Annotated in this window: 54 protein-coding genes and 2 pseudogenes (1 of these 56 running past the window's edge); 39 read left to right on the top strand and 17 right to left on the bottom strand. The window is 37.1% G+C overall.

Annotation, left to right across the window (positions count from 1 at the left end; translation table 11 throughout):
- Window positions 1–949, bottom strand: the 5' portion of a protein-coding gene (locus B4D49_RS07715) for an NAD(P)/FAD-dependent oxidoreductase (protein ID WP_286784037.1). 224 nt of this gene lie to the left of the window's left edge; only the first 949 of its 1173 coding nucleotides appear in the window; the start codon lies at window positions 947–949; its stop codon lies beyond the left edge, outside the window.
- Window positions 950–1172: 223 nt separating this feature from the next.
- On the opposite strand from B4D49_RS07715, the gene B4D49_RS07710 reads away from it, so the two are divergent.
- From B4D49_RS07710 to B4D49_RS07700, 3 genes are all read left to right on the top strand, one after another.
- A complete protein-coding gene (locus B4D49_RS07710; RefSeq protein WP_132869253.1) occupies window positions 1173–1715 on the top strand; it encodes a DUF536 domain-containing protein in 543 nt (180 codons plus the stop codon).
- A 74-nt stretch (window positions 1716–1789) separates the two neighbouring features.
- Entirely contained in the window at window positions 1790–2377 is a 588-nt protein-coding gene (locus tag B4D49_RS07705) for a 3'-5' exonuclease (protein WP_132869254.1), read from the top strand.
- Window positions 2378–2480: 103 nt separating this feature from the next.
- Window positions 2481–3200, top strand: a complete 720-nt coding sequence (locus tag B4D49_RS07700; protein WP_286784036.1) for a MerR family transcriptional regulator — start codon at window positions 2481–2483, stop codon at window positions 3198–3200.
- 40 nt (window positions 3201–3240) lie between these two features.
- Here the strand turns inward: B4D49_RS07700 and B4D49_RS07695 are convergent, their stop codons facing one another.
- The gene (locus B4D49_RS07695) at window positions 3241–3540 is read right to left on the bottom strand and encodes a YbaB/EbfC family nucleoid-associated protein (RefSeq protein WP_039696271.1); all 300 of its coding nucleotides are present in this window, start codon (window positions 3538–3540) and stop codon (window positions 3241–3243) included.
- 248 nt (window positions 3541–3788) lie between these two features.
- Here B4D49_RS07695 and B4D49_RS07690 point away from each other — a divergent pair, with 248 nt between their 5' ends.
- From B4D49_RS07690 to B4D49_RS07660, 7 genes are read left to right on the top strand one after another with little or no spacing between them, the layout of a single operon-like run.
- The gene (locus B4D49_RS07690) at window positions 3789–4670 is read left to right on the top strand and encodes a substrate-binding domain-containing protein (RefSeq protein WP_286784035.1); all 882 of its coding nucleotides are present in this window, start codon (window positions 3789–3791) and stop codon (window positions 4668–4670) included.
- Window positions 4671–4679: 9 nt separating this feature from the next.
- Window positions 4680–5525 (top strand): phosphate ABC transporter permease subunit PstC, encoded by an 846-nt coding sequence (gene pstC / locus B4D49_RS07685; RefSeq protein ID WP_199543302.1) that lies wholly within the window; start codon window positions 4680–4682, stop codon window positions 5523–5525.
- 1 nt (window position 5526) lies between these two features.
- Complete coding sequence (gene pstA, locus B4D49_RS07680) at window positions 5527–6405, top strand: phosphate ABC transporter permease PstA (protein WP_132869194.1); 879 nt, start codon at window positions 5527–5529, stop codon at window positions 6403–6405.
- Window positions 6398–7147 (top strand): phosphate ABC transporter ATP-binding protein PstB, encoded by a 750-nt coding sequence (gene pstB, locus B4D49_RS07675; protein ID WP_286784034.1) that lies wholly within the window; start codon window positions 6398–6400, stop codon window positions 7145–7147. The genes pstA and pstB overlap by 8 nt, the downstream gene beginning before the upstream one ends.
- Complete coding sequence (phoU, locus tag B4D49_RS07670) at window positions 7144–7797, top strand: phosphate signaling complex protein PhoU (RefSeq protein WP_132869193.1); 654 nt, start codon at window positions 7144–7146, stop codon at window positions 7795–7797. Before pstB ends, phoU begins: the two co-directional genes overlap by 4 nt.
- Complete coding sequence (locus tag B4D49_RS07665; RefSeq protein WP_132869192.1) at window positions 7794–8471, top strand: winged helix-turn-helix domain-containing protein; 678 nt, start codon at window positions 7794–7796, stop codon at window positions 8469–8471. Before phoU ends, B4D49_RS07665 begins: the two co-directional genes overlap by 4 nt.
- Window positions 8464–10116 carry an ATP-binding protein gene (locus tag B4D49_RS07660; protein ID WP_286784033.1) on the top strand — a complete coding sequence of 551 codons (1653 nt, stop codon included), beginning with the start codon at window positions 8464–8466 and terminating at the stop codon, window positions 10114–10116. The genes B4D49_RS07665 and B4D49_RS07660 overlap by 8 nt, the downstream gene beginning before the upstream one ends.
- Window positions 10117–10150: 34 nt before the next feature.
- On the opposite strand, the gene B4D49_RS07655 is transcribed toward B4D49_RS07660, so the two are convergent.
- Window positions 10151–12433: a Xaa-Pro dipeptidyl-peptidase gene (locus tag B4D49_RS07655; protein WP_286784032.1), complete on the bottom strand. Its 2283-nt coding sequence runs from the start codon at window positions 12431–12433 to the stop codon at window positions 10151–10153.
- A gap of 120 nt (window positions 12434–12553) precedes the next feature.
- Between B4D49_RS07655 and gla the strand changes: the two genes are divergently transcribed.
- The 5 genes from gla to B4D49_RS07630 all read left to right on the top strand — a co-directional run bounded on the left by gla (window position 12554) and on the right by B4D49_RS07630 (window position 16686).
- Window positions 12554–13399, top strand: a complete 846-nt coding sequence (gene gla / locus B4D49_RS07650) for an aquaglyceroporin Gla (protein WP_132869189.1) — start codon at window positions 12554–12556, stop codon at window positions 13397–13399.
- A gap of 179 nt (window positions 13400–13578) precedes the next feature.
- Window positions 13579–14046, top strand: a complete 468-nt coding sequence (gene tnpA / locus B4D49_RS07645) for an IS200/IS605 family transposase (RefSeq protein WP_286784031.1) — start codon at window positions 13579–13581, stop codon at window positions 14044–14046.
- Between the two features lie 263 nt (window positions 14047–14309).
- Complete coding sequence (locus tag B4D49_RS07640) at window positions 14310–15056, top strand: CppA N-terminal domain-containing protein (RefSeq protein ID WP_286784030.1); 747 nt, start codon at window positions 14310–14312, stop codon at window positions 15054–15056.
- A complete protein-coding gene (locus tag B4D49_RS07635; RefSeq protein ID WP_286784029.1) occupies window positions 15053–15973 on the top strand; it encodes a serine hydrolase domain-containing protein in 921 nt (306 codons plus the stop codon). The genes B4D49_RS07640 and B4D49_RS07635 overlap by 4 nt, the downstream gene beginning before the upstream one ends.
- 98 nt (window positions 15974–16071) lie before the next feature.
- The gene (locus B4D49_RS07630; protein WP_132869484.1) at window positions 16072–16686 is read left to right on the top strand and encodes a DUF1269 domain-containing protein; all 615 of its coding nucleotides are present in this window, start codon (window positions 16072–16074) and stop codon (window positions 16684–16686) included.
- A gap of 83 nt (window positions 16687–16769) precedes the next feature.
- On the opposite strand, the gene B4D49_RS07625 is transcribed toward B4D49_RS07630, so the two are convergent.
- Window positions 16770–17207: a GNAT family N-acetyltransferase gene (locus tag B4D49_RS07625; RefSeq protein WP_286784028.1), complete on the bottom strand. Its 438-nt coding sequence runs from the start codon at window positions 17205–17207 to the stop codon at window positions 16770–16772.
- 60 nt (window positions 17208–17267) lie between these two features.
- Window positions 17268–19592, bottom strand: a complete 2325-nt coding sequence (pflB, locus tag B4D49_RS07620; protein ID WP_132869486.1) for a formate C-acetyltransferase — start codon at window positions 19590–19592, stop codon at window positions 17268–17270.
- A 216-nt stretch (window positions 19593–19808) separates the two neighbouring features.
- Between pflB and dinB the strand changes: the two genes are divergently transcribed.
- Complete coding sequence (dinB, locus tag B4D49_RS07615; RefSeq protein WP_132869489.1) at window positions 19809–20906, top strand: DNA polymerase IV; 1098 nt, start codon at window positions 19809–19811, stop codon at window positions 20904–20906.
- Window positions 20907–20951: 45 nt separating this feature from the next.
- On the opposite strand, the gene B4D49_RS07610 is transcribed toward dinB, so the two are convergent.
- The 4 genes and pseudogenes from B4D49_RS07610 to rnhC all read right to left on the bottom strand — a co-directional run bounded on the left by B4D49_RS07610 (window position 20952) and on the right by rnhC (window position 25789).
- Window positions 20952–21449 (bottom strand): hypothetical protein, encoded by a 498-nt coding sequence (locus tag B4D49_RS07610; RefSeq protein WP_132869487.1) that lies wholly within the window; start codon window positions 21447–21449, stop codon window positions 20952–20954.
- 537 nt (window positions 21450–21986) lie between these two features.
- Window positions 21987–24180, bottom strand: a pseudogene (locus B4D49_RS07605) (ATP-dependent RecD-like DNA helicase); the annotation flags it as partial.
- A gap of 98 nt (window positions 24181–24278) precedes the next feature.
- A complete protein-coding gene (lepB, locus tag B4D49_RS07600; protein ID WP_132869309.1) occupies window positions 24279–24872 on the bottom strand; it encodes a signal peptidase I in 594 nt (197 codons plus the stop codon).
- Between the two features lie 17 nt (window positions 24873–24889).
- The gene (gene rnhC / locus B4D49_RS07595; protein WP_286784026.1) at window positions 24890–25789 is read right to left on the bottom strand and encodes a ribonuclease HIII; all 900 of its coding nucleotides are present in this window, start codon (window positions 25787–25789) and stop codon (window positions 24890–24892) included.
- Window positions 25790–25908: 119 nt separating this feature from the next.
- Here rnhC and zapA point away from each other — a divergent pair, with 119 nt between their 5' ends.
- The 3 genes from zapA to B4D49_RS07580 all read left to right on the top strand — a co-directional run bounded on the left by zapA (window position 25909) and on the right by B4D49_RS07580 (window position 29212).
- On the top strand, window positions 25909–26217 hold the full coding sequence (gene zapA, locus B4D49_RS07590) for a cell division protein ZapA (protein ID WP_132869311.1): 309 nt from the start codon (window positions 25909–25911) through the stop codon (window positions 26215–26217).
- Between the two features lie 3 nt (window positions 26218–26220).
- A complete protein-coding gene (locus tag B4D49_RS07585; RefSeq protein ID WP_286784025.1) occupies window positions 26221–26769 on the top strand; it encodes a CvpA family protein in 549 nt (182 codons plus the stop codon).
- A gap of 106 nt (window positions 26770–26875) precedes the next feature.
- The gene (locus B4D49_RS07580; RefSeq protein ID WP_286784024.1) at window positions 26876–29212 is read left to right on the top strand and encodes an endonuclease MutS2; all 2337 of its coding nucleotides are present in this window, start codon (window positions 26876–26878) and stop codon (window positions 29210–29212) included.
- A 67-nt stretch (window positions 29213–29279) separates the two neighbouring features.
- Here the strand turns inward: B4D49_RS07580 and nadA are convergent, their stop codons facing one another.
- The gene (nadA, locus tag B4D49_RS07575) at window positions 29280–30200 is read right to left on the bottom strand and encodes a quinolinate synthase NadA (protein ID WP_286784023.1); all 921 of its coding nucleotides are present in this window, start codon (window positions 30198–30200) and stop codon (window positions 29280–29282) included.
- A gap of 330 nt (window positions 30201–30530) precedes the next feature.
- On the opposite strand from nadA, the gene B4D49_RS07570 reads away from it, so the two are divergent.
- Together B4D49_RS07570 and nadC are read left to right on the top strand one after the other, a co-directional pair.
- Window positions 30531–31835, top strand: coding sequence for an L-aspartate oxidase (locus B4D49_RS07570; RefSeq protein ID WP_286784022.1), 1305 nt, complete (start codon window positions 30531–30533; stop codon window positions 31833–31835).
- Window positions 31836–31862: 27 nt separating this feature from the next.
- On the top strand, window positions 31863–32723 hold the full coding sequence (gene nadC / locus B4D49_RS07565) for a carboxylating nicotinate-nucleotide diphosphorylase (RefSeq protein WP_132869244.1): 861 nt from the start codon (window positions 31863–31865) through the stop codon (window positions 32721–32723).
- An 80-nt stretch (window positions 32724–32803) separates the two neighbouring features.
- On the opposite strand, the gene B4D49_RS07560 is transcribed toward nadC, so the two are convergent.
- Window positions 32804–33301 (bottom strand): phosphatase PAP2 family protein, encoded by a 498-nt coding sequence (locus tag B4D49_RS07560; RefSeq protein WP_286784021.1) that lies wholly within the window; start codon window positions 33299–33301, stop codon window positions 32804–32806.
- Window positions 33302–33543: 242 nt separating this feature from the next.
- On the opposite strand from B4D49_RS07560, the gene trxA reads away from it, so the two are divergent.
- From trxA to B4D49_RS07520, 8 genes and pseudogenes are all read left to right on the top strand, one after another.
- Window positions 33544–33858 carry a thioredoxin gene (gene trxA, locus B4D49_RS07555; protein ID WP_286784020.1) on the top strand — a complete coding sequence of 105 codons (315 nt, stop codon included), beginning with the start codon at window positions 33544–33546 and terminating at the stop codon, window positions 33856–33858.
- 309 nt (window positions 33859–34167) lie between these two features.
- Entirely contained in the window at window positions 34168–35211 is a 1044-nt protein-coding gene (locus B4D49_RS07550; protein WP_074567310.1) for an alcohol dehydrogenase catalytic domain-containing protein, read from the top strand.
- A gap of 466 nt (window positions 35212–35677) precedes the next feature.
- On the top strand, window positions 35678–36088 hold the full coding sequence (locus B4D49_RS07545; RefSeq protein WP_286784019.1) for a hypothetical protein: 411 nt from the start codon (window positions 35678–35680) through the stop codon (window positions 36086–36088).
- A 112-nt stretch (window positions 36089–36200) separates the two neighbouring features.
- On the top strand, window positions 36201–36650 hold the full coding sequence (locus B4D49_RS07540) for a DUF3290 domain-containing protein (RefSeq protein ID WP_021143111.1): 450 nt from the start codon (window positions 36201–36203) through the stop codon (window positions 36648–36650).
- 3 nt (window positions 36651–36653) lie between these two features.
- A complete protein-coding gene (locus B4D49_RS07535; RefSeq protein ID WP_027968370.1) occupies window positions 36654–37289 on the top strand; it encodes a DUF421 domain-containing protein in 636 nt (211 codons plus the stop codon).
- A gap of 354 nt (window positions 37290–37643) precedes the next feature.
- Window positions 37644–38963 (top strand): reverse transcriptase domain-containing protein, encoded by a 1320-nt coding sequence (locus B4D49_RS07530; protein WP_286784018.1) that lies wholly within the window; start codon window positions 37644–37646, stop codon window positions 38961–38963.
- An 80-nt stretch (window positions 38964–39043) separates the two neighbouring features.
- Window positions 39044–39424, top strand: a complete 381-nt coding sequence (locus B4D49_RS07525; protein WP_286784017.1) for a hypothetical protein — start codon at window positions 39044–39046, stop codon at window positions 39422–39424.
- Between the two features lie 147 nt (window positions 39425–39571).
- A pseudogene (locus B4D49_RS07520) lies at window positions 39572–39999 on the top strand (YjdF family protein).
- Window positions 40000–40347: 348 nt separating this feature from the next.
- Here the strand turns inward: B4D49_RS07520 and B4D49_RS07515 are convergent.
- From B4D49_RS07515 to mutY, 4 genes are all read right to left on the bottom strand, one after another.
- Window positions 40348–42762: a flavocytochrome c gene (locus tag B4D49_RS07515; protein WP_286784016.1), complete on the bottom strand. Its 2415-nt coding sequence runs from the start codon at window positions 42760–42762 to the stop codon at window positions 40348–40350.
- Window positions 42763–42773: 11 nt separating this feature from the next.
- Window positions 42774–43373: an NADPH-dependent FMN reductase gene (locus tag B4D49_RS07510; protein WP_286784015.1), complete on the bottom strand. Its 600-nt coding sequence runs from the start codon at window positions 43371–43373 to the stop codon at window positions 42774–42776.
- 233 nt (window positions 43374–43606) lie between these two features.
- On the bottom strand, window positions 43607–45256 hold the full coding sequence (locus B4D49_RS07505) for an AbiH family protein (protein WP_286784014.1): 1650 nt from the start codon (window positions 45254–45256) through the stop codon (window positions 43607–43609).
- A 6-nt stretch (window positions 45257–45262) separates the two neighbouring features.
- Complete coding sequence (mutY, locus tag B4D49_RS07500) at window positions 45263–46411, bottom strand: A/G-specific adenine glycosylase (protein ID WP_286784013.1); 1149 nt, start codon at window positions 46409–46411, stop codon at window positions 45263–45265.
- 1113 nt (window positions 46412–47524) lie between these two features.
- On the opposite strand from mutY, the gene B4D49_RS07495 reads away from it, so the two are divergent.
- The 8 genes from B4D49_RS07495 (at window position 47525) to B4D49_RS07460 (ending at window position 50772) form a co-directional block, all read left to right on the top strand.
- Window positions 47525–47743: a DNA repair protein gene (locus B4D49_RS07495; RefSeq protein WP_074482602.1), complete on the top strand. Its 219-nt coding sequence runs from the start codon at window positions 47525–47527 to the stop codon at window positions 47741–47743.
- A gap of 248 nt (window positions 47744–47991) precedes the next feature.
- Window positions 47992–48156, top strand: coding sequence for an ATP-dependent protease (locus B4D49_RS07490; protein WP_074482549.1), 165 nt, complete (start codon window positions 47992–47994; stop codon window positions 48154–48156).
- A gap of 178 nt (window positions 48157–48334) precedes the next feature.
- Window positions 48335–48625, top strand: a complete 291-nt coding sequence (gene rpsF, locus B4D49_RS07485) for a 30S ribosomal protein S6 (protein WP_006531977.1) — start codon at window positions 48335–48337, stop codon at window positions 48623–48625.
- Window positions 48626–48636: 11 nt separating this feature from the next.
- Entirely contained in the window at window positions 48637–49143 is a 507-nt protein-coding gene (locus B4D49_RS07480; RefSeq protein WP_074560869.1) for a single-stranded DNA-binding protein, read from the top strand.
- Between the two features lie 60 nt (window positions 49144–49203).
- A complete protein-coding gene (gene rpsR / locus B4D49_RS07475) occupies window positions 49204–49443 on the top strand; it encodes a 30S ribosomal protein S18 (RefSeq protein ID WP_000068664.1) in 240 nt (79 codons plus the stop codon).
- A gap of 148 nt (window positions 49444–49591) precedes the next feature.
- Complete coding sequence (locus B4D49_RS07470) at window positions 49592–50116, top strand: DUF2975 domain-containing protein (RefSeq protein ID WP_286783668.1); 525 nt, start codon at window positions 49592–49594, stop codon at window positions 50114–50116.
- Window position 50117: 1 nt separating this feature from the next.
- A complete protein-coding gene (locus B4D49_RS07465) occupies window positions 50118–50342 on the top strand; it encodes a helix-turn-helix domain-containing protein (RefSeq protein WP_286783667.1) in 225 nt (74 codons plus the stop codon).
- Window positions 50326–50772, top strand: coding sequence for a hypothetical protein (locus tag B4D49_RS07460; protein ID WP_286783666.1), 447 nt, complete (start codon window positions 50326–50328; stop codon window positions 50770–50772). The genes B4D49_RS07465 and B4D49_RS07460 overlap by 17 nt, the downstream gene beginning before the upstream one ends.
- 41 nt (window positions 50773–50813) lie before the next feature.
- On the opposite strand, the gene B4D49_RS07455 is transcribed toward B4D49_RS07460, so the two are convergent.
- Together B4D49_RS07455 and B4D49_RS07450 are read right to left on the bottom strand one after the other, a co-directional pair.
- The gene (locus B4D49_RS07455; protein ID WP_286783665.1) at window positions 50814–51470 is read right to left on the bottom strand and encodes a DUF1129 domain-containing protein; all 657 of its coding nucleotides are present in this window, start codon (window positions 51468–51470) and stop codon (window positions 50814–50816) included.
- A gap of 275 nt (window positions 51471–51745) precedes the next feature.
- Window positions 51746–52690, bottom strand: coding sequence for a magnesium transporter CorA family protein (locus B4D49_RS07450; RefSeq protein ID WP_132869269.1), 945 nt, complete (start codon window positions 52688–52690; stop codon window positions 51746–51748).
- Between the two features lie 297 nt (window positions 52691–52987).
- Between B4D49_RS07450 and uvrA the strand changes: the two genes are divergently transcribed.
- Together uvrA and B4D49_RS07440 are read left to right on the top strand one after the other, a co-directional pair.
- On the top strand, window positions 52988–55813 hold the full coding sequence (gene uvrA, locus B4D49_RS07445) for an excinuclease ABC subunit UvrA (protein ID WP_286783664.1): 2826 nt from the start codon (window positions 52988–52990) through the stop codon (window positions 55811–55813).
- Between the two features lie 100 nt (window positions 55814–55913).
- The gene (locus tag B4D49_RS07440; protein ID WP_286783663.1) at window positions 55914–57170 is read left to right on the top strand and encodes an MATE family efflux transporter; all 1257 of its coding nucleotides are present in this window, start codon (window positions 55914–55916) and stop codon (window positions 57168–57170) included.
- The last annotated feature ends 501 nt before the right edge of the window (window positions 57171–57671 follow it).

Raw genomic sequence — 57671 nt, 5'->3', positions numbered from 1 at the left:
TCAGTTTAGCCACAAGTTCTTGTTCCTGATTTGGTGTCAATTGTTTGACTTTTTCGGGAAATGGCTGAGCGAAAAAGCTTGCTAAGCGCTCAGGAACAAGCATTTTGAGTGTATTCTTAAGAGATTTTTCACGATGTTCCACTAGAAATGAATGAAGTTCTTCTGTGGACATTTTTGGGATAACATCCAGTTTAATGGTTTCTCCACCTTTGATAAAGCTAGACATGCGAAGAGCAGCGGGTCCAGATAGTCCAAAGTGAGTAAAGAGTAAATCGTGTGTGATATGATGTTTTCCATAAGATAGGCTAACATCATCAAGTGAAATCCCTTGAAGTTCTTTATGTGGAAAATCTGTTAATAAAGGACTTTCAGCTGCTTCAAGTTCAGTTAGATTTAATTTAAAGTGACGAGCAATCTCGTAACCAAATCCAGTAGATCCTGTGGATGGATAAGCTTTACCACCAGTTGTGACAATAAGTTTTCCACAAACAAATTCATCTGAAGCTGACTTAATGTGGAAAAGCTCATCGATTTTCTTTACAGAAACAACTTCAGTATTTGTTAAGACTGTACCACCGAGTTCACTGATTTTATGAGTGAGGGCATCAATGATTGTTTTTGATTTATCAGTTTTTGGGAAGACGCGCCCATGGTCTTCAACTTTTAAAGCAACACCATTTTCTTCAAAGAATCGCATGATATCATGGTTGTCAAATTGTGAAAAGACACTGTATAGAAAACGCCCATTGCCCGGAATGCCTTCCATGAGGTCATCGATAGTACCATTATTTGTGACATTACAGCGTCCGCCACCAGTACCAGCTAGTTTCTTTCCGAGTCTTCTATTTTTTTCAATAAGTAGTGTTTTGTAACCATAATAGCTGCTAGAAATGGCAGCCATCATACCGGCAGGTCCACCACCGATGATAATTGTATCGTATTGTTTCATATAATCATTGTAGCATAAAATGTTTCTATCCCGTAGTCAAATGACAGTAGATTTTTTTGAAATAAGGAAGTAAGTTTACAGAAAATGACAGAAAGTTGACACGATTGCGAAAAAAAGCCTATCAATTCAGGCTTGAAGCAGTCAATTAACTGGTTAAAAATTGACAATCATTAGTTCATGTGTTATCCTTTTCATAAGTAATTTCAATGTAAAAGAGGATATTATGGCAATCGAGAAAACAGTTAGTGAATTGGCTGAGATTCTGGGTGTTAGCCGTCAAGCGGTTAATAATCGTGTTAAGAATCTGCCGGAAGAAGATGTTGATAAAAATGAAAAGGGTGTTACGGTAGTTAATCGTAGCGGCTTGATTAAACTTGAAGAAATTTATAAAAAAACTATCTTTGAAGATGATCCAATTGATGAAGAAACAAAACAACGTGAACTTTTGGAAATTCTAGTTGATGAAAAAAATACAGAAATCACTCGTCTGTATGAACAACTAAAAGCCAAAGATAAACAATTGGCTTCAAAAGATGAGCAACTTCGTGTTAAAGATGTTCAAATTGGTGAAAAAGACAAGCAATTAGATCAACAACAACAGTTGACGCTTGCTGCTATGGAAGATAGTAAACGTCTTCAACTTGAACTTAATGAGGCTAAAGCTGAATTTGAAGAGATTCAAACAAAAACTGAAGAAGCAATTCAAGAACAGGAAGAAGAAGCTGCTCCGAAAGGATTGTTTGCACGTCTTTTTGGTAAAAAATAAGGAAGTCGGAGGCTGGGACGAAAGTTCCAGCTTATTTTGTAAAAGTGAAATAGTTATGTGATTAAGGAGAAATTATGGAAAAGCTATCTGAGTACATTGCTTTTGACTTGGAATTTAATACAGTTGCTGAAATTAGTCATATTATTCAAGTTTCTGCTGTAAAATTTCGAGATGGTGAAGAAGTTGACAACTTTGACACTTATGTTTACACAGATGTGCCTTTGCAATCTTTTATTAATGGTTTAACAGGGATTACATCAGAAAAAATTGCAAATGCTCCAAAATTAGATAAAGTCTTGGCAGATTTTAAAGATTTCGTAGGAGAGACAGCTCTAGTTGGTTATAATGCCTTGAAATCTGACTTGCCACTTTTAGCTGAGAATGATTTAGACTTGACAGAGCTTTACAAGGTTGACTTGTATGATGAAGCTTATGAACGTCGTAGTTCTGATTTGAATGGAATTGCAAATCTTAAGTTGACAAGCGTTGCTGATTTTTTAGGCATCTCTGGACATGGACATAATTCTTTAGAAGATGCTCGAATGACAGCACTCGTCTATGAAAAATTTATGGAATTTGATGAGAACAAGTCTTATCTGAATCAGCAAGAAGAAGAGCATGGCGATAATCCTTTTGCAGCTTTGGGTGGCTTTTTTAGCTGATAGCTCTGCTATTTTTCAAAAAAATAAAAAATCATCTAGGGTAACCCCTTGCTTATGACCTTAGGTCATGTCCTATAATGAGGGCAGAAAGGAGGTGAAAGGAATGTCTCAGACTTATAGCACCGGTGATTTGGCAAAGTTGGCTGGTGTTTCAGTTCGTACAGTGCAATATTATGACAAACGTGGTATTTTAGTTCCTTCTCAATTGACAGAAGGTGGTCGTCGAATTTACACTGAGAGTGATTTGGAACGTTTGCGAATGATTTGTTTCTTGCGAGATTTGGATTTTTCAATTGAACAGATTAAACGTCTCTTTGTTGAAGATAATGCTAAGCAGGTTTTAGAGTTATTGCTTGCTGAGCATATTCGTGAGATAAAGCAAGAACTAGCTGACAAGAAAGAGAGGCTTGACACCGCTGTCAACTTGCTTGACAATGTGAAAAGTCAATCTGGCCAGTCATTAGAATTTTTATCAGACATTTCTCTTACCATGAAAAATCAATTATCTTTGAAAAAGGTCCATAGGAAGATGTTTTTCATCTTTTTGCCTTTAATTATCCTTCAAGTGGGAAGCATAGTATGGGCACTTGTGGCAAGGAATTTTTGGATTTATCTGCTTGCTGAAATTATCATAGTTCCCTTTGCCATCTGGTTTGCTAGGAAATACTCTCAAAATGTAGCTTATGTTTGCCCAAATTGTCATCATTGCTTTCAACCAAATTTTCAGACATTTTTCTTTGCAGCGCACACACCTAAGACAAGAAAGCTCACTTGTCCACATTGTCATGAAAAATCATATTGTTTAGAAGTAGCAAGTAAATAAAAAGCTCGAACCAATGGTTCGAGCTTTTTTGATGTTTAGCTTAGAATGGCAATTTCCCTGCGAAAGCACCAAGTGTTTTTTGAGTGGCAGCATCAACTTGAGAAAGAGCATCGTTGATAGCTTGTGTTGTCATATCTTGAAGAGTTTCGATATCATCTGGGTCAACAATAGCATCTTTGAATGAGATGTTAACCAATTTTTTGTCACCTGTGAATTCAGCAACAACTAATTCTTGAGCTGATTTTCCAGTGAAAGTTGTGCTAGCAAGCTCAGCTTGTTTTTTCTCCATTTGTTTTTGGAGTTTTTGAGCTTGACGCATCATGTTTTGCATGTTCATCATAATAGTTATAAGATTCCTTTCGTAGCGAGGGTTTGAGTCTTTATTAATTTGGAAATTTATCTTGAAAAAGATATTAATATTATAGCATCTTTCCTATAGAACTTAAAGTTTGGAGTTAGGGTTATGATTATGATTATTGTTTTTGGTCTGATAAGAGAGGATTTTACAAAAACTTTACAAAAAACAGGTAATGGATTTGATATTAACTGCTTATAATGACGACTATAAAGATGTTAAAGGAGAAAGCCATGAAAAAATGGAAAATGTTAGCCGGTTTAGCTCTACTTAGTTTGGGAGTAGGTTCAGTCTTATCTGCTTGTGGAAAATCATCTAAAACTGAGTCAGGAACGGGGCAGATTAATGTTGTCTCTCGTGAAGAAGGATCAGGGACACGCGGTGCTTTTGTTGAGCTTTTTGATTTAAAAGGAAAAAATAGTAAAGGCGATACAGTTGATATGACTACATCAAGTGCTATCGTAACGAACTCAACATCGGTCACATTAACAACTGTTGCTGGAGATAAGTCAGCAATTGGTTATGCATCACTAGGTGCTCTTAATGACAGTGTCAAAGTTTTGAATATCGATGGCCAAAAAGCTAGTGTTGAGACAATTAAGGATCGTTCTTATAAGATTTCTCGTCCATTTAATATTGTGACAAAATCAGAAATCAGTAAGTCAGCAAAGGATTTCATGGCTTATATCTTAAGCAGTGATGGTCAAAAGATTGTTAAGGATAATGGCTATATTCCTCTTGAGCAAAAAGAGCCTTATCAAACAAGTGTGACTACTGGAAAAGTAGTGGTTTCTGGATCTAGTTCGGTAACTCCAGTTATGGAAAAATTGAAAGAAGCTTATGGTAAAGTTAATCCAGGTGTTAAAGTCGATATTCAACAAAGTGACTCATCAACCGGTATCACTGACACTATTGATGGAACATCGGATATTGGTATGGCTTCTCGTGAATTAGAGGAAGCTGAAAAAGCAAAAGGTGTTTCATCAACTGTTATTGCAATGGATGGCATTGCACTTGTTGTCAATAAGGCTAATGAGGTAGAAAATTTGACCAGCCAACAGGTAAAAGATATATTTTCTGGCAAAATAACAGCCTGGAAAGACTTGACTGATTAAGAGGATGTCATGAATCACAAAAAAGAAAAAATCATGCAGGGGCTATTCTTTTTAACAGCCTGTATTTCAATCGTTTCAGTTTTATTGATATGCATTTTCTTGTTGGCAAATGGACTGCCTGCTATTAAAGAAATTGGCATTAAAAATTTTCTTCTGGGAGAAATTTGGCGTCCATCAAGTAATGAATTTGGCATTTTACCAATGATTGTTGGGTCTCTTTATGTGACGCTGGGAGCTTTAGTCATAGGGGTTCCGATTGGTATCTTTACGGCAGTTTTTATGGCAAAATTTTGTCCACCTGTTCTTTATAAGCTTTTGAAGTCAGCTATTAATTTAATGGCAGGAATTCCGTCGGTTGTTTATGGTTTCTTTGGTTTAGTTGTCCTTGTTCCCTTTGTGCGTAATTACATTGGTGGCTATGGTATGGGAGTACTAACGGCATCGATTCTTTTGGGAATAATGATTTTGCCAACTATAGTTAGTGTGTCGGAGTCAGCCATTCGTGCGGTGCCCAACTCTTATTATGAGGGAGGATTAGCTCTGGGAGCTTCTCATGAAAGAAGTATATTTTTTGTGGTACTTCCTGCTGCCAAACGCGGCATCTTGGCGTCCGTTATTCTCGGACTTGGTCGCGCTGTTGGAGAGACTATGGCTGTTATTATGGTAGCAGGTAATCAGGCGATTTTACCAAGCTCATTAACCTCAGGGGTTCGAACACTAACAACAAATATTGTTATGGAAATGGGGTATTCATCAGGACTTCATAGGCAAGCTTTGATTGGAACGGCTGTTATTTTGTTTCTGTTTGTCTTGATTGTTAACATTGCTTTTTCATTATTACGGAAAGAGGATTAGTATGAAAAATATCAATCAGAGAAATATCAAACAAAAGATTGACTCTCGTAAAAAAGATCCTCTGTCGATGATTTTATTTTGCGTGGTGTATTTGGCAGCCTTCTTAAGTTTTTTAGTTATCACTTTTATTGTCATTTATATTCTAGTTAAGGGGGCACCTCATCTTAGTAAGGGCTTATTTGCTTTAACTTATACGACAGAAAATGTTTCTCTATTACCAGCTTTGATTAATACCTTGTCGATAACGCTATTGACCCTTTTGATTGCTGTTCCGATTGGAATTGGTGCTTCTATTTACCTAACGGAATACGCTAGAAGGGATAATCCATTAGTTTCAATTATTAGGATTGCTACCGAAACACTTTCAGGAATTCCATCGATTATTTATGGTTTGTTTGGGGCACTTTTCTTTGTTAAGTATGCGCATTTTGGTCTTTCTTTGTTATCAGGTGGTATTACGTTAAGTATTATGATTCTTCCCCTAATCATGCGTACAACGGAAGAAGCTTTACTATCTGTTCCTGATGGGTACCGAGAAGGAGCCTTTGCTTTAGGTGCTGGAAAATTACGGACAATTTTTAGAATAGTTTTACCAAGTGCAATACCGGGTATTTTCTCAGGGGTTATTTTAGCAATTGGCCGTATTATCGGAGAATCTGCGGCTCTTATTTTTACAGCTGGAACTGTTGCGGAAGTAGCAAGAAGTGTCTTTAGTTCCTCTAGAACTTTAGCAGTTCATATGTATGCGATATCTGGTGAGGGCTTATATCTTAATCAGACTTATGCAACAGCAGTAGTTCTCTTGGTATTAGTCATTGGTATTAATGTTTTATCTGGTTTTGTGGCTAGATGTCTAGGAAGTGAGATGAGTGATGAGTAAGTTAATTGTTGATAATTTAGATTTATATTATGGTGATTTTCACGCGTTAAAATCGATTGATTTAGAAATTCCAGCAAATGGAATCACAGCTTTTATTGGGCCGTCAGGGTGTGGAAAATCCACCTTGTTAAAAAGTTTGAATCGCATGAATGATTTGGTTAAAGATTGTCGTATCACTGGGAAAGTGATTCTAGATGATGAAGACATTTATCAAGATATTGATATCAACAGATTACGTAAAAAAGTTGGTATGGTATTTCAAAAGCCAAATCCATTTCCAATGAGCATTTACGACAATATTGCTTTTGGACCGAGAACACATGGGATTCACGCGAAGGCTCAACTAGATGAAATTGTTGAACGTTCTTTAAAACAAGCAGCAATTTGGGATGAGGTCAAAGATCGTTTGACGAAATCGGCTATGGGTTTATCGGGTGGTCAACAACAACGTCTCTGCATTGCGCGTGCTTTAGCTATTGAGCCAGAAGTTTTATTGATGGATGAACCAACTAGTGCATTGGATCCTATATCAACGTCAAAAATCGAAGATTTGGTGATTGTTTTAAAAGAAAAATATAGCATTGTCATGGTAACTCATAATATGCAACAAGCAGTGAGAATTTCAGATAAGACAGCTTTCTTTCTCATGGGGGAGTTGGTTGAGTGTAATCAAACAAGCCAGCTCTTTTCACTGCCGCAAGATGAAAGAACAGAAAATTATATTACAGGGAGATTTGGATGATTCGTTCAACATTTGAAAATCAGCTGCAAGAGCTAACGAAAAATGTCATCCTGATGGGAGCCTTGTGTGAGGATGTCATTTCAAAATCAGTTCAATTTTTGAAGAAAGATGATTCGTATTTGGTTAACAATGTGGTTAAAACCTACCAGAAAATTGAACGGCTTGAGCGTGATATTGAGGATCAGTGTTTGAAATTACTCTTACGTCAACAGCCTGTTGCTAAAGATTTAAGGCGAGTTTCAGCAGCATTGAAGATGGTTTATGACATGAAACGTATTGGAGCGCAAGCTGCAGAAATTGGTGAAATTGTGAATCAAGGTCACATTCAACCTGGACCAGAGTTAGAGTATTTGCAAAAAATGGTCGGCCATGTTGTAGGTATGGTAACAACCAGTATTGATGCCTTTGTATACGACAATGAAGAGATGGCAAATCAGGTTGTTCGTTACGACAATACAGTTGACCAAGATTTTGATACAATAAAGGTAAATTTGATGACATATTTTTCAGGCAAAGATGTTGATGGCGAGCATGCTATTGATGTCTTGATGGTAGCCAAATACATTGAACGTATCGGTGACCATACGGTTAATATTGCCAAATGGGTGATTTTTTCCATTACTGGGCAATTAGATGGAGATGACATATGATTTACTGTGTTGAAGACGATGATAATATTCGTGAATTGATGCTCTATACTTTAAAAACAGCAGGTTTTGAAGCTCTTGGCTTTCCAAACGCTGATGACTTTTGGCAAGCCGTGTCTAGTCAAAAGCCTGATTTGGTTTTATTAGATATTATGTTGCCTGGAAGTGATGGTTTAGCCATTTTAGAAAAGCTAGAAGGAACACCTATGACTGCAGATATTCCAGTCATTATGACAACAGCCAAAGGAACGGAATACGACAAGGTAAAAGGGCTAGATATGGGAGCCGATGATTATCTTGTCAAGCCTTTTGGCATGATGGAGATGATTTCACGAATTAAGGCTGTTTTGCGTCGAAGTCAAAAAGCACCTGCTCCTAAGCAACTACAGCTTGGAAATTTATCACTAGATGTGGAAAATTATATTGTTAAAAAAGATAATCAAGTGATTCATTTAACTCTGAAAGAGTTTGAACTTCTTGCTCTTTTGCTGAAAAATCCCAATCGTGTATTTACCAGACAAGATCTACTTAAACAAGTCTGGGGAGATGATTTTTTAGGTGAAACGAGAACTGTGGATGTTCATATTGGAACGCTTCGAACAAAACTTGGTGATGCTAGCCATTATATTCAAACGATTCGTGGTGTCGGTTATCGCCTGGAGGATGACAATGGTTAAGAAGATTTTTCGTTCGACGCTTATGGTAGCTTTGGGAATTCTCTTTTTAGCAATTATGCTGATTATGGGGGTTCTCTATAGCTATTTTGCCCAAGTACAAAAAGAACAACTTCAGACAGAGACGTCCTTAGTTGCCCAAGGGGTTAATCTTGAGGGAAAAAGCTATTTTAATCACCTTAAGGTATCAGGAGTTCGAATGACTTGGATTGACCATAAAGGAGATGTTCTTTATGATAGTCAGTCTAATGCAAAGAAGATGGATAATCATGCCAATCGGAAAGAATTCAAGGAAGCCTTGGCTGAAGGTTATGGAGAAAGCACGCGCTATTCATCTACTTTAACAACTAAGTCCTTGTATTTAGCACAGCGTCTTGATGACGGAACGGTTATCCGATTATCAGTGACACAGCACAGCTTATTATTACTGTATATTCGCATGTTTCAACCATTTGCCTTGATTATCATATTAGCTATTGCTTTATCAATCTGGGTTGCGCGATATACTGCCAAACGTATTGTGGCTCCTCTAAATGATTTAGATTTAGATCAGCCACTGCAAAATGAAGCTTATGATGAAATTTCTCCTTTGTTAAGACGAATTGCTCATCATCAAAAAGCATTAAGTAAGCAAGAAGCCTTGTTAAACCAGAAAAAAGAAGAATTTGATACCATCATTTCAAAAATTAAAGAAGGTATTATTTTGTTGGATGCTAAGTGTCAGGTGATTAGTATTAATGACGCGGCGCAACAACTTTTTCAGACAGATCAAACTTGTCTTGGAAAAGACATCTTACAAATTACGAGAGACTTGTCGTTTCATAAATGGTTAAAATCAGGTCTAGCTGGTCAAAAACAAGAGGGAATCATTCAGTTTGATAAGGAGAGTTATAAAGTTCTGATTCGCCCGATTTTATTTGATGGTCATGTGACAGGTTTGGTCATTCTTTTATTTGATGTGACAGAACAATTACAAATTGAACAGCTGCGTCATGAATTTACGGCTAATGTCTCACATGAATTAAAGACACCTTTACATGTTATCTCAGGATACTCAGAGATGCTGGTTAATGGAATGGTTTCAAGTGAGGATGCTCCTTATTTTGCAGGCAAAATTTACAAAGAATCTAAGCGCATGGTTCACCTAGTTGAAGATATTATCAATCTTTCACATTTGGATGAGACTGATCAGGTACCTATGGAAACATTGGACATCTATGCAACTGCTAAAAATGTTCTTGATAGTTTGGCTACCAAAGCTAGTCAGAGACAGATCCATTTACACTTAACAGGTCAGCCAACCATGATGCTAGGAAATCCTGCTTTGATTCACTCAGTTTTGTACAATCTCTGCGATAATGCTATTACTTATAACCGTGATAAAGGAAGCGTCGAAGTTACAATAACATCGGATGAAAAATACGTTTTCTTAGCTATTAAGGATACTGGTCTTGGCATTCCAAAAGAAGAACAAGAACGGATTTTTGAACGCTTCTATCGTGTTGATAAAAGTCGCTCAAGAAAAGTTGGTGGAACTGGTCTTGGTTTGTCTATTGTCAAACATGCTTTAAAACTTCATGAGGCTACTATCCAAGTCAGAAGTCAGGAAAATATTGGAACACAGATGTTACTAACATTTCATAAATAAAAAAGGTTGAACCCTGGGTTCAACCTTTTTATAATTATTTTTCTACCGGAAGACTAATGCTTGATTGGTCTAAATCAACGGTTAAAATATAATTGCTATTGTCGCGGATAGTGTGTTCAAAGTCTGTAGTGTAGAGAAGAACACGTAAGTTATCGCCTTTTTTAAGTTTGTAGATGCTTGGTTGAAGAGTGAAATCAAGCGTCATCCATTCGTTTGGTTTAATGTCTTCGACAGTTAGCAAATCATTTCGGTTTTGAAGATTGAGAACACCTTTTGTGATGACACGTTCTTGTGTTTTGACAAATGGTAATTCTTTAAGTGCTTCACGTGAGAAGTTGCGGCCGTTATCGATAGCATGTAGAGCTCGATTGGTTGGAACGTCTTTGAAGCGTTTCTTCTGACCATAATCTAAAACTTGTGCTGACAAGAGACCTTTATTTTCACTGGATTTAAGTGTCAAATGCAATGTTACCTGACCATTGATGTGATAATCTTGGTTAACTGGAATATCAAGGCAAATGTTATTTGCTTTTCCTGCAAATAAGTCACTCTTGAATGTGCGGAAGTTTTTACTATAACGTTCATAGTCATCTTTGCCATAATGGTTGTCAATGATTTGAAGGTCTTTTCCAAGAGGCAATGTTTCTTGGTTAGCACTACCAAATTGTGTCAAGCTGCTTGTCCATGTTTGTTCTTGACTATTGTCTTGCCAAATCAGAGTTGGTAAATCAAAGTAATTATCTTGATTCAACATTTTTTGACAAAGCAAAGCATTCATGCTTTCTCTAAAATCAATGGATTGCCAATTATGCATGTAAACATGTTCGCCATTGTGAAGAAAGGCATGTTTTTCAACAGAGCTTGGCAAGGCGTTAAAAATATTGAAAACGTGACGTGGTTTAACGTTCCAGTCTTGAAGACCGTGTGTGTAAACGCAAGTAGTTTTCACTTTATCAGCATGAAGAAGATAGTTACGGTCATGCCAGAATTGATTGTAGTCACCTGATTGACGATCTAATTGAGCTGATTGCTCATCGAGAAGCTCTTGATAATGTGTGTTATTACGAAGATAATCACCTGATAACAAATTACGTGAATAAGTCAATTCAGTTAAAACATCAAGATCTTCACCAGGATAACCGCCAGGACTGCAGATAAGTCCATTTTCACGGTAGTAGTCGTACCAAGATGAAATGGCTGATTCTGCAATGATGACTTTTAGCCCTTCTACACCCGTTGTCGCAAGGGCAGTTGACATGGTACCGAGATAAGATTTACCAGTGGTACAAACGAGTCCATTCGACCAGCCTGCAAGTACCTTTTGGTCACGGCGATGACTAGAAAAGGCAATTGCTTTCCCATTTAACCAGTCAATAACAGCTTTGAAGCTTTCGACTTGAGCATAATCACCGCTAGTCATAAAGCCGTTTGAACCTGCTGTTCCCACACCGGAAACGTAGATGTTAGCAAAGCCACGAGCTAAGAAATAATCATTTAGAGTATAAGGATCGATAAAGTTGAAGCTTTCTTCGGCCTCCCCTACTGGAAGATCTAAGTCAGGAGTTGCTAATGATTCGAAGTCACGTGTTTCTACCTCAATCTTACCAGCAGGTTTGACAGCTAAGTCACCTTCCATTTTGTAAAGTTTCTTATCGTTAGCAACGATATTTGTTCCTTCGTGGTAAGGACTAGCTGTCATCATAGTTGGCACTTGATGGCTGGTATTTGGACGAATGATATTGACCTTAATTAAATCTAATTGACCATCTTGGTCAGTATCAAGTGGTGATTGGACGTAGACAACTTCTCGGATTAAGTCACTTGTATCAAAAGTTGCTAAAGATTTTCCATTGAAGAAGTGGTAGTCATTGTCAACAGGAATAAGTCCTTTACTAATTAAATCATCAAGTAACGTCATACCATTTTTTTGACGGCTAACAAGAAGGTGGTAAAGAGCTTCAATAATGTGTCCCTTTTGGTAATTAATCGGAAAGGCAATTTTTTCTAGGAAGTCATTTGTATCTGTAAAATCAACATGTGGTGTAAATCCAAGTAATTGAAGGGCAATGGTATAAAAAATATCTGCCGTTAGAGGACGATCAGATTGGAAGAATGTTAATAAATCCGTCTCAAAATCAGCAATGAGATTATGAAGTGGATAGTCCGTATCTTTATAATTAAAGAAAATGTTACGGCAGAAGTGCTCCAAAGCCTCCTTGTCAGATTGACGCTTGTTGAGCTCAAATCCAAGAGCTTGTAATTCTTGTTCACAAGCATCGGCAGGCCTTGGTATGTAAGAGAATTGATTGTATTTCATGAAAATTTCTCCTTCTAAAAGTAAACGTTTTTATTTTACAGATAACCTTTACATTATCTATTATACTTGATAAAATGTTAGTTGTCTAAACTATATTTTTTTTGGAGGAAATAAAAAGACATGGACTTTTCATGGACTGTGAAATATATCACAGAATTTATTGGAACAGCTCTTCTTATCATCCTTGGTAACGGTGCTGTTGCAAACGTTGATCTTAAAGGTACAAAAGGACACAACTCAGGTTGGGTTATCATCGCTCTTGGTTATGGTTTTGGTGTTATGATGCCAGCTCTTATGTTTGGTAACGTATCAGGTAACCACATCAACCCTGCTTTCACAATTGCACTTGCAGTTTCAGGTATGTTTGAATGGTCACACGTTGCTCAATACATCATCGCTCAAGTACTTGGTGCAATGTTTGGTCAATTACTTGTTGTTATGGTTCACAAACCATACTACCTTCAAACTGAAAACCCAAATGCTATCCTTGGATCATTCTCAACTATTTCAGCTGTTGACGATGGTACAAAAGACAGCCACAAAGCTGCATGGGTTAATGGTTTCTTGAATGAGTTCCTTGGATCATTTGTACTTTTCTTTGGTGCAATGGCTCTTACTAAAAACTACTTCGGTGCACAATTGATTTCTCAATTGACTGCTGCAGGTTATGATGCTTCTACAGCTGCAACTCAAGTTGCTCCTTACACTACAGGTTCACTTGCTGTTGCTCACATGGGGATCGGATTCCTTGTTATGACACTTGTAACTTCACTTGGTGGTCCTACAGGTCCTGGTCTTAACCCTGCACGTGACCTTGGTCCACGTATCGTCCATGCTTTGCTTCCAAAATCAATTCTTGGTGAACACAAAGGCGATTCTAAATGGTGGTATTCATGGGTACCAGTTGTAGCTCCAATCCTTGCTGGTGTTGCTGCGGTTGCCTTGTTCAAATTCTTATACCTATAAGATAATAAATCAGAAAAGAACCTTCGGGTTCTTTTTATTATGGCTTCAAGCCAGTTTTTCTCGAAGAGAAAAACAAGAAAACCACCAGCTAAGCTGGTGGCTGACAAGGCTTTGAGCTTCTATTTCTTTTTCCTGATATAATCTAATTGTTCAGGTTAGAAAAAAGAAAGGAAAAAGAAATGGCAAAAAACAGTTACAGTTTATCACACACAAAATGGATGTGCAAATATCACATAGTATTCACACCCAAATATCGTAGAAAATCCATTTACTATACAATTAGACAAGACTTAATAGGTATTTTCCGTCACCTATGTCAATATAAAGGAGTTGAGATAATAGAAGGGCATATGATGTCAGATCACGTTCATATGCTTGTTTTAATTTCACCAAAACTTGCGATTTCGGATTTTATGGGATATTTAAAAAGTGCTTTGATGATATTTGATAAGCATGCAAATTTAAAATATAAATACGGAAATCGTAAGTTTTGGGCTAGGGGATATTACGTAAGTACTGTTGGACTAAACGAACAAACTGTAGCGAAGTATATTCGCGAACAGGAGAAAGATGACATAGCTTTGGATAAGTTAAGTGTAAAAGAGTATGAAGATCTATTTTCCGATGGAGGATTTAGAACACGATAAAAGCCCGTTGTTACGGGCGATAGTCAAGTAATAGAAGCATGACCTGAACAACGTTCAGCGAGCGTCTTTAGACGCTGCTGGAGATTAACGGCTTATAGCCGGTGTACAAGCCACCCGTTTTCACGGGTGGTTATGACTAATAGAGGAGAGCATAATTTCTTGTCAAACTGACTATTTTTTTCTAAAATAGAAAAGACCCAGTCCTTATTTTTGTAAGAACTTGTATAACATAATCTAACAAAAAACACTGTGAGGAGACAATTATGACTTTATTTAACGGAGTCACGTTTAGGTATCCCGTTTTACGTATTAATAATCGTGATCATAACATCGATTTTTACCAAAAATTAGGTTTTAAATTAGTAAATGAAGAAAATGCAATCGCTGTATTTTCGACGAAACACCGAAATGCTCGTTTCGTTATTGAAGAATCGCCAGCGCCTGATACTCGTGCGGTTCAAGGTGACAAAAAGGTTAATAAAATCGTCGTTAAAATCCCTAAAGCAAATGAAATTGAAGCTATTTTAGGAAATGGCATTGACGTTGAACGACTTTTCAAAGGTAAACGTGGTTATGCTTTTGAGACAGTGTCTCCAGAAGGTGATCTTTTCCTTATACATTCAGAAGATGATATTCAAGAATTAACAGAAATTGAAAAACAAACTTTCCCTGAAAATGATGACTTAGAGGAAGTATCTGAATTTCATTTTGAAAGTTTGACCCTTAATGTTGCTGACAAAGCTGGTACACAAGCCTTTTACCAAGATGTCTTTGCTGGTAAATTACCATTAGAGCTCAACTTTGAACAAGGCAAAGGTGCAGACCTAACTGTTGATCCTTTGACAACATGGGATTTGGAAATTCTAGAATTTAAAGTGCCTGAGAACTATGATTTGAAAGCTTTGGCAGACTATTTTGAAGCTAAGGGACAATCTATTTATCTAGATAAAAAAGAAAGTGTCCTAGTTCTTTCTGATCCTAGTCAAGTTGAAATTTGGTTTATCAAATGACAGATTTGTTAGACATTATTAACAATCAAATCAATCGCAATATTTATCATGGAGCTAGTATAGCTCTTTTTAAAGGTAATCAGTGGACAGAGCGGTACATTGGTACAATTGATGGTGAGACTGCTGTTTCTCCTGGATTGATTTATGATTTAGCATCTGTTTCTAAGGCTGTTGGTGTTGGAACTGTTATTATCTCGCTTATCTCTGAGGGAAAATTGGATATTGATGCTCCTTTGAAGCAGTACTATCCTGATTTTCATGAATCTAAATTAACACTTCGTCAGCTTTTGACGCACAGTAGTGGGATTAACCCGTTTATCCCAAATCGTGATTCACTTAATGCTAAAGAGCTAAAAGAAGCGATTAATCACATTACGGTAGAAGATAAAAAGAATTTCTTGTATACAGATATCAACTTTTTACTGCTCGGTTTTATGCTGGAAAACTATTTTGGTAAATCTCTGGCTGACATTTTTCAGGAACAGGTTTTTGGACCATTTGGTATGACAAAGACAGGCTTTGGACCAGTTAAGGGTGCTGTACCAACGGTAGCTGGAATTGATGATGGCATGGTTCATGATCCTAAGGCTAAAGTGTTAGGTTGTCACTCTGGTTCTGCTGGTCTATTTTCGAATGTGATCGACCTTGAAAAACTTTGTCAACATTATCTGATTGATGATTTTTCACGTGATATTTGGCAAAATTTTAGTTATGCTAATAAAGAACGTTCTCTTGCATGGAATAAAGAAGGGGATTGGCTTGACCACACGGGGTATACGGGAACTTATGTGGCCATTAATAGAAAAGAACAAAAAGCTGCTATTTTCTTGACTAATCGTACATATTCTTACGATGATCGACCTCTTTGGATTGAGGAGCGAAAGAAAATTTCTGATTGGATTCAGGAAAATTTATAGAAATATTGCTATTTTTATGAAAACGTTTTACTTTTTCTCGGATTTTTTAGCGTGAAAGTGCTATAATGAAGGTAACCAGAGAAAAGGAGGACAAAGTTATGGCAGATGTACTTACTGTTGTTTTTGATGTTGAAAGTGAAGCTTATCAAGCATTTTCAGAATTAAAAGCCTTTAAGCAAGATAGCCACACCCAAATTGCACAAATCGCCTTGGTCAAGAACGAAGATGGTAAAATTACAATCAAAGATTCCATTGATTTTGATGATACTAGTCGTGAATATGCCACAATTGGTGGAATTGTTGGTGGTTTGATTGGTATCTTGAGTGGACCAATTGGTGTTATTATTGGTTATGGTATCGGAAGTCTCGCTGGTGCGGCAAGCGGTAGTATGAACGATTCTAGTGATAATAACTTAATCGAAGAAGTCACAACTAAATTGCTTGATGGCGATGTGGCGGTTATTGCTTTGGTTCGTGAAGAAGACGAAAGTGTATTGAACCATGTCTTTGCTCCTTACAAGACGAATATTATGCGTTGGGATGCTGTGGCTTTAGCTCATGAAGTAGAACTTGCCGGTCAAGTTCAGGATGAACTTTTTGATAAAGTTCAAGAAGACATGAATGAACGTCGTGTTAACCACTTGAAAGAACAAGGAAGCGATATTGCAGAAGCTATTAAAGCGAAATTCCGTCGCTTAAAAGGAAAAGAGTAATAGAAAAAGCAGTCAGTTCTATTCATCTCTAAACAGTGATAAAAAAACTCTCTTGAGCAAAATCAAGAGAGTTTTTATTTGATTTAAAGTGTTTTTTTCATGCTGATATGCATGATACCAGCTTCTTCAAATTCATCACCAAAACAGGTGAAATGAAGTTTATCATAGAATCCTTTTGCAGTTAATTGGGCGTGAAGTATCATTTCTTTAAAGCCTTGCTGTTTGCAAAAATGGATAACTTCTTCTAAGAGAAACTTTCCCAGGTTTTGACCCTGATAGGCTGGTAATACGGCCATACGTTGCAGAGTAGCTTGGCTATGGTCTTGATTGGGTAGAATACGACAGGTTGCCACAGCTTTATCCTGATTATCATAAAGAACAAAATGCAGACAATATGCTTCGTTTTCGTCAATCTCAAGAGATAAAGGAACGCCTTGACCTTTAACAAAAACTAGCTGACGGATTTTTACTGCATCAAGATAGGTATCTGAGAGTGTATTTCGAGTTTGTTTGATTTTCATAGCTCTATTTTAAGGACAAAAAAAGACTCTGTCAACTGACAAAGTCTTTTTAGATATTTATTATTTAGCAGCAACAGTTTCAGCAACGTCATCCATTGAAAGAACTTCGTGGAAGACGCGTTGTGTCAATTCTGTCTTTTGTTCTTTTGTAAGGTATTTAGTGTTTACACAGTAACCTGAGATACGAACGATAACATCTTCACCATTCATAATCTTGTCATAAACATCTTTAAGGTCCATGACGTTCAAGTTAACGTGTTGTCCACCGTTTTCGAAGTAACCATCAAGGATAGTTACCAAGTTATCAACTTGTTCATCGAATGTTTTACCAAGAGCACGTGGAGAAACTTGAGTTGTAAGTGAAATACCATCTGCAGCATATGAGAAGTCAAGGCTTGCAAGTGAGTTAAGGTTTTGCAACCAACCACCACGAGCTTTGTTAGATGGGTTAGCACCTGGTGAGAAGAATTCAAGTTTAGAAAGGTTTACAGTACCATCTTCGTTGAGGTAAACACCTTTGTGAACTGGAGAATTACCAGTTTGTTTAGAGTAAGCAACGTTTGAAGTGATTGTAAGAAGTGATACAGTAGCTTCAGCGTTCTTGTAAAGTTTATGGCTACGAAGACGAGTAGTGTATGCTTCTACCAACCATTCAGCCAATTCGTTTGAACGAGGGTCATCTTCACCCCAACGAGGGAAGTCACCGATTGTTTCGTAATCGTAGATGTAGCCATCTTCATCACGGATTGGTTTAACAGTAGCGTACTTGATTGCTGACAATGTATCAACAGTATTAGCAAAGCCACAAATACCGAATCCCATGTTAGCACGTTGTTTAGTTGGTAAGAAGGCCATTTGAACAGCTTCGTAGTTGTATTTATCAGTCATGTAGTGAATGATGTTAAGAGCATCTACGTAAGTTGAAGTCAACCAATCAAGTGATTTTTCAAAGTTAGCTTTGACAGTTTCAAAGTCGAGGACTTCATCACGAACTGGTTCGATATCAAAGACTTTGTAATCTTTATGAACATCGTCATAACCACCGTTCAAACCAGTAAGAAGAGCTTTAAGGACGTTAACACGAGCCCCAAAGTATTGGATGTTGTGGCGTTGTTCTTCATTTTCTGGGTCAAGTGGTGATACACAACATGAGATACATGACATTTCACCATAACCATCTTTAGCCATTGTTGTCACACCTTCGTATTGAATTGAAGAGTGTTTGTGTGACATTTTCATACAGTAACGACGGAATGAATATGGCAATTTGTCAGTCCAAAGTACTGTCAAGTTAGGTTCTGGAGCATTACCGATATTGTCCAAAGTGTTCAAGAAACGGTAGTCCATTTTAGTAACACGGTGACGACCGTCAGCCCCCATACCTGCCATAGAAGTTGTAATGAATGTTGGGTCACCTGAGTAAAGTTCGTCGTAAGCTTTAGTACGAGCAAATTTTACAGTACGAAGTTTCAATACGAAATCATCAACAAATTCTTGAATTTCAGATTCTGTAAATGTACCACGAGCAAGGTCGCGTTCAGCAAAGATATCAAGAACGATTGGCACACGTCCAAGAGAAGTAGCGGCACCATTGACAACACGGCAGACCGCCATGAAAGCAATGTTAACCCACTGAATAGCTTCTTTAACGTTCATGGCTGGTTTACGAACATCAAGTCCATAAAGGTCACCAAGTTTAACCACTTCACCAAGAGCTTGGTATTGCATGTTTACTTCTTCGCGAAGACGAATTGATTCTTCATCGATTTCAGTAATAGCGTTCCAGTCGTTAACTTTTTCTTGCATCAAGTAGTCAGCTCCGTAAAGAGCAAGACGAGCATAGACACCGATGATACGTCCACGAGAGTAAGCATCTGGAAGACCAGTTACTGTGTGAGCGTGACGTGCTCGGCGGATATTAGATGTATAAGCGCGGAAGATTCCGTCATTTACTGTAGTAGAGTATTTTGTGAAAATTTCATGAACAGCAGGATCAGGTTCATAACCATGTTCTTTAAGTGCTGTTTCTGCCATACGGATACCACCTTTTGGCATGAAATTCAATTTGAACAACTCATCATTTTGAATACCGTAGATTAATTCATCGTCTTTTGAAATATAGCCGGCAGGAATATCTGCGATTGATGTTGGACGAGTGTCCATTGGGAAACGAGTTGCTTCGTATTTAGCTTTAGTATCTTCAATAATTTTTTTGATTTTAAGAGAGCGTTCAGTAGCTGGTGCTAAGAAGCTTTCATCACCATCATAAGGTGTGTAGTTAGCTTGAACGAAGCGAGAAACGCTGGCTTTTTCTTTCCAGTCAGTACCTTTAAAGCCTTCCCAGGCTTTTTCAAAAACATCTGCATTTGTTTTAACAGTCGCCATAATGAGATTTCTCCTTAAATTCTAGTAACAGGTCATCTGTTACATTTACAAGTATAAGTTTATCATAAAGGAAGCGTTTTCCCAAGCAAAAAAATTGGAAAAAACAAGAATCTTTTCTAGTACAGTTTCAGAAACAAGGAGAACTGTACTAGAAATTTGTAAGCTTTGATTGAAAGCAATGAAAATTGTTATAATAGAGTCAGAAAGGACTGGATGATGCTTATTTTTCCATTAATTAATGATACTTCTCGAAAAATTATTCATATTGATATGGATGCTTTCTTTGCGTCAGTGGAAGAAAGAGATAATCCAGACCTCAAAGGAAAGCCTGTGATTATTGGTTCTGATCCACGTAAGACAGGTGGGCGTGGTGTCGTATCAACATGCAATTATGAAGCCAGAAAATTTGGCGTTCATTCTGCCATGTCTTCAAAAGAGGCTTACGAACGTTGTCCTCAAGCTATCTTTATTTCTGGTAATTATCAGAAATACCGAGAAATAGGAATGCAAATTCGTGAGATTTTCAGACGTTATACGGATTTAGTAGAACCTATGTCTATTGATGAGGCTTACTTAGATGTTACTGAAAACAAACGTGGCATCAAATCAGCGATTAAAATCGCCAAAATGATTCAATATGATATTTGGCAAGAAGTTCACCTGACTTGTTCAGCAGGTGTCTCTTATAACAAATTTTTAGCTAAACTAGCTTCGGATTTTGATAAACCGAAAGGTTTAACCTTGATATTGCCAGAAGATGCGCAGGATTTCTTGAAAAAATTACCAATTGAAAAATTTCATGGTGTGGGTAAGAAATCAGTTGAAAAATTACATCAACTAGGTGTTTTTACAGGTGCGGACCTGCTAGAAATTCCAGAGATGACTTTGATTGATCATTTCGGACGTTTCGGTTATGATTTGTACCGCAAAGCGCGTGGTATTTCAAATTCTCCTGTAAAACCCAATCGTATTCGAAAATCTATTGGGAGTGAACGCACCTATAGTAAATTGCTTTACGACGATGCTGATATTAAGTCTGAGATTTCAAAAAATACCCGTCGAGTTGTAGACAGCCTGACACGAAACAATAAAGTTGGCCGAACTGTCGTTTTGAAGGTTCGATATGCGGATTTTTCAACCTTAACCAAGCGTAAAACGCTAGATGATGTCACCAATGATTTTGATGTGATTGATCAAGCTGCTCATGCGATATTTGACAGCTTAGAAGAATCAAAAGCTGGTGTGCGTCTTCTGGGGGTTACTATCACTGGATTAGAAGATAATATTCGTCCGTTAAATCTTTTTAAAAATTAAAATACCGTCTTAGTAGTTGCTGAGACGGTATTCGTTTCAAAAAGCTTAGTTATTATCACTTTCAGAATCGTCAGCATTATCTTTGTCTAGTAATTGTGCGGCTTTGTTGTAGACATAGCCATAAAGTACTAGGAAGACAAGTGGTAGAATAAGACTAAATGGTGAAAGTGTTGCACCAAGGTAAATTGCAAAAGCAAAAGATGCAAGATTGTAAACAACAGTATAAATCAAGGCAATGCGGTAAGGTGATAAACTTGGAGCATTGTCTTTGATTTTTGCTAAGTTTTTAAATGCTAAAACAGCGACAACAATGTTAACAACAAGAGCAATAATAGCAATGATGACATTGCCAATATTAGCAGAAGCTTCAACAATTTTGTATGTTTCAGCATCAAGTTGTTCTTTTAGCTTGTCGAGGTTATTAACCAAGACAAAATGGCTAATAACAGAGTAGACTTTAGCTAAGGCTGCAAGAACATTTACCCAAGCGATGAAAAGCGTCCAAGAACGCAAAGATTGACGAATTTTTTCATAAGAAACCATTTCAAACCTCCTAAAAACAATGGTAATCCTATTATGATAGTACAGATATTATAACACAATTTCCTTATATGTAAACACTTTTCTGTCAAGAGATGTAACATCTGAAAATCCTTTAGTTTCAAGGATTAAATCGTTTTAATCCTCGAAATGTTTCAAGTATAAAGTTATTTTATCATCTGAAAATTTATATTTATACAAAATAAGTGTATAAGAAAAGTTAGGAAATTCTATCAATAGTTTTCCTAACTTTTAGCTATTAGTTTTTGAAAAATTGGTTAATATCCTCTTGTGTGATGCCAATCATTGGATCGATGAAGGGGAGGTTTTCTTCTGTTAGACGATAGTCTTTGACTTGTTCTGGTTCAGATGTGTCATCTTCAAAATCAAGGCTGAGTTGAACAGCATCTTCAGTTATTTCTTCTTTTATGTGAGGAGTAGAAGCGATTGTGTTGACTTTTTTTGCTACATTTTGGATTTCTGTCGTCTCGCTGAGAACCTTAGTTGTTTCAGTCTTATCAGGTTCTGTATCAGTTGCTGTAAAGCGTTGAACGAGATAAGTATTTCGCTTAGCCCCTTCGTTTTTGATGGCATAATCGAAGGCAGCAATTTCGCCTAACATAACTAATTTACTTTTAGAACGGGTGATTGCAGTATAAATGAGGTTACGCTGAAGAAGGCGATGACTTTGACGAGTAATAGGGAGGATGACAACTTGAAATTCACTCCCTTGGGATTTGTGAATAGACATGGCGTAAGCTAGCGTGATTTTGTGCCATTCATTACGAGGGTAAATGACTTCTGTCCCATCAAAAGACATGTAAAGTTCATCTTGTTTGGACTCAGTGTATTTAGCTGGAATCAAGTCAGTGATGTAGCCAATATCGCCGTTGAACACATTAAGCTCAGCATCGTTAATCAAGTGTAGAACTTTATCTCCCTTACGAAAATTCATCTCACCAAATGTAAAAGACAATTGATCGCCAAGTGGATTGAGTAAATCCTGAATAATGGTATTGAGTCGGTTAATACCAGCGGCTCCTCGATACATTGGGGCAAGAATTTGAATTTCTTGTGGACTAATGCCGCTTTTGATAGCTGCGCTGACAATCTTTGGAATCATTTCAGGGATATATTGGGCACTAGCTTCAAAGTAAGAACGGTCAGCTTTTTTCTGCGTAAAATCAGCTGGCAAAATTCCTTGTCTCATCTGGTTAGCTAGGCTAACAATAGTGGAATCTTCTGATTGTCTGAAAATTTTGGTTAGGGCGATTTGCGGTAATGATTTGATTTTTAGTAAATCAGCTAAAACCTGACCGGGCCCTACAGATGGCAACTGGTCACTGTCACCAACGATAATGACTTGAGTATTTGATGAAATCGAGCTAAATAGTTGGTTAGCTAGCCAGGTATCCACCATTGAAAATTCGTCAATGATAATCAAATCACAGTCAAGATAATCATCCATAGCTTGATAATCATTATCGCCATTTAGACCAAGATGACGGTGAATTGTGGCACTTGGTAGCCCAGTGAGTTCATTCATTCGACGGGCAGCACGACCTGTCGGTGCAGCAAGAACGATAGGAATATCTTTCTTATCTAAATCTATCCCGTGAAGATCAGCATAAGCCGCAATTAAGCCATTGATAACAGTTGTTTTACCTGTACCAGGACCACCTGTCAAAATGAAAACTTTGCTTTGAAGCGCTTCTTTAATGGCGTTTTTCTGTACCGAATCATAGCTAATTCCAAAAGTGTCCTCGATTTCGGCAATTTCTTCTTGCAAGTCTTCTTCTGAGAATTGTTTAGCCAGTGGTGTGTCCAGGATACGTGTTAGATTTTTTTTGATGCCTGCTTCAGCATAAAAAAGAGTGTTGTCAAAAATCTTTGTACCAATATTTTGCACCTTATCTTCAGCGATGAGGGTTGATAATTCTTGAGCAACAGCTGCTGGATCTAGTTCAATCTGACGAGCTTCTTCAAGAATGGTGATTGCATTTTCTAGTAAATCACGCGCTTCAACATAAGTATCCCCGTTTTCAATGGATAATTCAAATAAGGTATGAACAAGCGCTGCGCGAAAACGTTGGGGAGCATCCGCTTCAATGCCTAATTGCTCAGCTAGTTGGTCAGCAATTTTAAATCCAATCCCTTGAATATCTTCGACTAGTTGATAAGGATTTTCTTGGATAATATCAAGACTGTCTTCCTTATAGTGGTTAAAAATATCAAAAGCAACGCGGTTGGTTAAACCGTATTCTGCGAGTTTTGATAGGATTTGTTCGGTACCGTAGTTGAGTTTTAATTTGGCAACAAAATTATCACGGTTTTCTTTAGAGAGCCCTGAAATACTTTCAAGTTTACTTGGGTCTTCTAAAATTTTATCGATAGTATCGTCACCGTAGAGTTGGACGATTTTTTCTGCTGTTTTTTTACCAATCCCTTTAAAATGTTCGCTTGAAAAATACTTGATTAAGCCTGATGATGTTGGTTTTGAGCGCTCATAACGTGTGACTTTGAGCTGTTCCCCATATTTTGGATGTTGGGTTAATTCGCCCCAAAAAGTATAATTTTCGCCTTCAATGATTTCAGCTATTGTCCCGGTAACAATAATCTCAAAATCATCGAAGTCAGAATCAGTATCTTCAATTTCGAGTAATATGATTTTAAAAAAGTTACTGGCATTTTCAAAAATAATACGGTCAACGATGCCAGAAAAGAAGTATTCCATAATTGATCCTTACGTGATTTCTATAGTGGCTTTATTATATCATTCAAAACCTGACTAATCAAAAAGGACTTACCCAATTGAGTTAAGTCCTTTTATTATTAATGAACGCTTCCAATTTTTGATAATGGCCAGAAGCGGAATTTGACTTCTCCCACGATAGCCGATTTTTTAAAGGTACCAACTTCGCGGCTGTCTTTTGAAACGATACGGTCATCACCTAATAAGAAGTACTGGTCTTTTGGAACTTTGACTGTAAATTCAGTACTGCCATCTTTAGCAGTGGTGAAGGCATCAGAGCTTTCAGCTAATTGCTGGAAGAGGGTATTGTAAGAATAGATATCCTGCAAATCATCTTCCTCAAAAGCTTTTTTATATTTGTCTAGATAAGGTTCATCTGTCTTTTTACCGTTAACATAAAGAACGTCATCTTTGTAAGTGATGGTGTCACCTGGGAGTCCGACAACACGTTTTACGATTTCTTTAGTTTTATTACCTTCTTTTTCTTTAGCGACAACAATATCAAAACGATCAATAGATGAAGTTTTAAGAACGATTAGGCGTTCTCCATCAGCCAAGGTAGGGTCCATAGAGTGACCGTCAACACTCACGGGTTGTAGGATGAAGAGGCGAAGAAGACCAAGGACGACGAAAAAGAGGATGAAGGCTCCCCATTCTTTAATGAATTGTTTCATAAATAGGCTCCTCGATGTTATTTTAATAATTTTTGTGCTTTTTGGGTGTTTGCAAAATGGAGTTTTGCAGTATGTTCTAAGCCAGGCATACCATATGCCGCTAAAATCTGACTAGCAACTTTATCTGATTGGCTACCAGCACCACTTGGGAGTTTGTATTGCACTTCTTGGCTTAGTTTATCTAAATTCTCTAGGAAAAGGTTTCGGGCGATAATAGAACTAACTGCTACAGCTAGGTATTTACCCTCAGCTTTTTCTTCAAGAGTTAAAGGGTTATCAAAGTGATTAACTTCATTTTTTAGGTATTTTTCGTAGTTCTGACGACTGGTAAAAGCATCGATAACGATTTTTTCAGGTTTCACGCCATCTTGTAGCAAGAGGTAGATAGCTTGGTTGTGAAGTGCAACCTTAACCGATACAGCATTATGCATCTTACCTTTCCCAACGACTTGGTTATATTTTTGTGGGGATAATAGCAGAGCTTTATGTCTGATTTTCTCTTCTAAGATAGGGGCAATTTGACGAATTTTGCTATCCGTTAAATTTTTAGAATCATCGACACCAAGCTTTCTAAGAAGCGCGTGGTCATCAGGTGTTACAAAACTAGCAACAACAGCTAAGCCACCAAAATAAGAGCCGTTTCCAACTTCATCAGAACCAATCAGAGGCATATTTTGACCGGATTTAGCATCTTGTGTAGTAGCATCTGATGCCTGATAGCCAAATTGACTTGCGACTTCTTGCGCTTTGGTTCCTTGAAAGACTACCTTACCAGATGTGTACACAAGGATTGTGACACCTTTTTCTTTTGCGGCAAAAGTGACGTAGGGATTGTTATTTGTGACTTGTTTACTTGCTAGTGCTTTAATGTGGTTTTGCAAGTCATTTTTCCCTAGTTTCATAACAATTGTATTCATGATTTAATTGTAACATAAAAAGATGACAAGGGGGCAAAATAGCCTGTTGAAACTAGTATTTTCACGCTTAAATTTTACGAAATGTTTATTTTAAGGTATAATGTCAAAGAGGTGACTATATGGAAAGCAAAAATCGTTATAAATTCGTCTTTGGAGAAAAGTCGCTCACATTGACAACGGATAAGGATAACCTCTTTATGGAGGAAGTTGAGCGTGTAGCCAAAGAAAAATATAATACAATCAAGGAAAAATTACCACAAGCTGATAATGAAACGATTGCTATTTTGATGGCACTCAATTCGCTTTCAACTCAGCTTAGTCGTGAGATTGAAGTTGAAAAAATGGAAAAGGAATTGACGGTTCTCCGCTCTGAGGCGATTGACGATATTAAGGAGAAAGCCAGCAAGTCTGATTCTGATGAGGAATAATATATGTTATCAGTTCTTATTATGCTGATTTTAGCTTGGCATTTTTATATTGGCTATTCTCGTGGGATTATTTTACAGGCTTACTATTTTGTAGCCAGTCTGGTTTCGCTAGTGGTAGCTAGCCATTTTTATCGAGTATTGTCTGAAGAGATTACGCTTTGGATTCCTTACTCAAATGCGAGTCAAGGAGCAACGGTTAATTTCTTCACAGATGTTAATATTTTTGACTTAGATAAAGTTTATTATGCAGGAGTAGCTTTTACGGCTATTTATATGCTTGTATATTGCCTATTTCGCTTGTTTGGGATTTTGGTACATTTACTACCAATCCATCGATTCGATAATGTTAAGCTTAACAGTATTAGCGGCGTTTTAGCGGTTTTAGTAGCGCTAATATTCTTTGGGTTAGTCTTGACATTACTTGCTACTGTACCGATGTCAATGGTTCAGAATCTATTATCAAGTAGCTGGTTAGCGCGTTTGATTATTAATTATTTCCAACCACTGGCGAGTGTTCTAAGAGCACTTTGGGTAACAGCAATTTTAGGATAGAGTAAGAGAGTCTGGGATGAATTATCTCAGACTTATTCCGTATTTTATGAAGATATCACAGTGTGCTTAAAGCACGATATTAGTGAAGTTTTGGTATAATAGAGATATGAATAACAGAATTTTAGAACAGTTAGAATTTGATAAGGTCAAGCAACTTTTTGCTGGCTATTTACAAACTGAGCAAGGGCAAGATGAATTGCGTAAACTTGCACCAATGGCTGAATCTGACCGTATTTCACGTTCTTTTGCTGAAATGTTAGACATGGAGCAGATTTTTATTGAGCAACATGGTTTTGGTCTAGGTAGTTTACGTGATATTTCTGAAAGTATGCGTCGTTTGGAATTGGATGCAGACGTCAATGTTTCAGAGATTATTGATATTAAGAAAATCTTGCAGGTCTCAGCAGAGGTAAAACATTTTTACCATGATTTGGAGAATGTTGAATTAACGGCTTTGAATAGCCTTTTTGATAAAATTGAACTTTTGCCAAGTTTGCAGGGAAGTTTGCAAGCCATCAATGATGGTGGGTTTATTGAAAACTTCGCTAGCACAGAATTAGACCGTATTCGTCGTCAAATCAATCACGATGAAGGCAGAGTTCGTCAAATTTTACAGGATATTTTGAAAAAACAAGCTGACCATTTGACAGAGACTTTGATTGCTAGTCGTAATGGTCGTGCGGTTTTGCCTGTGAAAAATAGCTACCGCAATCGCATTTCAGGGGTTGTGCATGATATTTCTGCATCAGGAAGCACAGTTTACATTGAGCCACGCGCAGTAGTGCAACTTAATGAAGAAATCACTCAGTTACGTGCAGACGAACGCCATGAAATGGCGCGTATTTTGCGTGAATTGTCAAATATGCTTCGCCCTTATACTAATATTATTCGAAATAATGCTTGGGTTTTAGGGCATTTGGATTTTGTGCGTGCCAAGTTTCTCTTCATGCAAGAAAACAAAGCAGTTGTTCCACAGTTATCCACAGATAAGACTGTGCAGCTCTTACAAGCACGTCATCCACTTTTGACAAATCCAGTTGCTAATGACCTGCATTTTCTTGATGAATTGAACATTATTGTTATCACTGGTCCAAATACTGGTGGTAAGACTGTTATGTTGAAAACTTTAGGATTAGCGCAGCTTATGGCGCAGTCTGGTCTACCAATCCTAGCCGATAAAGGTAGTAAAGTGGCTGTCTTTAATGAAATCTTTGCAGATATTGGTGATGAACAATCTATCGAGCAAAGCTTGTCAACTTTCTCAAGTCACATGACAAATATTGTGGATATCTTGGCAGCAGCTGATAAAGATAGCTTGGTACTTGTGGATGAGTTGGGGGCAGGTACTGACCCACAAGAAGGAGCGAGTCTTGCCATTTCTATCCTAGAGCATTTGCGTTTGACACAAGTTAAAACTATGGCGACAACACACTATCCAGAGTTGAAAGCTTACGGTATTGAGACAGAGTTTGTGGAAAATGCCAGCATGGAATTTGATACAGAGACATTGAGCCCAACTTATCATTTCATGCAAGGAGTGCCAGGTCGTTCAAATGCTTTTGAAATCGCTCGTCGATTAGGTTTGGCAGAAATCATTGTTAATGAAGCAGAGCGATTGACAGATTCTGATACAGATGTTAACCGCATCATCGAACGTTTGGAAGAACAAACACACGAAAGTCGCAAACGTCTTGACCATATCAAGGAAGTTGAGCAAGATAACCTCAAATTCAACCGTGCAGTCAAGAAACTTTACAACGAATTCTCACACGCTAAAGACAAAGAACTTGAAAAAGCTTCCGCTAAGGCACAAGAAATTGTGGATAAAGCCATGGCTGAAAGTGAAGAAATTCTTAAAAATCTTCATCACAAAGCGAGTCTTAGACCACACGAAGTCATAGAAGCCAAGAGCCAGTTGAAAAAATTGGCGCCTGAGGTTGATTTGTCGAAAAATAGAGTTCTCAAAAAAGCCAAGAAACTACGTGCACCGCGCGTGGGTGATGATATTATCGTCACAGCCTATGGTCAACGTGGAACCTTGATTAACCAAACTAAAAACGGTAAATGGGAAGCGCAAGTTGGTCTCATTAAGATGACGCTTAAAGAAGACGAATTTAGCCTTGTCAAAGTTCAAGAAGAAGCCCAAAAACCGAAGAAAAAACAAGTTCATGTGGTTAAGAAAAGCAAGAAATCTGCTGGACCACGTGCTCGACTTGATCTTCGTGGTAAACGCTATGAAGAAGCCATGCAAGAATTGGATGAATTTATCGATCAAGCCTTGCTTAATAACATGGCACAAGTTGATATCATTCACGGTATCGGAACAGGTGTTATCCGTGAAGGTGTCACAAAATACCTTCGCCGCAACAAACACGTCAAATCATTTGGCTACGCTCCACAAAACGCAGGTGGCAGCGGATGTACCATTGCAAATTTAGGGTAATGAAACTGAAAATAAAAAACTCTTCCCATATTGGGAAGAGTTTTTGTATGTAGAAAATGCAAATAATTTATTTTTGACCGAGCAAAATCATTTGATCAATGGCATGGCGGGCACCTTTGATAGTGTCTTCGTCAAGCTCAATCTCTTCACCTGCTCGTCCAAGTAAACAATTATAAATATCAGCTAATGTTGTCATCTTCATGTTGTGACAAACACATTCAGTTGAAAGTAGATAGAAACGTTTATCAGGGCATTCAAATTGTAAGTGTTCAACAATGCTGCTTTCAGTACCGATGATAAATTCTTCGTCTGTACTGTTTTTAGCGTAAGCCATGATTTCAGTCGTACTACCAGCAAAATCTGCTAGGTTAGTAACTTCTGCCAGACATTCTGGGTGAACCAAAACCTTAGCATTTGGATGTTCTTCGCGAGCACGAAGAACGTCACGTTTACGCATACGCATGTGAGTTGGACATCCGCCTTTGAAGAATTCAAATTGTTTATCCGGACATTGTTCAGCAACCCATTGACCGAGGTTGCGGTCTGGGACAAAGAGAATCTTATCATTGTCAATGTTGTTGATAATCTTAACAGCTGAAGAAGATGTCACGCAAACATCAACCATTGTTTTGACTTCTGATGTGGTGTTGATATAAGCAACGGTAGTATAGTCTGGGTGAGCTTCTTTTAACCAGCTAACGAGTTTTTTATCAATTTGGGCAGCCATTGGACAACCAGCCATTGGATTGGCTAGAAGTGCTGTTTTTTCAGGTGATAGAACTTTAACTGTTTCTGCCATGAAACGCACCCCACACATCATAATAGTATCTTGTGGTGCTTTAGCAGCGTATTTACTTAAAGCAAATGAATCCCCAACAAAATCGGCTACTTCCCAGATATCATGACTCTGATAAGCGTGTGCTAAAATGCAGACCCCCTTCTCTTTTTTGAGACGTAAAACCTCATCTTGCATCTCTCGTGTATTCATTATATCTATGAAATCCTCCATGAATTGTCTTAGTTATATATTATAGTACCGGTTTTAAAAGGTGTCAAGACACCTGTAAATAAAATTTAATTGGATGTCTTGTCAGGTGTCTTGATTGGTGGTAAAATATGTTCTAAGTCGTATGATTTTAATTGATAAGAGTTGGTGGAAAAGTTCCTAAAAACTGATTTAAACAAGCATCACATTGATATCATATAGAAAATGCGCAGCTTATTTTTAGGTTAGTAGTGATGGTATTCTAGGAATTCTTTTTTTATCTGACTCGCCAAATGGATTGTTCATCAACAATCGTTAAAAAAGAAGGTTTGTATGAAAACAAATGTACTTATTGTCGGTAGTGGTTGTTCAGGGCTTTACACAGCTCTTAATTTACCACAAGAACTTCAAATTACTATTATCTCTAAAGATACATTAGAACACAGTGATTCATTTTTAGCTCAAGGTGGTATCTGTATGTTAAAAGATGATTCAGATTACGAATCATTTTTTGAAGATACTTTGCGCGCAGGTCATTATAAAAATGATAAAGTGTCTGTTGAGCTAATGATTAAATCATCTCCGGATGTTATCAAGGACTTGATTGGCTTTGGTGTTGATTTTCAACGTGACGAAAATGGTAATTTAGCCTTCACACGAGAAGGTGCCCATTCTGATAAACGTATTCTTTTCTACCAAGATACAACTGGGAAAGAAATCACAAGTAGACTTTTGGCAGCTGTTAAAAAACGTTCTAATATCACTTTGATGGAACACACATGCCTGCTTGACATCTTGGAAGAAGATAATCGTTGTTATGGTGGTATAGTGCGTCTTGAAAATGGTGACTTGGAAAAAATCACAGCTGATGTCACTGTTCTTGCCAGCGGTGGTGTAGGTGGTTTGTACAAAAACAGTACTAACTTTAAACATTTGACTGGAGATGCGCTAGCTATTTCTCTTAAACACGACATCGAACTTAAGGATATGTCTTATGTGCAAATTCACCCAACAACTCTTTACCAAGAAAATCCAAAAGAACGCTCATTCTTGATTTCTGAGTCAGTTCGTGGTGAAGGGGCACTTCTTTATGATAAAAACATGAACCGTTTTGTGGATGAATTGCAACCACGTGATGTTGTGGCACAAGCAATTCTAAAACAAATGGAAAAAGATGGTACTGACCACGTTTGGGAAGATTTGCGTACCATTCCGAAAAAAGAATTGGAAGAACATTTTCCAAACATCTTGGCACACTGTCGTGAAGCAGGTTATGACCCATTCACGGAATGTATTCCTGTTGTGCCAGCACAGCATTATTTCATGGGTGGTATCAAAGTTAACCATCACAGTAAAACAACTATGGATGCTCTTTATGCAGTTGGTGAAACAGCTTGTAACGGTGTCCATGGTCAAAATCGCCTAGCAAGTAATTCACTTCTTGAAAGTCTTGTTTTTGCAAAACGCGCAGCTAAGGACTTGGTGGCTCATTATGAAACAGTAGCAGAGTTACCAGAAAGTCTATCAGCACTTGATTTGGTTGATTATGACGACCAAGAAAGTCTTGAAGATGATTATAAGAAAATTGTTCTTGAAAAATTAACCGAACAAAACCAATTAGCTAGCTATATTGTTTAATCAATCGTGAGATAAGAAAGGATAATGATGTTAGATCCAATTACCCTAAAATTAAATGTTGATCCGCTGATTCTAAGTGCACTTGCAGAAGACATCAATAATGAAGATGTTTCAACGAATAGTGTCATGCCTGAAAATGTAGCTGGTCAAGTTGACTTAATTTGTAAAGAAGATGGCATTATTTGTGGTTTGCCTGTTTTTGAACGTGTTTTCTATCTGCTTGATCCAAGTACTCAATTTGATGTTTTTGTAAAAGATGGAGACGTGGTTAAAGCTGGTCAGAAATTAGGAACAGTTCGTGGAGATATTCGTGTGCTTCTATCAGGAGAACGTACAGCTCTTAATTATTTACAACGTATGAGTGGGATTGCGACTTATACACATGAAATGGCTGAGCTGTTAAATGATAGCCCAATTACGCTTCTTGATTCTCGTAAGACAACACCAAATAATCGCATTTTTGAAAAATATGCTGTTAAGGTTGGTGGTGGTAAAAATCACCGTTATAATTTATCAGATGGTGTGCTTTTGAAAGATAATCACATTGGTGCAGCTGGTGGTGTTAAAGAGGCAGTTCTTGCTGCTAAGGCTTATGCTCCTTCTGTTCGTAAAATTGAAATCGAAGTGGAAACACTTGATATGGTTAAAGAAGCAGTTGAAGCAGGTGCAGATATCATCATGCTTGATAATATGGGACACGATGTCATGAAAGAAGCAGTCGCTTTGATTGATGGCAGAGCTGAAATTGAAATTTCAGGAAATGTCACTCGAGAAAATCTCGCTTCTTACACTGACCTAGCTGTTCAATACGTCTCAAGCGGAGCTATTACCCATTCTGCTAAAATCTTGGATTTGTCCCTTAAAAATCTCCATCCTGTTGATAAATAAGTGGATACCCCTTTTTAAGGAAAAATTATTGTTCGAAAAATCCCCAGCTCTATAAGAGTTGGGGATTTTGATGTTGATAACTAGAAAAGAAAAAGGAATAATCCACAGATGATACCGATTAGGTAGCCTGCTATTACATCACGCGGGTAGTGAACCCCACCTAGAACGCGGCAAAAAGCAATTAAAAGAGATAATATCAAGAAAAAAATGCCTAATGCTAGATTTAAACGCAGAGCAGCCATACTGATAATGGTTGCTGAAAAGACGTGACGGCTAGGAAAAGAGTGCCCTTTGGTATTTTTAGGGATTAGTGGGGTGATATGCCAAGTCTCATAAGGGCGTGGGGCATTAAGCAGGTGACGACCAAGTGACACCAAGACAAATGATAGCCCTGGGATAAGAATAAATGAGATGAGTCGACTTGGCTGTTTAAAGAAAAGATAAATCAAAAGTAGCGGATAAGCCAGATACATGACTTTAGTTGATAAACTGTTGATAACTTGTAAGCTGCGGATAGCTGCTGGTTTATCTTGAAAAGCTTTTGTTAGCTTATTATAAAATTCAGCGTAATTTTTCATAAGAATCCTTTGTGTGGTAGTAGTTTTATTATAGCATATAGCTAAGTATAATAAGGAAAATGAGAAGATTTTCAAAAATATTATTTTGTGTAGCAATTAGTTGTCAAAACGACAATTTTCCCGTAAAATAGGCTCATAAACTAATAGAAAAGGAAAAGAACTTTTGGATGCTAGGCTGATTCGTATCCGTTTTTTAATGAAAAAACAAGTCAGTCCATTTGGAAGTTCAAGGTAATTACATTATGGCACACAATATTACTGATGCTACATTTGAAACAGAAACAAATGAAGGTCTTGTCCTTGTTGACTTTTGGGCAACTTGGTGTGGTCCATGTTTGATGCAAGCTCCAATCTTGGAACAATTGTCAGAAGAAATGGATGAAGACGAACTTAAAATCGTTAAAATTGATGTTGATGAAAATCCAGAAACAGCTCAAAAATTCGGTATCATGTCAATCCCAACATTGCTTTTCAAAAAAGATGGCGAAGTTGTGAAACAAGTCGCTGGTGTTCACACTAAAGACCAAATCAAAGCAATTGTTGCTGAATTGAGCTAATGATAAAGGTCAGGGGAAACTCTGACTTTTTTTGATATTTAGGCTTGACTTGGAGTTAGCTCAAAGGAATATAATGGCTTTGTTGAGAGATGGAACTCTAACAAATTCACTTTAAAGTTATTCATACTTGTAAGTAAGAGTTGTAAACTCAAAAATTTTAGAAAGGAGAGGTTCGAGAGTTCATAAATCGTACTTTGAATTGAACTCGTCCTGTAATCATCGGAAAATAGATAGTCTTCCTTGGATGCGAGCATCCATCGTCAGCCTTCTAATTTTCTGTCCGATTACGGGCGGACTCTGTATCTTATTATGAAATCTGCTATTTTTGAAAAAGCTGGTCTGATGACTGTTGAAGAAGTGGCTAAGCCAACTTTACAAGCTGACGATGATGTTATTATCAAAGTTGTTCGAGCATGTGTCTGCGGTTCTGACCTTTGGTCATATGCTAATGGTGATGAAAAAGCTGCACATTCTGAAAACTCAGGTCACGAAGCTCTTGGTATCGTCGAAGAAGTTGGTTCTGCCATTACGACTGTAAAACCTGGTGATTTTGTCATCGTACCATTTACTCACGGTTGTGGGGAATGTGATGCTTGCCGTGCTGGTTTTGACGGAACGTGTGATAACCACCCAGGTTATAGCAACTGGTCTTCTGGTTTCCAAGCAGAATATGTTCGCTTCCACTATGCTAACTGGGCTTTGATTAAAATCCCTGGACAACCATCTGATTATTCAGAAGGTATGATGAAATCACTTCTTGCTTTGGCTGATGTTATGCCAACAGGTTACCATGCTGCGCGTGTTGCTGACGTCAAACGCGGTGACAAAGTCGTTGTTATCGGTGATGGAGCGGTTGGACAATGTGCCGTTATTGCGGCGAAAATGCGCGGAGCTTCTCAGATTGTCTTGATGAGCCGACACGAAGACCGTCAACAAATGGCGCTTGCTTCAGGAGCTACTGCTGTCGTTGCTGAACGCGGTGAAGAAGGCATTGCTAAGGTTCGTCAAATTCTCGGCGGAGGAGCTGACGCTGCTCTTGAGTGTGTCGGTACAGAAGCCGCTATCGAGCAAGCTCTCGGTGTTATTCACAATGGCGGACGTGTTGGTTTTGTCGGTGTGCCACATTACCACAACCGTCCACTTGGTTCAACATTTGCACAAAACATTACTGTTGGAGGCGGTTCAGCTTCTGTCACTACATACGACAAACAACTCCTTCTTAAAGCAGTCCTTGACGGTGACATCAACCCAGGTCGCGTCTTTACAAACACTTATCGCTTGGACGACATCAACCAAGCCTACAAAGACATGCAAGACCGCAAAGCAATCAAATCAATGATTGTCATGGACTAATCTAACCTTTAAGCTGTTAACACAACCTCCCGAAATTTTTCGGGAGGTTTTTGGTGCTGAAAAAACTAAGTATTTGAGCACAATTATTTTGCAAATTTTTTAAGTTTATTGATAATAGGTGGTTATAGTAGGAAAGAGAGCAATCTATTGTTGTAGGAAATTACATTAAAAAATTTAATAATTTGATATATGAAATAAAAATATATTGTATGAAGAATTTGTATTTGATAGAATAGAAGTACTTTAGGGGAGTGGGATTTTTATAGTGTTAAAAATAAATAGAACTCTGCTATATGTATGTACTTTTTTACTAATAGCAGGGTTATTTTTATTTGCTATTTTTGTGAGAGAATTGAAATTAAGAGTAGCCGTTATTGATGGAGCATCATCCAGTCGTTTTTCTTTTAACATTAAGAAAACTATCTATGAAAAGGGAGATATGGAAGGTTTAAAATGGTGAAATAAGATGTTAGAGATACGAGAAGAAATTAGAGCGAGCAAAGGTTATCAAGTCTTAATTGAAATGCTTGATAGCTACTTCGGTCAAGATTATATTATTCGTAAAATCACTTATGATGATTTGGATCCAACAAGTTTCGACTTTCGCTTATCTGTGGACTTTCCTAAACTAAAGGGAGTAGATGTAGGTATTGCTAATAGTGGTCCACGCCAGATGTTTCGTATGGGAGGAGATGGTGATATTAGCATAGGTATTCCTAAAATTGATGGATTGGGGATGCTGACTTCAGGTGAAAGAGGAGATGGTCTATTTTGGATTTTAGGAGATAAAAAATTGGAGTGGGGTGGTCAAGTAAATAAAGCTGAAGAAGTTAAGTATTATTTTGATGCTTTCAAAAAATACTATGATAATCTTTAGTAAAAGAAAATAGATTTTTTCTCCCGAAATTTTTCGGGAGTTTTTTTGTGCTAGAAATAGTATAATAAAAAGAAAACGATGCGACGAAAAAGTGTTTGTAGGAGAGCTTGCTATGGATTTTTACACTTTAGATTACATTATTCAGCACCAGTCTTCTAATCTTGTGATTAGGTCTGTTATTTTGATTATTTTACTTGTTATTGTTATGTTGACGAGTCTTCTTTACATGCATAATCGGCTTAAGACGCGACTTCGTGATATTAGTATTGGTATTGTAGTGTTGATGCTGATTTTACTTGGTGTTCAGGTTGAGGATTATATGCAAAATAACCACGATTTTTCACAATCGCAGGCACTTGTGCAATTTGTAAAAAGTGTGGCTACAGATAATGACTTAAAAACTGACGATGTCTTGGTTAATTCAACGACTTTAAAAGATGGAATTATTGTCCGCTACAATAAGGAAGACTACATGGTACACCTTAACGATGACAATAATTCTTACACACTTGAGCGTACGCACGTGATTGACCACAATGTCTACGTTAATGGAGGAAAATAGCCGATGAATATGTATGTGTTGATAAGCATCAAATTTTTTCTAGGGATTTTAGCGACCATTTTACAGATTAATATTCTCGGAAAATATGAATTTTCAGCTAACACTCCGCTTAACCAAATTCAAAATTTCGTTCTTGGTGGTATTATCGGTGGTGTGATTTATAACAGCTCAATTTCCATTTTGACGTTTATTATTATTTTGCTGATTTGGTCTTTGGTTGTCATCGTCGTCAAGCTTTTGATTAATAATAAATTTGTTAAATCGCTTGTTGTTGGAAATCCAATGATTTTGATAAAAAATGGTAAGGTCAATGTGGAAAATTGTGCCAAACTTGGAATCACGGCAGATCAGCTTATGCTCCATCTTCGTATGGAAGGATTAAACTCAACCAGAGATGTTAAGAGTGCCATCATGGAGCCAAATGGTAAGTTAACGGTCTTGGACAAGAATTCAGAAAATCCAAGATTTCCTCTCATCAGTAATGGCAATATCAATTATGATGTTTTAGAGTTAATCAATCAAGACGAAGATTGGCTGCTAGAAAAACTCAAGGAGCAAAACATCGATAATCCAAGAGACATCTTTTTAGCCGAATACATGAATGGAAAATTGTATCTCGTTCCCTATTCAGAAAAATAGTGATTAAAAAATTTTTTTGAGCTTTTTTTAGTGTTATGATAAAATTAAAACGTCCCTTGAGATTTGCTTAAGGGTAATAAGTAAATAAGTCAAGTGTTTGAAGTATTTCAACACACTTATGACTAGGTTAATCCAACAAATCCATTGATTATAATCACAAAGGATTGCCAATACACTTATCATTAGCAATTGAATGCACCTGCTTTCTATTGTTATTGTTAACGTTAATGTTAATGTTAATACTATTTTATCATTAATAAGTAAATCAGAAATCGATGGAAGAAAGAAAATGTGCAATAAGAATTATTATTTAGGACCATCGACCTAAAATTCTTATTGCTCTTTTATTTACATATGCAAAAAATAGATTTTCCTTATAAAGCTAAAAGATATAAACATATTGATAAACGATTATCATTCAATAAAGTAAAGAAATATGTTATGAATCCTGAAAAAATTGCTAGACATAGTTTTTTACCCTTTCTTCATTACAAATTAATTTTTGAAAAATTTTTAGGATACTCTGATTTTTATAATGGGGAAAATAAAAAAATAAAAGAAAGAGATATTTATTATGCAGCACATATGGATAGTTATATTTATCGATACTATGCTGATAAGTTGAATGATTTATACAATGATTTTACTGCAAAAAATGGAATTGATGAAGTGGCAACTGCTTATCGTAATAATAAGCCAGGAAAAAGTAATATTAACCATGCTGCAGAAGTAATTGCCAAAATTAATTCGTATAAAAGTGCTCTGATTATTGTTGGAGATTTTACATCTTTTTTTGACAAATTAGATCATAACTTATTGAAAGAACGCTTACAAAAAGTGTTAGCAAAATCAGTACTACCTACTGACTGGTATAATATTTTTAGGTCTATAACCAAGTTTGGATATTTGGAGAAAGAGAGCCTAGAAAACTCGCAAAGTGAGCTTGTCAAAAAAGATAAAGGTTCGTTTAGTTATTTTGAAAAAATAAAGGATTTTTGGAAGTATAAAAAGGGTATTAAAGTTAAAAGAAATACTAATAATTATGGTATTCCTCAGGGAAATGCTCTGAGCGGTATTTTAGCAAATATTTATGCTATTGATTTTGATTCTAATTTATTAAAACTTGCTAATGAATATAATGGAATTTATAGACGATATTCAGATGATTTTATTTTAGTTCTAGATACTCCTGATTTAGAAATCGATATTATAACAGATAAAATATTATTATGGGCTAATAATAATAAGATAAAATTGCAACCTGATAAAACAAAAAAATTTAAATTGGTAGAAGGAAAAATTTGTACTCTGGATTTGATACCAGCTAGTATTGACTATTTAGGTTTTAAGTTTGATGGGCATAATGTTAAAATGAGGGAGAAAAGTATTTATAAATTTTATCGAAATGCTAGAAAACTGATTTTTAAGTCAAAAAAGATACAAGAAAAATTAGGATTGAGCAAAATGCCAAATAGACATAAAATTTATGCTTTGTATACAGATTTTGGTTATTCAAATAAATATCCAAGTAATTTTATTTCATATGCAAAGCGCTCACAAAAGATTTTTGATAAAGTATCACCTGAAACAAATAATTTGATGTTGAATCAAATTAAGAACAGAAAGAAAAAAATTGAAAAAGCCTTAGGCTATAAGATTCATTCTAGAGTATAAGTTATTTATCTATAGAATCACCAGATTTTCTGGTGATTTTTCTTTTCCTTTTTTCGAATAGATAGGTAGGAGGAAAAGTAATGCGATATGTAATGATTTTTGGACTGGTGATTCTTGCGTTTTTCTTTCATTGTGGGGACGCTAAGGCTGAAGCGCCAGATAATATTTATTTTGTAACGCTTGATGAGGTTAAAGCCAAAATGGCAGCTAAAGAAGATTTCTATTTATTAACTGGTCGTCTTGATAATGTTGATACTCAAAATGCTTTAGACAGACTCAGTCAAATTGATCAAGTGATTTATTGCCTTGATACCAAAGACATTGATTACGTTGCTTACAAAAAGTTTGCCAAGAAATACAATATCAGAACTATGACACATTTGGCACATTTCCGTGGCAAATACCAATTTGCAGTAGCCAATGTCCTAACAGCTGACCTAGCAGGATTTTTCGCGGTTTAAGTTAAAATCTGTTAACTTCTTTAAAATTTGTTATACTAAAGCTGACATAAAAACACATCGCAGTTGGTAGTCTGTGAGTACAACATGTATCAGTAACCTTCCCCTTCCGAGGTCGTCCATTGTCAATTTTTTTAAGGAGGGGCTGTTATGAAAATGACAGTATATTTTGATGGGGCATTTTGGTCGGCTTTGATTGAATTTACGGATTCGAAGAAACGTTACAAGGCTTTTCGTTACGTGTTTGGTAAAGAACCAAAGGATAATGATATTCTAAACTTTATTGATGTTTCTTTGGGAAAATGGCTGTGCAGGTATGATAAGGTCGAAGTAAGCTCTGAGTTTTCAGCGCCAGCTATTTCACAGAAAAACGAAATCCAAAACGAGTGCAACGTGATATCAATAAGGCAAAGTGTAAGCCTGTGGTGTCAACGAAAGCTCAGCTTGCTATGCAGGAAATGCGTGAGGAAGTCAAGAAAGCTCAAAAGTCTAAGCGAAAGGTGAAGCGTGAGCTAGAAAAGGAACGAAAATACTTGCTTAGGCAAGAAAAGCGTCATCAGAAAAAGCGGGGACATTGAAAAGAAAAAAGTTTAAGTTTTCTGTAAGAAAAAATTTAGATTTAGTTAAGCAAGCAGCTCTATACTATAAACAATCCTAAATAAACTTTCTTTTTCATAGTATGGGTAGTTGAGCTACCTGTAATCTCCTAAAGAATTCCAGCCTAGCAGCTGGAATTTTTTTGTATAAAAAGCATCTGGGTTAGGATATTTTTCCAAGACGTCGCGTGTTGTTGATGACGATAAAATAACACCCTAGCTTTGGCAAGCAGGGTGTTTTTCTTATGTTAGATTTACACAAATCTTACTTGTTGTTGACTATGTTATAGCATGAAGTAACTTTTATTGTCAAAGAAGCATGTTTCAATCTTAATCAAGATATTCTTTGATTGCGGTATCAGTTGCGATACGTCCAAATGTGAAGATATCTGTTAGTGAGTTACCACCGAGTCGGTTACCTGCGTGGAGTCCACCTGCAACTTCACCAGCAGCAAAGAGACCTTTGATAATTTTGCCATCTTCGTTGATGACATGGGCGTGAGTATCGATTTTTAGACCACCCATCGTGTGGTGTGTTGCTGGTTTACGTGGTGTTGCGTAGAATGGTGCTTTTTCGACTTTGAGGTCGAAGGCACCTTTGTCAAATTCAGGGTCATGACCAGCGTCAACGTATGAATTGTAATTGGTAATTGTTTTTACCAAAGTAGCTGGGTCAATGTTGATTTGCTCAGCCAATTCTTCCAAGGTATCAGCCTTAAAGAGGGTACCAGCTTCAACTTGGGCATCGATTTTTTCTTGGCTAGTGTTGTAGGCTGTTTCTTTGATATTTTCATCGGCGATAAGATAGAAGAGACCACCGTTATCAATAGCTGCTTGAGATAATTGGTCACGGCTACCATATTCATCGACGAATCGTTTACCTTTGGTATTGACCATGATGAAGTTTGCTGGCGGAACTTGCAAACCTGTGAAGAGAGCACCAGTAACTGGGTCTGATACGGGCATCATTTGGCTGAATCCCATACCGACAAGGTCTGCACCAACAGATTGACCAAGTAGGATACCGTCACCAGTAGCAGCAGGTGTATTTGATGTCGCAATGTCATCATCGATTTCTGACCAATAAGTGTTGTATTGTTGAAGCATTTTAGTATTGGCAGCAAAACCACCTGTTGTCAAAATGACTGCTTTACCGTTGACTGTAATAGTTTGACCGTTACGTCCGCTACCTTTAACACCTGTAACAACACCGTCTGTAACAATAAGTTCTTTAACTTGGGTATCTGTTAGAATGATTCCTCCGTTTTTCAAAACGAAATCTTTCAAAACAGCGATGTAGGCAACGCCCATTGGAACTTTTGGTTTATGACCACGACGCCAAATAGCACCAACTGGCATAGTTACCTCGTCACGTAGAAATTCGACACCGATATTTTCCAACCAGCGAACAGATTCAAGAGCATGTTCTGTTAGAACACGAATAAGTTCATAATTACCGTGGATTTCATGCCCTTTGAGGTCTTTACGTTTACCGCCAAGATAAGTTTGGATACGGTAGAGAAGTTTTGAGTCAAAAAGATAAGTTGGGTCTTTGAGATACTCTTCGATTTCAGATTTGAGGGCACGGAAATCTGGTAAGAATTCTGGGTCGATAGTTGCTTCATCAATATCATGCAATTCTTGCAGATTGTGGGCTTCACCTGGGTTAGCAGCAAATGTATTTTGCCAAGCAGGGTCAGGTGCATTCATTGGACCACCAGCGCGGACAGTGTTTCCGCCGACTGCTGGGAATTTTTCAACGAGGATGACTTTTTTACCAGCTTGAAGGGCTCGAGCAGCTGCTGTTAAACCAGCACCGCCCCCACCGACAATGACAAGTTCTGTGTCGTAAGTTTTGTCTTCTTTATCAAGAGCTGAAGGAGCTTTTGGACGTGAACGAAGGGCGTCAGGATTAGCACCAGCTTGGCGCACCGCACGCGCGACCCCATTTAGGACACCTTTTGAAGTAACTGAAGCACCAGAAATGGCATCGACATTAAGGGTTTGACCTTCGATGATTTCATTTGGAATGCGGGTGAAGACCACATCAGCAATTCCTCCTGTTTCACCAGATGAATCAATATCGATGGCTTCGATGCGTTCTTCTGAAAGGGTTACTGACATTGGAAGGTCACCGTTGTGTCCGACCGTTGTGACTTGGTAAGTACCAGGTTCAAAGCGTACGTCTTCAGGTTCGTTGAGCTGATTAGCAATCGTTGCAAAGCGAACAAAGCGGAAGAAGCAAGATTCTAAGAAATCAATTGTGCCTTGGTCTTTGAGGTCGCCATTTTCATCAAAAGCTTGATGAGCAAGACCGAGTAAAAATTCACTACCTGGCATGACAACAGCATTAACACCAGGAGCATCTAGAATTTGGCGAAGATGGAGCTGTGCGCGTGAAGACCCTTGGATACCATAAGAAGCTCCAACAATCATGACAGGCTTACCAGTCAATGGATGAATGTTAAATGATAGCCACTCAATCAGACTGTTTAAGCTTGATGGGATAGTGTGATTATGTTCAGGTGTAGCAATAATCACACCGTCAGCTTCAGTGATTTTGGTGTTGAAATTTTGAATAACAGCAGATTCTGTTTGGTCATCTGTTTCGTTAAACATTGGGACATCAGTGATTTCTAAAAGCTCAATATCTGCTTGTTTAGCAAAATGTCTTGCCATATATTGTAGTAAAAGTCGATTATATGATTTTTTAGCATTGGTTCCAACGATAGCAACTAATTTCATAAATGCACCTCCTAGTTGACTTCCCAAGCGAAAGCTTTTTTACGGTCAGTATCATCCTTGCTGACAATTTGATTGGTAATCTCAACGAAAGCTTGGAATTCTTTAAAATTCTCCTCAAGCTCAGCTACCTTTTCAGGATTATTAAGATTATTTTCATCGTCTAAAACTTGTTCGGAGTGACCGAGAAGAAACTCGATTCCAGGCATGATACGTGCTTTCAACTCAGGAGCGTCTAAGATTTGGCGGAGGTGTGCTTGTGCACGTGAAGTTCCAAGAGCACCAAGAGAAGCACCTACAATCATAGTTGGTTTATTGACAAGAGCGCGACTAGTGTAGGCAATCCATTCGAGAGCAGAAGATAAAGGCGATGGGATAGTATGGTCATACTCAGGCGTTGCAATGATAACACCATCTGCGCTAGCAATTTTCTCAGAAAATTCTGCGACACTAGCAGGAGCTAGCTTGTCTTCAGGTTCGTTGAAAGCTGGCAAATCTTTGATTTCAAGAAGTTCAATGTTAGCCTTATCTGAAAAATGCTTTGCCATAAATTTTAACAACTTACGGTTGGTAGAACGCTCAGAATTCGTTCCGACAATAGCAACTAATTTCATATAATCTACTCCTTTTTTACAAATTGTTACTTTCATCATACTCTTTTTTTAGAATAATTGAAAACGTTTTTGCTATAAAGGTAGAAGATTAATTTTCAAATGAACATAAAATAGAAGAAAAAAGCCCGATGAAAATCAGGCTTTTAAACTATTTCCCCTCCAAATAAACCTTAAGCATTTTCTTCTGCGGGGTTGCCATGGGGTATTGTGCAATCACCTTTTGAAATAGAATATCAATAATTGGAAATATATTCATTTGGAGTGCGTTCCTTAGATTCATGTATAATTTTTATAACTTCCTCTCTTTTTGAGGCATCAATAAAATGTACAAGATTATTAGCAGTTAATTCTATTAATTTATCTTTTCCTAGGATAGCGGATAAATTACGAACTTTTGATTTTAAATCTATAGTAGATTGTATTTCTGTGTTGCCATAGTGTAGAATGATTATTTCCATACGTAATGGGAATGGGAGGGAAGTTATGTTATCTAATTCAGCAAATATTTTTTTGAAAATTTCTTGATCTAACACATCTAATGAGTGACCGTATATTATGACACGTATAAGTTTGTTATATTTATTAAAGTCAAAAAATGAACGATATTTTGAACCTGTTTTTTTAACAATTCTTTGAAATGTTTTTTGAAAATCTATTAAATCATCATCAATGATATTGTGGTTAGTGTCTTCAATTCCAAGTACTAAATTTGTTGTTTCAATTGTATCTTTCGCAAAATTTAGTTTTCCATGAATATAATGAACGTTATCATTTGAGACATTACATAATTGTTGAGCAGTATCGGTATAATTAAACGTTAGTATATCATCAATTTGTCCGAATGGAGATAAGATTTCTGGAATTTCAAATTTACTTTTATCCTCAACTCTATTGAGGTAGGTTAAATATAATTCAAGTAGGAATGTAAAAGAGTTTAGCGCTTTAACTAGTATATCATGATATTCTTCAAAAACAGTGGTTAGGTTGCTAGGTTGTGGTGGTTGATAAGCGCGGTTAGGGCTAAAATTAGGGTGGAATGTATACCTAATATCTCTAATTAAGAAATTGATATGAGTACTGTTTGGCAAAAAAGAAAAGTGCTTTTCAATTTTTTTGGTAAATGTTTTGAGTTCGTTATTGGTAAGAAAATTGTCGATAAATAGTTTTGTATACTCTTCTTCTAACTCTTCAGTTTTTCCTTTTAATTCTACAAAGCCGTTGATTAAATGAGAAATATGTTGTTCAAGACTTGACCAGTTATCGAGAGAATCTTTATTAAGAAGTATAAAGTCTAAAATAGGATTTTTAAATTTAGAAAAGAAATCATAGTAGGATAAACTGATTTCATAATTAGATTCTGAGGACATTTTTTTAAATTCACTATTAGTTTCCACTACATTTAAAAGGGAATTAAGGTTAATAGGATTACATTTTTCAATTTCTTCTTGAAGTTTTTCTTCTATAGCTGCTATAAACGTTTCATCTGTAGGATATTGAATACCTCGTCCGTAAAAAGAATCATAAAAGTTGTTAAATGTTGCTTCTTTTCCTCTAAAAGGAACTTCACATTGAAAATATTTGTAATACTTGTCTAAATGCTTTAATTTTTCTTTGGTAAGGTTACGCAAATTAGTCTGCTCACTATCTTTTTTTATTAGGAAATCAATAAATTCTGAAACAATATTCACCTGAAATTCTTTATACTGATTAATAAAAGACTCTTTACCATATAAAGTGTAATTATCACACAAAGAATGTGATATTGATTCGTTGGGAAATCCTGTTATTTGACAAGCAAATTTAATAAAATCTTCATAACTGGTTTTACGCTTGATTGCAAGATCAAAACCATTACCGATTACTAAAATATTTTTTATTTTCAATTCTGTTTAAATCTCCTTTCCTAAATACTCTTTAAGCATTTTCTTCTGCGGGGTTGCCATGGGGTATTGTGAGAGTTGGTCTTGTGGAATCCAGCGGAGTTCTTTGGTGGTCGTGAAGTCAGTTGTTGTTACGCTTCCTTCGATGAGCTCAATGGTCCACTTTTGGTGGCTGAAGGTGTGTTTGACAGCTGGAAATGTCTTACTTGTCCAATTTGGCTTGAGCTGATAATCGTCTTCAAATCTTGATTTTTGTGAAATGGTCTGAAGCGCAGCATTATTTTTTTCAAATAAGTCAAGTTGCTGTCCGATAACATCAGTTTCCATGATTGGAAATGACCAGAATCCTCCCAGTAATCGTCCGTCAAGATTTTTTTCCATTAAGAAATCGCCGTCACTGTTACGAATGACAAAGGCTTGAATTTGGATCGGTTTTGGTTTTTTCTTAGGAAGTTTTATAGGATATTTGTCGTAAGTTCCGTGTAGATAAGCTGCGCTGAAAAATCGAATCGGTGATTCATCTGGACGAGGGTTCTTAGCTGATTCGATATCCGTTCCAAGGTCCATCAGTGCTTGGTTAAAATCACCAGGACGCTCTGGGTCGATGAGTACTTTCATAATAGCTTGGAAAATTTTTCGATTTTTAGGGTCACCAATATCGTAATTGACCTCGAAAAGCCTAGCCATCACGCGCATGACATTGCCATCAACAGCAGGTTCAGGAAGCCCAAAAGCGATACTAGCAATCGCGCCAGCCGTATAAGGGCCGATACCTTTCAGCGAAAGAATGTCCTTGTGATTGTCAGGAAATACCCCGCCAAAATTTTCCATGATTTCTTGCGCAGCTTTTTGCATGTTGCGCACGCGAGAGTAGTAGCCAAGCCCTTCCCAAGCTTTGAGTAATTTTTCTTCAGGAGCATTAGCCAGTGACTCGATGGTTGGAAACCAGTCTAAAAAGCGCTCATAGTAAGGAATAACAGTAACTACTTGAGTTTGCTGCAGCATAATTTCAGATATCCAAATGTGGTAAGGATTTTTTGTCCTGCGCCAAGGCAAATCACGTTTTTCATTATCGTACCAATTAAGCAGGGTGCGTCGAAAAGAAGCAATCTTTTCAGCATCCCACATGTCGATACCGTAGTCTTTCAAATTAGTCATGTTTCCATTGTAGCAAAGATTGATTTTTAAAGGTAATAAAAGTTCTTAGAAAAAATTTGATAAAAAAGCTCATATCTCTTGACAAAAGGTAAGCGGTTACATTATAATAAAAGTGTAAAGAAGGATGACAAAAGAAACGAAGTAAGGAGGTAACAGTTCTTATGATGAAACCACATGTCGCCCGGTATAAAAATGGTGATAAAGTCTCTAGTCGGAGTTAAGTAGGCACAGTTAACTTTACGTAATGGAGGTGGCGCTTATGTTGACATTAAACTTAGGTCGCTATAAAAATGGTGATTAGGTGCTTTGTTTAGCCATAAAGATTTATACCTCAAAAAATCTCATAACATTGTAACATTGAAAATTTAACACATCGGAGGAACGTCTTATGTTGATGATAAATGTAGGTCGTTACAAAAATGGAGACTAACAACTAGTTGGATTTAAGTCAATAAAGGAGTGATGTCACATTTTAGATGAAAATTATAATTGGAAGTGAACGATTAGAAATAGCTAGCGCAAAAAATATTACCGGTTGATTTTGTTGCTAGTAACAGTAGTAATCGAATGGGCTTCTAATCATATTGCTTCCATGTTCAAAAGCTTTTAATGAAAGTTGTAATAGATATGAAAGCAATCAATGTAAGTCGTTACAAAAATGGAGACTCAAAACACATGTGGCGACGAGTAAATCGCTACATGAGAAAAAAACAAACAATCGGATGATTATTATCATTGCTCAGTGAGTATTTTCAGTTAAATGGAGGTATCTTATGAATGTAGCAAGATATAAAAATGGTGATACTTTAGCTAGTCGCATAAAATAGCTAAAGGAGTGATACCAATGTAAATTGTAGTAGATAAAATATCATGGAGGTATATGTACAATGCTGAAAATGAATTTAAATCGCTATAAAAACGGAGATAATGATCTAACAGCCTAACTCCTTATGAGAATGGTATGTTGGATAACATACGAAAAAAATATTTTTTAGAGAGGCTGGGCAAGAGTACCCAGCTTCTTTTTTATGGCTTTAAAATGATAGAATTGCCATCATCGCAAAATTAACGAAAAAAATTCGAAAATTAAAACGCATCGAATTATATGAAATTATGTTAGCCCAGAGTAAGGAGATTGATCGGCTAAGAGATGAACTATCTAAAGCTAATGAAAAGCTAACAGATCAAGAAATAAAACTAACCCAAGCCGGTTCCATTGCAGAAGCTTCTCTTAGCTTGACGAAGGTCTTTGAAGAAAGTCAAAAAGCAGCAGACTTATACCTTAAAAATGTCAAGAAAATGAATGGAGAAGTAATCAATGAAAATGGATAAATAAAGTTGAACTTCCAACTACTAGCGAAATGAACTGCACCCCATTCGTTAGATTTTTTGTCTAACTTTTGGGGTGCAGTTCAGTTTCTCGCCTTTTTATTGTTGTTTCTGTTTCGCTTTCACAAAAAATCTGTTAAGTAAATTTGAATATTATATTAAAACTTAAAGACAAAACTTAATTTTATGAATTGTTCAACAATTTGTGCTATAATTAATCTTATACTAGCTAAAAAAGCGAGGTAAAGGATATGTGGGTTGTTAGAAAGATGTATTGGCGCAGTGGACAACAATATGTTCAAGCACAAAAGATTTTTGAAAGTCGTGAAGAAGCTAATGCCTTTAGAAAAGGATTAGATTTTGCGACAGAACTTTATGAAACGAATCTAGTGGTTTCTAATAAAGGTGATTTCTAAACAAAGGAGCAGATACGAACTGCTTTTTTGTTTTTGAACAATAAAATAACATCATTTTGTAACACACAAATCTCTTGCACATTAAAACAAGGTATAGTATAATAGTTTATTGTGAGTACGCCTCACTTACTCGTGATAATGTTCACGGGTCATTAGACCAAAAGGAGGAAAAATATCAATGGCTAAATACGAAATTCTTTACATTATTCGTCCAAACATTGAAGAAGAAGCTAAAAACGCTTTGGTAGCACGCTTTGACTCTATCTTGACTGACAACGGTGCAACTGTTGTTGAATCAAAAGACTGGGAAAAACGTCGTCTTGCATACGAAATCAAAGATTTCCGCGAAGGACTTTACCACGTTGTTAACGTTGAAGCAGAAGATGCTGTGGCTCTTAACGAGTTCGACCGTCTTTCAAAAATCAACGGTGACATTCTTCGTCACATGATCGTTAAACTTGACGCGTAAGAAGGTATTTTATGATTAATAATGTAGTACTTGTCGGTCGCATGACCCGCGATGCAGAACTCCGTTACACACCATCTAATCAAGCAGTTGCGACATTTACACTTGCTGTAAACCGTAACTTCAAGAATCAAAATGGTGAACGCGAAGCAGATTTTATTAACTGTGTGATTTGGCGTCAGCAAGCTGAAAACTTGGCTAACTGGGCTAAAAAAGGCACATTGGTTGGTGTTACTGGTCGTATCCAGACTCGTAACTATGAAAACCAACAAGGCCAACGTGTTTACGTAACTGAGGTCGTTGCAGATAATTTCCAAATCTTGGAAAGTCGTGCTACACGTGAAGGCCAATCAGGTGGTTCTTACAACGGTGGATTTAATAATAATTCATCATTTGGTGGAGCTTCTAATGGTGGTTTCTCATCACAACCTTCACAACAAACACCTAACTTCGGTCGTGACGAAAGCCCATTTGGTAATTCAAACCCAATGGACATTTCAGATGACGATCTTCCATTCTAATGGATATGGACACCTCAAGTGTTAAACTTGAAACAACAATAATATAAAGGAGAATAAAACATGGCTCAACAACGTCGTGGCGGATTCAAACGCCGTAAAAAAGTTGATTACATCGCAGCTAACAAAATTGAATATGTTGATTACAAAGATACTGAGCTTCTTAGCCGTTTCGTTTCAGAACGTGGTAAAATTCTTCCACGTCGCGTAACTGGAACTTCAGCTAAAAACCAACGTAAAGTAACAACAGCTATCAAACGCGCTCGCGTTATGGCTCTTATGCCATTCGTAAACGAAGACTAATTCGTTGCGGTGATCAGAAAAAAACGACTTCGAAAGAGGTCGTTTTTTTGTGTGGAAAAATCTTTTTTGAGTTTACAAGTTGAAATTATTGTTTTATAATAATTTCAAGAATGCGATTATTGTAAAACAATAATTTAGAGGGAGACTTATGAAAAAGATTGTTTTAAAAGTTGGAAGAGAAGTTGTTAAAATAATACGCTATCTATCGGTTGTAGGTATGATTTTGATGGGATTTGGTATCTTTGCAGTATTTTTTGCTGGGCAAAATCACGGTGGCTTATTTACTTTGGATTATGGGTATCAAAGTATTCAAGTCTCTGTTTGGATTCCGATTGTTATCTTAATAATGGCTATGATTATTTTTTACCTTCTGTTTAGGATAATGCGAGCTTTGGATAAGTTGTTGATAAATTTTCAAGATGAAGAGTATTTTTGCTCCGAAAACATCAATTTGCTTTCTAAAGTTCTTCTTTACCAGATTTTATTCACAGGTATTCAATTACTTGTTAACATCTCATTTAATTTTTCTAAAATAGCCGATGCAAGTAGCTTATTTGATTTATCTTTAAAAGATTATCTTGTGAATATTGTCTTTATTATTATCAATGATATTGCTATTATTGTGCTAAAACGTGGTTATGAATTGCAAAAAGACCACGACGAGATTATTTGATATGGAAGAAATAAAAGTACATTTAGATAAGGTGTTAAAATCAAGAAATATTACCTCTAAGGAGCTGGCTGAGAAAATAGGAATCACTGAGGCAAATTTGTCTATTTTGAAGACTGGAAAGGCAAAAGGGGTCAGGTTTAATACCTTGATGAGTATTTGTAGAGAGTTGGATTGTCAGCCGGGAGATATTTTAGAATATAGGAGAGATTATGATGAAAATAATTAAGGTTTTGGGAGTGGCTTTATTATTTGGACTATTATCGGGTTGTGGCATTATCTCAGAAGCTACTTATGATACCGCTGGTGCCATTAAAACTGAAAGTAGTAAAACTTATCAAAGTGAAGAAGAACAACTAAATGTTAAAGACATTTTGGTGGTAAATAAAGACGAGGTTTTACCTTTAGAGAATCACTTTTCTGGAACAGTGTATATCATGTTTACAAAAGAAGATTTGAAAAAAGGTCTGAAGACTGATTTTTTACTGAATGACAAATCATTAACAGATGTTAAAGAAGGCAGTCAGGATGATTTCAATATTCGTTACCACAAGAAAACATATTTCTCAGCTAAAAAAATTACGGTTGAAAATCTTGATCAGATTAAAATGACCTCAACTTGGTCAGATGACATTGTTTTAAGTTTGCGTTCTAAATAAAAATAACCTCACTAAACATTATGCTTAGTGAGGTTTTCTTTTTATCGTTGTGGTGTCATTGCATTAAGGATGTTAAATTTCTTTTGAAGGAAGTAACGTCCGACAAGTGATGCAAGACCGATGATAAGCATTACGATAGGTGGCAATTGTGGGTTAAGAACTGCTGGTAGGAAGGCGGTAGCTGTGTATAGGAGAATCCATCCTAGCATAGCCAAACCAAGTACCAAGATAGTTTTACCAAGTCCTGGACGTTCGCTCTTAGGTTTACCAGCGTGGCGGTAGATGAAGTGGTAAGTTGCGTACATAGCAGCACCACCGCCAAAACCAAGGGCAAGCAATGAGAAGAGTCCAGAGCTTGTTGTTGCTGAATTGAAGAATCCCATAAGAGCGTTAAGAAGGGCAACAACACCGACGAAAAGAAGTGAAGTGTCTAACCACATCAACCATGGGTTATCATTTTTCTTTTCTTGTTTTGCTTTGGTATCAGAAGCTTTTTCAGTGAAAGAAGCAGCCCAAACTGTTGGTGCACCAAGAAGGGCGCGAGCAGTCAATCCTTTTTTCTGGTTTTCGATAATTGTAGGTAAAACTTCTTCCAAAATTGCTTTGATTTCTTCGTCAGATTTGCCATCTTCAATCAATTGATTAGTAGCAATATGAACGAATTCCTGATTTTTTTTAGTAAGATTAGATAAATTCATAATATATTCTCCTGTATGTAAGGTCTTATAAGATAAAGCCAGTTATTAGTTAGAGAAAACAAAATCGCTTGCTTTTTCTAACTAGTAAGTGCCTTTAGAAAGTAAATACCATGCAAATTAATAAGTTTAGCCGCAACAATGATTGAAAAGTTATGACGAGAGAAAAGTGATTCGATATTAATCACTTTTCGAGCTAGTAAGTGGTTTAGGTTGTCTCAAAATAGAGACAACCGTATTTTTACTAGTAACCTATGGTTACAGTAAAAATTAACCAATTAAAACCATTTCTTTCTGAAGAAGTAGAATACTACTGATAAGCTCATGGCGGCTGCGATAAAGACAATGTACCAAAAGGCATGTGGTAGACCGTTTAGTGGCAACCAGTTGTTTTGGAAGTTCATCCCATAGGCTGAAAAGATAACTGTTGGGATATCAAGTGCCATTGTCATTAAAGCTAGTGTTTTCATGATGGTATTCTGGTTGTTGTTGATGATTGAAGCAGTTGTTTCAGTCATGGCATTCAAGACATTTTCATAAATGCCAGCCATTTCGATGGCCTGTTGCGTTTCAATCAGTGTATCTTCAAGCAAATCTTCATCTTCGATATATTTTTTCAAAGAGCTGGTACTACTCGAAAGTTTTTTAACGATACGCTCGTTGAATTTCAATGAGGCTTTCAAGTAGACGATAGATTTTTCCAACTCCATCATGTCGATTAATTGCTCATTACGTGTAGCATTTTCCAATTCAGCTTCGATTCGGTCGCTTTGACGGTCGATAGAACGAAGGGCTGTTAGGAATAGCTCAGCATTGCGATAAAGCAATTGGAAAACAAAGCGTGTCTTCATAAATGTGTAGAAGTTTTTGACGCGATGATTGAAAAAGTTATCAAATAATGTTAGTTCTTGTAAACACGTTGTGATAACAGCATTGTCAGTGACAATGATACCGAGCGGAATGGTCACATAATAGCTTTTATTATTACGTTCTTCGTAGGTTGGAACGTCCACGATAATCAATGTATAATCATCTTCAACAGAGATACGTGATGTTTCTTCAAGGTCGAGTGGCGCACGAAGGTCTGTAATATCAATATTAAATTGTTCGGATAGTTGAACAGATTCTTCCTGGGAGGGGTTGACCAAATTAATCCAAGCTCCTGGCTCGAATGTATTGATTTCTTTAAACTCTAACGCTGTTGATAGAAACATTTGTTCCATAAAAACAACCCCTCCTTTTACGATGAGATACAAGAACTTTTAAACTGTAGTAAGTTAGGCCCACCAGCGATAGTGCCATGTCAAGCTCTTGTTCATTTTTTATTTGTAAAATTGAAGCCACCAATGGTTCGGTGAATAAAATTCTACATACTAGTCTATTATACTACAATTAGCAGTTTTTGGGGACAGAGAAAAGTAGAAAATTTGTTATAATGAAATAAGAAGAAAATGTACTCGCAAAGAAAGGATGGAAAGCTAAGCGTGGTCTAGTGTCAAGCTTAGCTTATCTCATAGATTATGCAAGATAAATTAATTATTCGAGGGGCTAGGGCCCATAATTTAAAGAATGTCAATGTTGAAATTCCGCGTGACAAATTGGTGGTTGTAACAGGTTTGTCAGGATCAGGAAAATCTAGTTTGGCATTTGATACGATTTATGCTGAAGGGCAACGTCGCTATGTGGAAAGTCTTTCAGCTTACGCACGTATGTTTCTTGGTAATATGGAAAAACCAGATGTTGATTCGATTGAAGGTCTCAGCCCTGCCATTTCCATTGACCAAAAAACGACGAGTAAAAACCCTCGTTCAACAGTAGGGACAACGACAGAAATCAATGATTATCTGCGTCTTTTGTATGCACGTGTGGGGACACCATACTGTATCAACGGGCATGGTCCAATCACGGCATCATCTGTTGAACAGATTGTTGATAAGGTATTGGAATTGCCTGAGCGCACAAGAATGCAAATTTTAGCGCCTGTTGTGCGTCGCAAAAAAGGTCAACACAAGACGATTTTTGATCGCATTCAAAAAGATGGTTATGTACGTGTACGCGTGGATGGTGACATTTTTGATATTTCAGAAGTTCCTGAGTTGTCTAAGAGTAAAATGCACAACATCGAGATTGTTGTGGACCGTTTGATTAATAAAGAGGGCATTCGTTCACGTCTTTTTGATTCTGTAGAAGCTGCGCTTCGTTTGGCTGATGGTTATGTCATCATCGATACCATGGACGGCAATGAATTGCTTTTTTCTGAACATTATTCATGTCCAGTATGTGGCTTTACTGTTCCCGAATTAGAACCACGTTTATTTTCATTTAATGCGCCATTTGGCTCATGCCCAACTTGTGATGGCTTGGGAAATAAATTGGAAGTTGACTTGGATTTGGTGATTCCTGACCGCAGTAAAACGCTTCGTGAGGGGGCTTTAGCACCATGGAATCCTATTTCATCAAATTATTATCCTGCTATGCTTGAACAGGCCATGGAAGCTTTTGGAGTTGATATGGATACGCCTTTTGAGGATTTGAGTGAAGACGAGCAAAATCTTGTGCTTTACGGTTCAGGTGAGCGTGAATTCCATTTCCACTATGTCAATGATTTCGGTGGTGAACGTAATATTGATCTTCCTTTTGAGGGTGTTGTTAACAATATCAATCGTCGTTACCATGAGACAAATAGTGATTTTACCCGCAATGTTATGCGTGGTTACATGAACGAATTGCCATGTCCAACATGTCACGGCTATCGTTTGAATAATCAAGCACTCTGCGTTCGTGTTGGTGGTGAAAATGGTTTGAATATTGGTCAGGTGTCTGATTTGTCAGTTGCTGACCACTTGGAACTCTTGAATCATCTAGAACTCTCTGAAAATGAAAAAACGATTGCCACACCAATCGTTAAGGAAATCAAAGACCGTTTGACTTTCTTAAATAACGTGGGATTGAATTACTTGACCTTATCACGTTCTGCGGGGACTTTGTCAGGTGGTGAAAGTCAACGTATTCGTTTGGCAACGCAAATTGGTTCAAACTTGTCGGGCGTGCTTTATATCCTTGATGAACCGTCAATTGGGCTTCATCAACGCGACAATGACCGTTTGATTGATAGTTTGAAGAAAATGCGTGATCTCGGAAATACCTTAATTGTCGTTGAACACGACGAAGATACTATGCGTCAAGCTGATTGGTTGATTGATGTCGGACCAGGAGCTGGTGAATTTGGTGGGCAAATCGTCGCTTCAGGAACACCAGAAGAAGTTGCTAAGAACAAGAAATCAATCACAGGGCAATATTTGTCAGGTGCAAAAGAAATTCCTGTGCCACTAGAACGTCGTAAAGGTAATGGACGTTTTCTTCGCGTACTAGGAGCTTCAGAAAATAACCTGCAAAATATCGACGTGACTTTCCCGCTTGGTAAATTCATTGCAGTCACAGGTGTTTCTGGTTCTGGTAAATCAACTTTGGTTAACAGTATTTTGAAAAAAGCTGTTGCTCAAAAATTAAATCGTAATTCTGCTAAACCTGGTAAGCACAAAGCACTTGAAGGCATTGAAAACATTGAACGCTTGATTGATATTGACCAAAGTCCAATCGGTCGTACTCCACGTTCAAATCCTGCAACTTATACAGGTGTCTTTGATGACATTCGTGACCTGTTTGCTAAGACCAATGAAGCTAAGATTCGTGGTTACAAAAAAGGACGTTTCTCATTTAACGTCAAAGGCGGACGTTGTGAGGCTTGTTCTGGTGATGGTATTATCAAGATTGAAATGCACTTCTTGCCAGATGTGTATGTGCCTTGTGAAGTTTGTCATGGCACACGCTATAACAGTGAAACGCTTGAGGTTCATTATAAAGATAAAAATATCGCTGAAATTCTCGATATGACAGTTAATGATGCGGTTGAATTCTTTGCACCAATCCCTAAAATCGCACGCAAATTGCAAACAATTAAAGACGTTGGACTTGGTTATGTTACTCTTGGACAACCAGCCACAACACTGTCTGGTGGTGAAGCACAGCGTATGAAATTGGCAAGTGAACTTCACAAACGCTCAACTGGTAAGAGTCTCTATATCCTTGATGAACCAACGACAGGTCTTCACACAGATGACATTGCTCGTCTGCTTAAAGTTCTTCAACGTTTTGTAGATGACGGAAATACTGTGCTTGTCATTGAACACAATCTTGATGTGATTAAAACAGCTGACCACATTATTGACCTTGGACCAGAAGGCGGTGTCGGTGGCGGACAAATCATTGCCACAGGCACACCAGAAGAAGTCGCTAAAGTCAAAGAGTCTTACACAGGACAGTATTTGAAGGATAAATTGAAATAAAATATTCCCAGGTGAGTTATCTTACCTGGGATTTGTGTTATAATGAAGCCGATTTATGGGAAATAGTACTTTGTTGCTATCGAGATTTATTGGAGGATTTATGTCTTATTCAAAAGAAGTTAATCGGTATGTTTTTCCATTGATTGCAACCAATATTGCACAGCTTTTGATTAATCAATTGTCACTGCATTTTGCGGTTAATGACTCAAGTGTGGCACTTTCTGGTATATCGGTGATTCAAAATTTCTTGTTTGCCTTTGGTGGGATTTTAGGCGCTTTTAGTTTATCGTTTAATATTAAAGGGGCGCGTGCTTTTGCAGAAAGTAACAAGAGCCGATTTAAAGATTTGTTGAAATCATCATTGCTTTTGGATATGCTAATTGGTCTTTTATTTATGGTCTTGTGTCTAGTTTTTGGAAAGCTTTTTCTCCAATTATTCTATGGCTTCACAGGTGATTTACTCGACTTATCAACAGCTTATCTGACTATCATGTCGCCTTATATTCTTTTGACCTTGTTGACGTTTTTATTGACAAATGTTTTAAAAGTTGAAAAGAAGACTAAACCGATTTTTGGGATTGGGCTTGCTAGCTCGCTTCTTGATGTGGTAATGAATTATTATCTAGTTCCGATTTTAGGGGTGAAGGGTGCAGCGATTTCTGCTATAACGTCATTGCTTTTAGTGGTTTTAGCTTATTTTAGCTTGGTTTCTGGTGTGATTTTTGAGGCATTGGAATCTCAGTCAACTTGTAAAAAAGAGTTAATTCTTTTTGGGGTTCCTTTGACTATTCAAGAAATTTTAGAAAGTGTCCTTTTTATCATGGTATTTGATGCTTTGATGGGACGACAAGGCTTGAAAATCCTCTCTATCTATGCGGTGATTAGTCAGTTGTTTTCAATAGTTCGTTTGCCAGCTTTTATGTATGCAGGAGCAGTTTCTATCTTCTTGCCACAGGCTAATCAAAAGCACGAAAGCAAGCGATTCATATGGGTAATTTATCGTAATAGTTATTTGGTAAGTATAATTTTTGCTGTGCTTGTGACACTTTGTGCCAATATCTTTGCTGGTTTCTTATCAAGTCAAATCAATACTAATATCATCCCGATGACTGCCTTCACTATGCTTGTCATGATTGCAACGCCACTTTATGAAAGTTCAAAAATGCTTTTACAAAGCAGTCATGCTGAAAAATGGGTTGTTAGTCTGACCAGCTTGGTTAATATAGTTTGTATTGCCATTTTGCTTGTGCTTCAAGTTCTGGGAGTTCAAACCTATCAATCACTTTACTTTGTTTATGGATTAAGCCTTGTTATTCTAAGTGTTTTATTTATCAAGAAAGCAAGAGTAATAAATTGAAAGGACCTTGTGTCTTTTCAGAATGTAGACAAACCTGTTTTTAACCTAAAATGAATTCTAACTTATCATTGCAATACTTCAATTTTAGGATTCATTTGCGAGCAAGAAAGCGACATTTTTTGTCGTGGTGAAAGTGGCTGAAGACTAATTACATCAGCCACCCGGGAGTTTTGAGGGAGTGGTACAGAACTCCAAAATTTGTAGTTCGTTGTACCACCCCCGCACAGTTGACTAGGTTGGTCGCAATTTTTGCGAAGCAAAATGAGAACTGCCAGTCAACCACTGCGACCTTTAGGAATTCCTTGGATTCCTTCAACAGTCCACTGGATTGTCGAACCTGCCGACGGCAGCACCTAAGAAAAGTATCAAAAAAAGACACAAAATCCTTTTTAGTTATGAAATTAATTTACCAGCTAAGTATTTTGCTGAAAAGGCTATGGTTTCGGGAATTTTTTGGTATAATAGCTGTAAAATACTGTCAAAGGAGAGAGACATGCTAGC

Origin of the sequence: Streptococcus sp. UBA4344 (assembly GCF_002393675.1) — a bacterium.
Lineage (GTDB): Bacteria > Bacillota > Bacilli > Lactobacillales > Streptococcaceae > Streptococcus > Streptococcus vicugnae.
The sequence above is the reverse complement of the archived record's forward strand: the minus strand, read 5'-3'. Positions and strand labels throughout refer to the sequence as shown.

Excerpts from the sequence above, each read along its gene's own strand:
- B4D49_RS07490 (WP_074482549.1), top strand. The coding sequence starts at position 47,992 with ATGTGGGTTGTTAGAAAGATGTATTGGCGCAGTGGACAACAATATGTT.
- lepB (WP_132869309.1), bottom strand. The coding sequence starts at position 24,872 with ATGAAACAATTCATTAAAGAATGGGGAGCCTTCATCCTCTTTTTCGTC.
- B4D49_RS07610 (WP_132869487.1), bottom strand. The coding sequence starts at position 21,449 with ATGGTTTCTTATGAAAAAATTCGTCAATCTTTGCGTTCTTGGACGCTT.
- B4D49_RS07465 (WP_286783667.1), top strand. The coding sequence starts at position 50,118 with ATGGAAGAAATAAAAGTACATTTAGATAAGGTGTTAAAATCAAGAAAT.
- B4D49_RS07550 (WP_074567310.1), top strand. The coding sequence starts at position 34,168 with ATGAAATCTGCTATTTTTGAAAAAGCTGGTCTGATGACTGTTGAAGAA.
- B4D49_RS07640 (WP_286784030.1), top strand. The coding sequence starts at position 14,310 with ATGACTTTATTTAACGGAGTCACGTTTAGGTATCCCGTTTTACGTATT.
- mutY (WP_286784013.1), bottom strand. The coding sequence starts at position 46,411 with ATGACTAATTTGAAAGACTACGGTATCGACATGTGGGATGCTGAAAAG.
- B4D49_RS07450 (WP_132869269.1), bottom strand. The coding sequence starts at position 52,690 with ATGGAACAAATGTTTCTATCAACAGCGTTAGAGTTTAAAGAAATCAAT.
- B4D49_RS07580 (WP_286784024.1), top strand. The coding sequence starts at position 26,876 with ATGAATAACAGAATTTTAGAACAGTTAGAATTTGATAAGGTCAAGCAA.
- B4D49_RS07480 (WP_074560869.1), top strand. The coding sequence starts at position 48,637 with ATGATTAATAATGTAGTACTTGTCGGTCGCATGACCCGCGATGCAGAA.
- tnpA (WP_286784031.1), top strand. The coding sequence starts at position 13,579 with ATGGCAAAAAACAGTTACAGTTTATCACACACAAAATGGATGTGCAAA.
- trxA (WP_286784020.1), top strand. The coding sequence starts at position 33,544 with ATGGCACACAATATTACTGATGCTACATTTGAAACAGAAACAAATGAA.
- B4D49_RS07570 (WP_286784022.1), top strand. The coding sequence starts at position 30,531 with ATGAAAACAAATGTACTTATTGTCGGTAGTGGTTGTTCAGGGCTTTAC.
- rpsR (WP_000068664.1), top strand. The coding sequence starts at position 49,204 with ATGGCTCAACAACGTCGTGGCGGATTCAAACGCCGTAAAAAAGTTGAT.
- uvrA (WP_286783664.1), top strand. The coding sequence starts at position 52,988 with ATGCAAGATAAATTAATTATTCGAGGGGCTAGGGCCCATAATTTAAAG.
- pstC (WP_199543302.1), top strand. The coding sequence starts at position 4,680 with ATGAATCACAAAAAAGAAAAAATCATGCAGGGGCTATTCTTTTTAACA.
- B4D49_RS07455 (WP_286783665.1), bottom strand. The coding sequence starts at position 51,470 with ATGAATTTATCTAATCTTACTAAAAAAAATCAGGAATTCGTTCATATT.
- B4D49_RS07665 (WP_132869192.1), top strand. The coding sequence starts at position 7,794 with ATGATTTACTGTGTTGAAGACGATGATAATATTCGTGAATTGATGCTC.
- gla (WP_132869189.1), top strand. The coding sequence starts at position 12,554 with ATGGACTTTTCATGGACTGTGAAATATATCACAGAATTTATTGGAACA.
- B4D49_RS07515 (WP_286784016.1), bottom strand. The coding sequence starts at position 42,762 with ATGAAATTAGTTGCTATCGTTGGAACCAATGCTAAAAAATCATATAAT.
- B4D49_RS07700 (WP_286784036.1), top strand. The coding sequence starts at position 2,481 with ATGTCTCAGACTTATAGCACCGGTGATTTGGCAAAGTTGGCTGGTGTT.
- B4D49_RS07710 (WP_132869253.1), top strand. The coding sequence starts at position 1,173 with ATGGCAATCGAGAAAACAGTTAGTGAATTGGCTGAGATTCTGGGTGTT.
- B4D49_RS07545 (WP_286784019.1), top strand. The coding sequence starts at position 35,678 with ATGTTAGAGATACGAGAAGAAATTAGAGCGAGCAAAGGTTATCAAGTC.
- B4D49_RS07460 (WP_286783666.1), top strand. The coding sequence starts at position 50,326 with ATGATGAAAATAATTAAGGTTTTGGGAGTGGCTTTATTATTTGGACTA.
- B4D49_RS07440 (WP_286783663.1), top strand. The coding sequence starts at position 55,914 with ATGTCTTATTCAAAAGAAGTTAATCGGTATGTTTTTCCATTGATTGCA.
- B4D49_RS07510 (WP_286784015.1), bottom strand. The coding sequence starts at position 43,373 with ATGAAATTAGTTGCTATTGTCGGAACGAATTCTGAGCGTTCTACCAAC.
- B4D49_RS07655 (WP_286784032.1), bottom strand. The coding sequence starts at position 12,433 with ATGAAATACAATCAATTCTCTTACATACCAAGGCCTGCCGATGCTTGT.
- B4D49_RS07525 (WP_286784017.1), top strand. The coding sequence starts at position 39,044 with ATGCGATATGTAATGATTTTTGGACTGGTGATTCTTGCGTTTTTCTTT.
- B4D49_RS07560 (WP_286784021.1), bottom strand. The coding sequence starts at position 33,301 with ATGAAAAATTACGCTGAATTTTATAATAAGCTAACAAAAGCTTTTCAA.
- rpsF (WP_006531977.1), top strand. The coding sequence starts at position 48,335 with ATGGCTAAATACGAAATTCTTTACATTATTCGTCCAAACATTGAAGAA.
- nadC (WP_132869244.1), top strand. The coding sequence starts at position 31,863 with ATGTTAGATCCAATTACCCTAAAATTAAATGTTGATCCGCTGATTCTA.
- B4D49_RS07630 (WP_132869484.1), top strand. The coding sequence starts at position 16,072 with ATGGCAGATGTACTTACTGTTGTTTTTGATGTTGAAAGTGAAGCTTAT.
- pstB (WP_286784034.1), top strand. The coding sequence starts at position 6,398 with ATGAGTAAGTTAATTGTTGATAATTTAGATTTATATTATGGTGATTTT.
- B4D49_RS07635 (WP_286784029.1), top strand. The coding sequence starts at position 15,053 with ATGACAGATTTGTTAGACATTATTAACAATCAAATCAATCGCAATATT.
- B4D49_RS07690 (WP_286784035.1), top strand. The coding sequence starts at position 3,789 with ATGAAAAAATGGAAAATGTTAGCCGGTTTAGCTCTACTTAGTTTGGGA.
- zapA (WP_132869311.1), top strand. The coding sequence starts at position 25,909 with ATGGAAAGCAAAAATCGTTATAAATTCGTCTTTGGAGAAAAGTCGCTC.
- B4D49_RS07535 (WP_027968370.1), top strand. The coding sequence starts at position 36,654 with ATGAATATGTATGTGTTGATAAGCATCAAATTTTTTCTAGGGATTTTA.
- B4D49_RS07585 (WP_286784025.1), top strand. The coding sequence starts at position 26,221 with ATGTTATCAGTTCTTATTATGCTGATTTTAGCTTGGCATTTTTATATT.
- B4D49_RS07695 (WP_039696271.1), bottom strand. The coding sequence starts at position 3,540 with ATGATGAACATGCAAAACATGATGCGTCAAGCTCAAAAACTCCAAAAA.
- B4D49_RS07705 (WP_132869254.1), top strand. The coding sequence starts at position 1,790 with ATGGAAAAGCTATCTGAGTACATTGCTTTTGACTTGGAATTTAATACA.
- pstA (WP_132869194.1), top strand. The coding sequence starts at position 5,527 with ATGAAAAATATCAATCAGAGAAATATCAAACAAAAGATTGACTCTCGT.
- B4D49_RS07540 (WP_021143111.1), top strand. The coding sequence starts at position 36,201 with ATGGATTTTTACACTTTAGATTACATTATTCAGCACCAGTCTTCTAAT.
- B4D49_RS07470 (WP_286783668.1), top strand. The coding sequence starts at position 49,592 with ATGAAAAAGATTGTTTTAAAAGTTGGAAGAGAAGTTGTTAAAATAATA.
- pflB (WP_132869486.1), bottom strand. The coding sequence starts at position 19,592 with ATGGCGACTGTTAAAACAAATGCAGATGTTTTTGAAAAAGCCTGGGAA.
- rnhC (WP_286784026.1), bottom strand. The coding sequence starts at position 25,789 with ATGAATACAATTGTTATGAAACTAGGGAAAAATGACTTGCAAAACCAC.
- nadA (WP_286784023.1), bottom strand. The coding sequence starts at position 30,200 with ATGAATACACGAGAGATGCAAGATGAGGTTTTACGTCTCAAAAAAGAG.
- dinB (WP_132869489.1), top strand. The coding sequence starts at position 19,809 with ATGCTTATTTTTCCATTAATTAATGATACTTCTCGAAAAATTATTCAT.
- B4D49_RS07660 (WP_286784033.1), top strand. The coding sequence starts at position 8,464 with ATGGTTAAGAAGATTTTTCGTTCGACGCTTATGGTAGCTTTGGGAATT.
- B4D49_RS07530 (WP_286784018.1), top strand. The coding sequence starts at position 37,644 with ATGCAAAAAATAGATTTTCCTTATAAAGCTAAAAGATATAAACATATT.
- B4D49_RS07625 (WP_286784028.1), bottom strand. The coding sequence starts at position 17,207 with ATGAAAATCAAACAAACTCGAAATACACTCTCAGATACCTATCTTGAT.
- phoU (WP_132869193.1), top strand. The coding sequence starts at position 7,144 with ATGATTCGTTCAACATTTGAAAATCAGCTGCAAGAGCTAACGAAAAAT.
- B4D49_RS07495 (WP_074482602.1), top strand. The coding sequence starts at position 47,525 with ATGTTAGCCCAGAGTAAGGAGATTGATCGGCTAAGAGATGAACTATCT.